At 54.0% G+C, this 56,280-nt stretch carries 54 protein-coding genes and 9 pseudogenes (2 of these 63 running past the window's edge); 29 read left to right on the forward strand and 34 right to left on the reverse strand.

Annotation, left to right across the window (positions count from 1 at the left end; translation table 11 throughout):
• The 3 genes from holA to QN378_RS09475 form a co-directional block, all read left to right on the forward strand.
• Positions 1–761, forward strand: partial view of a DNA polymerase III subunit delta gene (gene holA / locus QN378_RS09465; RefSeq protein WP_322205514.1) — the 3' portion only. The gene continues 277 nt to the left of window position 1, outside the view; 761 of the gene's 1,038 nt are visible here — the last part of the coding sequence; its start codon lies off the left edge, out of view; it ends in the stop codon at positions 759–761.
• Between the two features lie 170 nt (positions 762–931).
• Positions 932–1,087 (forward strand): alternative ribosome rescue factor ArfA, encoded by a 156-nt coding sequence (gene arfA / locus QN378_RS09470; protein ID WP_322205515.1) that lies wholly within the window; start codon positions 932–934, stop codon positions 1,085–1,087.
• Positions 1,088–1,170: 83 nt separating this feature from the next.
• Positions 1,171–2,499 carry a lytic murein transglycosylase gene (locus QN378_RS09475; RefSeq protein WP_322205516.1) on the forward strand — a complete coding sequence of 443 codons (1,329 nt, stop codon included), beginning with the start codon at positions 1,171–1,173 and terminating at the stop codon, positions 2,497–2,499.
• Between the two features lie 92 nt (positions 2,500–2,591).
• Here the strand turns inward: QN378_RS09475 and lipA are convergent, their stop codons facing one another.
• The 12 genes from lipA to QN378_RS09535 form a co-directional block, all read right to left on the reverse strand.
• Complete coding sequence (gene lipA / locus QN378_RS09480; protein WP_322205517.1) at positions 2,592–3,623, reverse strand: lipoyl synthase; 1,032 nt, start codon at positions 3,621–3,623, stop codon at positions 2,592–2,594.
• Position 3,624: 1 nt separating this feature from the next.
• Positions 3,625–4,272: a lipoyl(octanoyl) transferase LipB gene (lipB, locus tag QN378_RS09485; RefSeq protein ID WP_322205518.1), complete on the reverse strand. Its 648-nt coding sequence runs from the start codon at positions 4,270–4,272 to the stop codon at positions 3,625–3,627.
• Positions 4,272–4,553: a DUF493 domain-containing protein gene (locus QN378_RS09490; protein ID WP_322205519.1), complete on the reverse strand. Its 282-nt coding sequence runs from the start codon at positions 4,551–4,553 to the stop codon at positions 4,272–4,274. Before QN378_RS09490 ends, lipB begins: the two co-directional genes overlap by 1 nt.
• 79 nt (positions 4,554–4,632) lie before the next feature.
• Positions 4,633–5,796, reverse strand: coding sequence for a D-alanyl-D-alanine carboxypeptidase family protein (locus tag QN378_RS09495; RefSeq protein WP_322205520.1), 1,164 nt, complete (start codon positions 5,794–5,796; stop codon positions 4,633–4,635).
• Positions 5,797–6,037: 241 nt separating this feature from the next.
• Complete coding sequence (locus QN378_RS09500; RefSeq protein WP_322205521.1) at positions 6,038–7,048, reverse strand: septal ring lytic transglycosylase RlpA family protein; 1,011 nt, start codon at positions 7,046–7,048, stop codon at positions 6,038–6,040.
• Entirely contained in the window at positions 7,048–8,055 is a 1,008-nt protein-coding gene (gene mltB, locus QN378_RS09505; RefSeq protein ID WP_322205522.1) for a lytic murein transglycosylase B, read from the reverse strand. The genes QN378_RS09500 and mltB overlap by 1 nt, the downstream gene beginning before the upstream one ends.
• 17 nt (positions 8,056–8,072) lie before the next feature.
• Positions 8,073–9,176 carry a rod shape-determining protein RodA gene (gene rodA, locus QN378_RS09510; RefSeq protein WP_323550631.1) on the reverse strand — a complete coding sequence of 368 codons (1,104 nt, stop codon included), beginning with the start codon at positions 9,174–9,176 and terminating at the stop codon, positions 8,073–8,075.
• A 31-nt stretch (positions 9,177–9,207) separates the two neighbouring features.
• On the reverse strand, positions 9,208–11,103 hold the full coding sequence (gene mrdA, locus QN378_RS09515) for a penicillin-binding protein 2 (RefSeq protein ID WP_322205523.1): 1,896 nt from the start codon (positions 11,101–11,103) through the stop codon (positions 9,208–9,210).
• 13 nt (positions 11,104–11,116) lie between these two features.
• Complete coding sequence (rlmH, locus tag QN378_RS09520) at positions 11,117–11,584, reverse strand: 23S rRNA (pseudouridine(1915)-N(3))-methyltransferase RlmH (protein WP_322205524.1); 468 nt, start codon at positions 11,582–11,584, stop codon at positions 11,117–11,119.
• 9 nt (positions 11,585–11,593) lie between these two features.
• Entirely contained in the window at positions 11,594–12,004 is a 411-nt protein-coding gene (gene rsfS / locus QN378_RS09525) for a ribosome silencing factor (RefSeq protein WP_322205525.1), read from the reverse strand.
• A gap of 59 nt (positions 12,005–12,063) precedes the next feature.
• Positions 12,064–12,768 carry a nicotinate-nucleotide adenylyltransferase gene (gene nadD / locus QN378_RS09530; protein ID WP_322206948.1) on the reverse strand — a complete coding sequence of 235 codons (705 nt, stop codon included), beginning with the start codon at positions 12,766–12,768 and terminating at the stop codon, positions 12,064–12,066.
• Position 12,769: 1 nt separating this feature from the next.
• On the reverse strand, positions 12,770–14,044 hold the full coding sequence (locus QN378_RS09535) for a glutamate-5-semialdehyde dehydrogenase (protein ID WP_322205526.1): 1,275 nt from the start codon (positions 14,042–14,044) through the stop codon (positions 12,770–12,772).
• Between the two features lie 353 nt (positions 14,045–14,397).
• On the opposite strand from QN378_RS09535, the gene QN378_RS09540 reads away from it, so the two are divergent.
• Together QN378_RS09540 and QN378_RS09545 are read left to right on the forward strand one after the other, a co-directional pair.
• Complete coding sequence (locus tag QN378_RS09540; protein ID WP_407074074.1) at positions 14,398–15,099, forward strand: DNA-3-methyladenine glycosylase; 702 nt, start codon at positions 14,398–14,400, stop codon at positions 15,097–15,099.
• A 3-nt stretch (positions 15,100–15,102) separates the two neighbouring features.
• A complete protein-coding gene (locus QN378_RS09545; RefSeq protein ID WP_322205528.1) occupies positions 15,103–16,419 on the forward strand; it encodes a bifunctional DedA family/phosphatase PAP2 family protein in 1,317 nt (438 codons plus the stop codon).
• Between the two features lie 15 nt (positions 16,420–16,434).
• Here QN378_RS09545 and QN378_RS09550 read toward each other — a convergent pair whose 3' ends face one another.
• The 3 genes from QN378_RS09550 to QN378_RS09560 are packed head-to-tail and all read right to left on the reverse strand — an operon-like array spanning position 16,435 to position 18,109.
• Entirely contained in the window at positions 16,435–17,022 is a 588-nt protein-coding gene (locus tag QN378_RS09550) for an LON peptidase substrate-binding domain-containing protein (RefSeq protein ID WP_323550627.1), read from the reverse strand.
• A gap of 11 nt (positions 17,023–17,033) precedes the next feature.
• Positions 17,034–17,750, reverse strand: coding sequence for an LrgB family protein (locus tag QN378_RS09555; protein ID WP_322205530.1), 717 nt, complete (start codon positions 17,748–17,750; stop codon positions 17,034–17,036).
• A complete protein-coding gene (locus tag QN378_RS09560; RefSeq protein ID WP_323550625.1) occupies positions 17,747–18,109 on the reverse strand; it encodes a CidA/LrgA family protein in 363 nt (120 codons plus the stop codon). Before QN378_RS09560 ends, QN378_RS09555 begins: the two co-directional genes overlap by 4 nt.
• A gap of 206 nt (positions 18,110–18,315) precedes the next feature.
• On the opposite strand from QN378_RS09560, the gene QN378_RS09565 reads away from it, so the two are divergent.
• From QN378_RS09565 to QN378_RS09575, 3 genes are all read left to right on the forward strand, one after another.
• Positions 18,316–18,771 (forward strand): MaoC family dehydratase, encoded by a 456-nt coding sequence (locus tag QN378_RS09565; RefSeq protein ID WP_322205532.1) that lies wholly within the window; start codon positions 18,316–18,318, stop codon positions 18,769–18,771.
• A gap of 148 nt (positions 18,772–18,919) precedes the next feature.
• Entirely contained in the window at positions 18,920–20,653 is a 1,734-nt protein-coding gene (locus QN378_RS09570) for a C13 family peptidase (protein ID WP_322205533.1), read from the forward strand.
• A gap of 27 nt (positions 20,654–20,680) precedes the next feature.
• Positions 20,681–21,322, forward strand: coding sequence for an NAD(P)H-binding protein (locus QN378_RS09575; RefSeq protein ID WP_322205534.1), 642 nt, complete (start codon positions 20,681–20,683; stop codon positions 21,320–21,322).
• 79 nt (positions 21,323–21,401) lie between these two features.
• Here the strand turns inward: QN378_RS09575 and QN378_RS09580 are convergent, their stop codons facing one another.
• The 4 genes from QN378_RS09580 to QN378_RS09595 form a co-directional block, all read right to left on the reverse strand.
• The gene (locus tag QN378_RS09580) at positions 21,402–21,689 is read right to left on the reverse strand and encodes a YceK/YidQ family lipoprotein (RefSeq protein ID WP_322205535.1); all 288 of its coding nucleotides are present in this window, start codon (positions 21,687–21,689) and stop codon (positions 21,402–21,404) included.
• Positions 21,682–22,311 (reverse strand): flavin prenyltransferase UbiX, encoded by a 630-nt coding sequence (ubiX, locus tag QN378_RS09585; RefSeq protein ID WP_322205537.1) that lies wholly within the window; start codon positions 22,309–22,311, stop codon positions 21,682–21,684. The genes QN378_RS09580 and ubiX overlap by 8 nt, the downstream gene beginning before the upstream one ends.
• Positions 22,308–23,657, reverse strand: a complete 1,350-nt coding sequence (gene mpl / locus QN378_RS09590) for a UDP-N-acetylmuramate:L-alanyl-gamma-D-glutamyl-meso-diaminopimelate ligase (RefSeq protein WP_323550624.1) — start codon at positions 23,655–23,657, stop codon at positions 22,308–22,310. Before mpl ends, ubiX begins: the two co-directional genes overlap by 4 nt.
• A gap of 227 nt (positions 23,658–23,884) precedes the next feature.
• Entirely contained in the window at positions 23,885–25,789 is a 1,905-nt protein-coding gene (locus tag QN378_RS09595) for a sigma-54-dependent Fis family transcriptional regulator (protein WP_323550623.1), read from the reverse strand.
• 281 nt (positions 25,790–26,070) lie between these two features.
• Here QN378_RS09595 and QN378_RS09600 point away from each other — a divergent pair, with 281 nt between their 5' ends.
• The 11 genes from QN378_RS09600 (at position 26,071) to QN378_RS09650 (ending at position 37,897) form a co-directional block, all read left to right on the forward strand.
• A complete protein-coding gene (locus QN378_RS09600) occupies positions 26,071–27,591 on the forward strand; it encodes an aldehyde dehydrogenase family protein (RefSeq protein WP_322205540.1) in 1,521 nt (506 codons plus the stop codon).
• A 143-nt stretch (positions 27,592–27,734) separates the two neighbouring features.
• Complete coding sequence (eat, locus tag QN378_RS09605) at positions 27,735–29,105, forward strand: ethanolamine permease (RefSeq protein WP_322205541.1); 1,371 nt, start codon at positions 27,735–27,737, stop codon at positions 29,103–29,105.
• 96 nt (positions 29,106–29,201) lie between these two features.
• Positions 29,202–30,596 (forward strand): ethanolamine ammonia-lyase subunit EutB, encoded by a 1,395-nt coding sequence (locus tag QN378_RS09610; protein WP_322205542.1) that lies wholly within the window; start codon positions 29,202–29,204, stop codon positions 30,594–30,596.
• A 12-nt stretch (positions 30,597–30,608) separates the two neighbouring features.
• Positions 30,609–31,442 (forward strand): ethanolamine ammonia-lyase subunit EutC, encoded by an 834-nt coding sequence (gene eutC, locus QN378_RS09615; protein ID WP_323550620.1) that lies wholly within the window; start codon positions 30,609–30,611, stop codon positions 31,440–31,442.
• Between the two features lie 106 nt (positions 31,443–31,548).
• The gene (locus tag QN378_RS09620) at positions 31,549–32,007 is read left to right on the forward strand and encodes a GNAT family N-acetyltransferase (RefSeq protein WP_323550619.1); all 459 of its coding nucleotides are present in this window, start codon (positions 31,549–31,551) and stop codon (positions 32,005–32,007) included.
• Positions 32,008–32,189: 182 nt separating this feature from the next.
• Positions 32,190–32,840, forward strand: a complete 651-nt coding sequence (locus QN378_RS09625; RefSeq protein ID WP_322205545.1) for a DedA family protein — start codon at positions 32,190–32,192, stop codon at positions 32,838–32,840.
• Positions 32,841–32,846: 6 nt separating this feature from the next.
• The gene (locus QN378_RS09630; RefSeq protein ID WP_322205546.1) at positions 32,847–33,659 is read left to right on the forward strand and encodes a M90 family metallopeptidase; all 813 of its coding nucleotides are present in this window, start codon (positions 32,847–32,849) and stop codon (positions 33,657–33,659) included.
• Between the two features lie 121 nt (positions 33,660–33,780).
• Positions 33,781–34,308, forward strand: coding sequence for an inorganic diphosphatase (ppa, locus tag QN378_RS09635; protein WP_219062705.1), 528 nt, complete (start codon positions 33,781–33,783; stop codon positions 34,306–34,308).
• A 215-nt stretch (positions 34,309–34,523) separates the two neighbouring features.
• The gene (locus tag QN378_RS09640; protein ID WP_323550618.1) at positions 34,524–35,243 is read left to right on the forward strand and encodes a LexA family transcriptional regulator; all 720 of its coding nucleotides are present in this window, start codon (positions 34,524–34,526) and stop codon (positions 35,241–35,243) included.
• 512 nt (positions 35,244–35,755) lie between these two features.
• Entirely contained in the window at positions 35,756–36,988 is a 1,233-nt protein-coding gene (locus tag QN378_RS09645; protein ID WP_323550616.1) for a tyrosine-type recombinase/integrase, read from the forward strand.
• 75 nt (positions 36,989–37,063) lie between these two features.
• Entirely contained in the window at positions 37,064–37,897 is an 834-nt protein-coding gene (locus QN378_RS09650) for a hypothetical protein (RefSeq protein ID WP_323550615.1), read from the forward strand.
• Here QN378_RS09650 and QN378_RS09655 read toward each other — a convergent pair.
• Positions 37,855–39,015 (reverse strand): YagK/YfjJ domain-containing protein, encoded by a 1,161-nt coding sequence (locus QN378_RS09655; RefSeq protein WP_323550614.1) that lies wholly within the window; start codon positions 39,013–39,015, stop codon positions 37,855–37,857. The two genes, QN378_RS09650 and QN378_RS09655, sit on opposite strands and share 43 nt — an antisense overlap.
• 247 nt (positions 39,016–39,262) lie before the next feature.
• Complete coding sequence (locus tag QN378_RS09660) at positions 39,263–39,493, reverse strand: AlpA family transcriptional regulator (RefSeq protein ID WP_323550613.1); 231 nt, start codon at positions 39,491–39,493, stop codon at positions 39,263–39,265.
• A 549-nt stretch (positions 39,494–40,042) separates the two neighbouring features.
• On the opposite strand from QN378_RS09660, the gene QN378_RS09665 reads away from it, so the two are divergent.
• The 3 genes from QN378_RS09665 (at position 40,043) to QN378_RS09675 (ending at position 41,906) form a co-directional block, all read left to right on the forward strand.
• Positions 40,043–40,378: a hypothetical protein gene (locus tag QN378_RS09665; protein WP_323550612.1), complete on the forward strand. Its 336-nt coding sequence runs from the start codon at positions 40,043–40,045 to the stop codon at positions 40,376–40,378.
• A gap of 143 nt (positions 40,379–40,521) precedes the next feature.
• The gene (locus QN378_RS09670; RefSeq protein WP_323550610.1) at positions 40,522–41,490 is read left to right on the forward strand and encodes a DUF932 domain-containing protein; all 969 of its coding nucleotides are present in this window, start codon (positions 40,522–40,524) and stop codon (positions 41,488–41,490) included.
• Positions 41,491–41,576: 86 nt separating this feature from the next.
• On the forward strand, positions 41,577–41,906 hold the full coding sequence (locus QN378_RS09675; RefSeq protein ID WP_323550609.1) for a hypothetical protein: 330 nt from the start codon (positions 41,577–41,579) through the stop codon (positions 41,904–41,906).
• 27 nt (positions 41,907–41,933) lie between these two features.
• On the opposite strand, the gene QN378_RS09680 is transcribed toward QN378_RS09675, so the two are convergent.
• Positions 41,934–42,281: a helix-turn-helix transcriptional regulator gene (locus tag QN378_RS09680; protein ID WP_323550608.1), complete on the reverse strand. Its 348-nt coding sequence runs from the start codon at positions 42,279–42,281 to the stop codon at positions 41,934–41,936.
• A 131-nt stretch (positions 42,282–42,412) separates the two neighbouring features.
• On the opposite strand from QN378_RS09680, the gene QN378_RS09685 reads away from it, so the two are divergent.
• The 4 genes and pseudogenes from QN378_RS09685 to QN378_RS09700 form a co-directional block, all read left to right on the forward strand.
• Entirely contained in the window at positions 42,413–42,751 is a 339-nt protein-coding gene (locus QN378_RS09685; protein WP_323550607.1) for a hypothetical protein, read from the forward strand.
• 233 nt (positions 42,752–42,984) lie between these two features.
• The gene (locus tag QN378_RS09690; RefSeq protein WP_323550606.1) at positions 42,985–43,572 is read left to right on the forward strand and encodes a hypothetical protein; all 588 of its coding nucleotides are present in this window, start codon (positions 42,985–42,987) and stop codon (positions 43,570–43,572) included.
• 59 nt (positions 43,573–43,631) lie between these two features.
• Positions 43,632–44,009: an IS66-like element accessory protein TnpA gene (gene tnpA / locus QN378_RS09695; RefSeq protein WP_323550605.1), complete on the forward strand. Its 378-nt coding sequence runs from the start codon at positions 43,632–43,634 to the stop codon at positions 44,007–44,009.
• 127 nt (positions 44,010–44,136) lie between these two features.
• A pseudogene (locus QN378_RS09700) lies at positions 44,137–44,838 on the forward strand (cytochrome D1 domain-containing protein); the annotation flags it as partial.
• Between the two features lie 121 nt (positions 44,839–44,959).
• Here the strand turns inward: QN378_RS09700 and QN378_RS09705 are convergent.
• The 7 genes and pseudogenes from QN378_RS09705 to QN378_RS09735 form a co-directional block, all read right to left on the reverse strand.
• A pseudogene (locus QN378_RS09705) lies at positions 44,960–45,249 on the reverse strand (coproporphyrinogen III oxidase); the annotation flags it as partial.
• A 103-nt stretch (positions 45,250–45,352) separates the two neighbouring features.
• A complete protein-coding gene (locus tag QN378_RS09710) occupies positions 45,353–46,729 on the reverse strand; it encodes a coproporphyrinogen III oxidase (RefSeq protein WP_323550604.1) in 1,377 nt (458 codons plus the stop codon).
• 120 nt (positions 46,730–46,849) lie between these two features.
• The gene (locus tag QN378_RS09715) at positions 46,850–47,293 is read right to left on the reverse strand and encodes a hypothetical protein (RefSeq protein ID WP_323550603.1); all 444 of its coding nucleotides are present in this window, start codon (positions 47,291–47,293) and stop codon (positions 46,850–46,852) included.
• A gap of 53 nt (positions 47,294–47,346) precedes the next feature.
• Positions 47,347–47,796 (reverse strand): annotated as a pseudogene (moaE, locus tag QN378_RS09720) (molybdopterin synthase catalytic subunit MoaE).
• Positions 47,797–48,043 (reverse strand): annotated as a pseudogene (locus QN378_RS09725) (MoaD/ThiS family protein).
• Complete coding sequence (gene moaC / locus QN378_RS09730; RefSeq protein ID WP_323550602.1) at positions 48,040–48,525, reverse strand: cyclic pyranopterin monophosphate synthase MoaC; 486 nt, start codon at positions 48,523–48,525, stop codon at positions 48,040–48,042. The pseudogene QN378_RS09725 and the gene moaC overlap by 4 nt, the downstream one beginning before the upstream one ends.
• A 267-nt stretch (positions 48,526–48,792) precedes the next feature.
• A pseudogene (locus QN378_RS09735) lies at positions 48,793–48,926 on the reverse strand (class II aldolase/adducin family protein); the annotation flags it as partial.
• A 66-nt stretch (positions 48,927–48,992) separates the two neighbouring features.
• On the opposite strand from QN378_RS09735, the pseudogene QN378_RS09740 reads away from it, so the two are divergent.
• Positions 48,993–49,297 (forward strand): annotated as a pseudogene (locus tag QN378_RS09740) (DDE-type integrase/transposase/recombinase); the annotation flags it as partial.
• A gap of 221 nt (positions 49,298–49,518) precedes the next feature.
• Positions 49,519–50,382: a LysR family transcriptional regulator gene (locus QN378_RS09745; protein ID WP_323550600.1), complete on the forward strand. Its 864-nt coding sequence runs from the start codon at positions 49,519–49,521 to the stop codon at positions 50,380–50,382.
• On the opposite strand, the gene QN378_RS09750 is transcribed toward QN378_RS09745, so the two are convergent.
• Together QN378_RS09750 and ccoN are read right to left on the reverse strand one after the other, a co-directional pair.
• Positions 50,379–51,503, reverse strand: a complete 1,125-nt coding sequence (locus QN378_RS09750; protein WP_323550598.1) for an HPP family protein — start codon at positions 51,501–51,503, stop codon at positions 50,379–50,381. The genes QN378_RS09745 and QN378_RS09750 overlap by 4 nt on opposite strands.
• A 336-nt stretch (positions 51,504–51,839) precedes the next feature.
• Positions 51,840–53,297, reverse strand: a complete 1,458-nt coding sequence (gene ccoN, locus QN378_RS09755) for a cytochrome-c oxidase, cbb3-type subunit I (protein WP_323562893.1) — start codon at positions 53,295–53,297, stop codon at positions 51,840–51,842.
• A 225-nt stretch (positions 53,298–53,522) separates the two neighbouring features.
• On the opposite strand from ccoN, the gene QN378_RS09760 reads away from it, so the two are divergent.
• A complete protein-coding gene (locus tag QN378_RS09760) occupies positions 53,523–53,927 on the forward strand; it encodes a DUF6306 domain-containing protein (protein WP_323547419.1) in 405 nt (134 codons plus the stop codon).
• 162 nt (positions 53,928–54,089) lie between these two features.
• On the opposite strand, the pseudogene QN378_RS23580 reads toward QN378_RS09760, so the two are convergent.
• From QN378_RS23580 to QN378_RS23585, 3 pseudogenes are all read right to left on the reverse strand, one after another.
• Positions 54,090–54,593: pseudogene (locus QN378_RS23580) on the reverse strand (methyl-accepting chemotaxis protein); the annotation flags it as partial.
• Positions 54,594–55,098: 505 nt separating this feature from the next.
• A pseudogene (locus QN378_RS09770) lies at positions 55,099–56,076 on the reverse strand (IS5 family transposase).
• A 73-nt stretch (positions 56,077–56,149) separates the two neighbouring features.
• Positions 56,150–56,280 (reverse strand): annotated as a pseudogene (locus tag QN378_RS23585) (hypothetical protein); its annotated part runs 51 nt beyond the window's last position; the annotation flags it as partial.

Here is a 56,280-nt window from a genome sequence, read left to right on the forward strand (position 1 = left end):
CTGCGGCGTTTATCGAATATTGCTCGCGCCCTCCAGAAGATACGTTGCTACTGATCAGCGTACCCAAGCTCGACGGAAGCGCGCAGAAAACCAAGTGGGGCAAGGCACTGATTGAGGGGCCACACACTCAGTTCCTGCAAATATGGCCAGTGGATGCCAGCCAGTTGCCGCAATGGATTCGACAACGTTTATCCCATGCAGGATTGTCTGCCAGCCACGACGCGATCGAACTTATCGCCGCACGGGTTGAAGGCAATCTGCTTGCTGCGGCCCAGGAAATTGAAAAGCTCAAGCTGATGGCGCAAGACGGCCAGATCACCGTCGAAACTGTGCAGGGCGCGGTAGCCGATAGTGCAAGGTTCGATGTTTTCGGTTTGACCGATGCAGTGCTCAACGGCGAAGCAGCCCACACATTGCGCATGATAGAGGGCTTGCGTGGCGAAGGAATTGAGCCGCCTGTCATCCTGTGGGCGCTGGCTCGTGAACTTCGGCTATTGGCTAATCTGGCCTTGCAGATCAGTCAGGGCACCCCTCTAGACAAAGCCTTTAGCCAAGCCCGACCACCGATCTGGGACAAGCGCAAACCGCTGATGAGCAAAGCGTTGCAACGTCACTCCGCACAACGCTGGAGCCAACTGCTGATGGACGCGCAACGCATTGACGCGCAGATCAAAGGCCAAGCGCCGGGTTCGGTCTGGAGCAGCCTGACCCGTTTGGCCCTATTGATGGCGGGTCAACGGTTGAGTTTGCCGGCTGAATAGCCAGCATCCGATCCCTTGCCTTCCCGAATGGTCCCACCCGTCATATGCGCTCCTTGCGCCAACAAGCCCACGTCAATTAAACAAATGCCCGATAGCGCACTTCTATTAGACACACACCCTGCTCTGCCCGATGATTTGCATCGTTTCATCACCAGAAGAGAGTAGTCCCCATGAGCAAGCCAAAGCGGCCGAACAAGGCCAAATCCATCATCGCCCAGCCGTTGTTCCGCAGTCGGCATGAACCCGCCGGCAAGGGCAAAGGCAGCTACCGCCGCGAAGCCTTCCAGTCTAAAAGCTGGGAGGCTTCTTACTTTCTGGCGGCTTAAAAACATCCCTACATCTCCCGAAGCCCCATATGCAGGGCAAGCATGATAAGGTTTGCGTCTGTTGGAACACCCTGGACCTAAGCATGCCCTCTAGCTTTTCCCGTCAGTTGCATTTTCGCCAACTGATGACCGTCTCTAGCTTCATCCTGTTAGTTGCCTGCGCAGAAAAACCAACTGCTGCCGATGCCACGCCTATTCAAATTGCGAACATACCGCCGGTCGGGACCACTAAGACCCAAGCTTCTATGGCAGCTGGCTCAACTGATTTCGATATTCAGCCGACCATTAGCTTTAGTGACTGGGAAGCCGGATTTCGTGTCGATGCAATTAAAGCCGGTATTAAGCCTAACTTATTCGATCAAGCCTTCGCGGGTGTAATTCCGGACATGAGCGTGGTCAAGGCTGATCGAAGCCAGCCCGAGTTCACTCGACCGGTGTGGGAATATCTCGACGGCGCTGTCTCCGCAGCCCGTGCGCGTAAAGGCCAAGCCCTTCTGGCGCAATACGCTGATGTGCTGCAAGCCATTGAGCAACGCTATGGCGTCGACCGCCAGTCACTCGTGGCGATTTGGGGTATGGAAAGCAACTTCGGCCAGTTTCAAGGCTCTCAGTACGTGATTCGTTCCCTGGCGACATTGGCCTACGAAGGCCGTCGCCGCGCATTCGCACAGGATCAATTGTTGGCAGCGCTGCAAATTCTCCAGCATGGTGACATCCAACCCGCCCAGATGCTGGGTTCTTGGGGCGGAGCAATGGGACAGACGCAGTTTATTCCTACCACCTATAACAGATATGCCGTGGATTTCGATGGCGACGGCCGCCGCGACATCTGGAATACCCCAGCCGATGCATTAGCGTCGACTGCACATTATTTGCAGAGCTCGGGCTGGCAATTCGCTCAGCCGTGGGGTTTTGAAGTGCAGTTAGGTCAAAATTTTGATTATGCATTGGCCGACGCATCAACCCGTAAAACAGTTGCCGAGTGGCAGCAGATGGGATTGAAACTACCAAATGGCGGTGCACTTCCGGCCAATGTGGCGCAATTGCAAGCGGCGCTGTTGTTGCCTGCCGGATATAAAGGTCCGGCGTTTCTGGTACTGGATAACTTCCGTGCAACGCTCAGGTACAACAATTCCTCGTCTTACGCCTTGGCGATTGGCTTGCTGTCTGAGCGTTTCAGCGGAGGCGGTTATGTTCTCGGCAGCTGGCCGCGAAGCGACCTTCCGCTAAACCGCTCTGAGCGCATAGAACTGCAAACATTGCTCTCATCCCGCCAATACGACGCAGGCGCTCCAGATGGAATTATCGGGGCTAATACGCGCAAAGCAATTCGTAGCGCACAACAGGCATATGGTTGGCCCGCCGACGGTTACCCAACGCATGAGTTGTTGAACAGTTTGCGTAAGCCGTAACGGCCTCTTCGCGAATTAATTCGCGAAGACGCTTACTCCACAAAAAAGGGCCGGATATCGCTATCCGGCCCTTTTTATTTGACTCGCAACGTTTAGCTCATGGCTTCGACGGCGGTCTTTGCCTGCTTATCCGCATGGTAGGAAGACCGCACCAAAGGACCTGAGGCCACATTCTTGAAGCCCATCTTGTAGCCTTCTTCGGCGAACCAGGCGAACACGTCCGGGTGCACGAAACGCTGTACCGGTAAGTGGCTGCGGGAAGGCTGCAAGTATTGGCCAAGGGTAAGCATGTCGATATCGTGCTCGCGCATGCGCTTCATGACTTCGATGACTTCTTCGTCCGTCTCACCAAGACCCAACATCAAACCGGACTTGGTTGGAACGTGAGGCACCAACTGCTTGAACTTTTGCAGTAGGGTCAGCGACCACTGGAAATCCGAACCAGGACGTGCCGCTTTGTATAAGCGCGGCACAGTTTCCAGGTTGTGGTTGAACACGTCTGGTGGCTCGGCAGCGGTAAGCGCGAGCGCGATGTCCATACGTCCACGGTAATCCGGGACCAAAGTTTCTAATTGTACGTCTGGCGACAGCAGGCGAATTTCGCGGATGCAGTCAGCAAAATGCTGAGCCCCGCCGTCACGCAGGTCATCGCGGTCTACTGACGTGATCACAACGTACTTCAGACGCAAGTCAGCGATGGCGATGGCAAGGTTTTTGGGCTCGTCGGAATCCAGCGCTTTCGGACGTCCGTGGCCAACGTCGCAGAACGGGCAACGGCGAGTGCAAATATCACCCATAATCATGAACGTCGCGGTGCCGCCGGAGAAACACTCGCCCAAGTTCGGGCAAGACGCTTCTTCGCAAACACTGTGCAGTTTGTGCTTGCGCAGCAGTTGTTTGACGCGATCCACTTCCGGGGAAACAGGAATTCGTACGCGAATCCAGTCTGGTTTCTTCGGCAGGTCGACCGTTGGAATGATTTTGACCGGAATGCGTGCAACTTTATCCGCACCACGAAGTTTTACACCGGCTTCCACTTTAGGTTTGGCCGTGCGTTCGCCGACGTTTAGTGTCGGGATCAGTTCTAGCACAGCGCTTTGCGCAGTCTCTGTCGCAGTAGTCATATCAATCGATTCCGCCCGCTAGGGTCGTCTGCTCAGCATAGTCGAGGTGTTTGACGAGCTGCGCGCGCAGCCGGGCACTTACCTCGGCAAATTCAATCGGGCCTGCATGATCGCACAGCTGGGTCATTGCCAGCCCCGCGTAACCACAGGGATTAATGCGGCGAAACGGCTCAAGGTCCATGTCCACATTCAGCGCCAGGCCGTGGAACGAGTAACCGTTACGAATACGTAAACCCAAGGAGGCTATTTTCGCTTCGTCGACATAAACGCCCGGCGCGTCTTTCTTCGCAACAGCCTCGACGTCGTAACTCGCCAGCAGCGCGATCAGACTGCGTTCAATCCGGGAAACCAGTTCGCGCACACCGAAACCAAGGCGCCGCACGTCCAACATCAGGTAAACCACCAGTTGACCGGGGCCATGATAGGTCACTTGGCCACCCCTATCGACCTGAACCACCGGAATATCACCCGGCAGCAACAAGTGCTCGGCTTTGCCTGCCTGGCCTTGAGTGAAAACAGGCGCATGTTGCACCAGCCAGACTTCATCGGCCACATCGTGCACCCGCGATTCAGTAAACCGCTGCATGGCGTGCCAGGTGGGTTCGTAAGCCACTTCCCCTAGTTCGCGAAAGCCCAGGCTGCCAGACATCAGAGCACCATGTGCACGAGGCCGGTAGCGCGCAGGGCACTATTGATATCGCGCAATTGGTCTTCGCCGGTGGCGATGATGTGCAACTGAACAGTGGTGTATTTGCCGTTGCTGCTTTGTCGCTCGGCCAGCGTATCCATGTCGAGGGTGGCGTGCTTCGCCAAAATCTCGATAACTAACGCAGTAAACCCCACACCGGTATCACCGATCACTTTGATCGGGTAATCAATGCAGGGGAAAACAATCAGGTGCGACTTAACGTCAATTTCGGTATCAGCCATGGCAGTAACGGCCTCGTAAGCTGTTGCGAGCGACAGGCACTCAGCTCCGAACAGAGCCAGTGCCCACCGGTCGGCAGTATCAGTTAAACAAACCGTAGAAGAACAGACGGATGCTATCCCACACGCGGCGGAAAATTCCACCTTGGTCCACGGCGTCGAGAGCAATCAGGTCAGCGGTATGCACCACCTTGTCGTCCATCTTCACTTCTACTTTACCGATTACATCGCCCTTGGCGATCGGCGCGACCAGACGTGGGTTCATCGTCATGCTGGCGGCCAATCTTTTCAATTGGCCTTTAGGCAAGGTCATAGTCAAGTCATCGGCCAGACCGGCCTTGACCTGATGCTCCGAACCTTTCCAAACCGGCGCCTGAGCCAACTCAACGCCCTTCTGGTAGAAGGTTTGGGTTTCGAAGAAGCGGAAACCGTAAGTCAGCAATTTCTGAGTTTCAGCCGCACGAGCCTGCTCACTGGTGGTGCCGAACACCACCGCGATCAAACGCATACCATCACGGACGGCCGAAGACACCATGCAATAGCCTGCCTCTTCGGTGTGGCCGGTTTTCAGACCATCAACGGTCTTGTCGCGCCACAGCAGCAGGTTGCGGTTAGGCTGCTTGATGCCGTTCCAGAAGAATTCTTTCTGCGAGTAAATCGCATAGTGCGCCGGGTCGACGGTAATGATCGCCCGTGCCAGCAGCGCCATGTCGTGAGCCGAAGAATAATGATCCGGATTTGGCAAACCTGTCGGGTTCATGAAATGGGTATTGACCATGCCCAAGTCACCAGCGGTTTTATTCATCATGTCGGCGAAAGCATCCTCGCTTCCGGCAATATGCTCGGAAAGCGCGACGCTGGCGTCGTTGCCTGACTGGATGATGATGCCGTGCAGCAGGTCACTCACGGTAACCTGACTGCCCACCTTGATGAACATTCGCGATCCGCCCGTACGCCAAGCATTTTCGCTAACGGTCACCGGATCGTTTTCACCGATTTGACCGCGACGAATTTCCAGGGTCGCGATATAGGCCGTCATCAATTTGGTCAGGCTCGCCGGCGCCAAACGCTGGTCACCGTTGTTTTCGACCAAAATGTTACCGCTAGAGGCATCCATCAGCACATAGGCTTTGGCGGCCAATTGCGGCGCGGCGGGCGTCATCTGTTCTGTCGCCCAGGCGGCGGCAGGGGTGATGATCAGGGGAACAAGCAGGCACAGGCGTTTTGCAAAGGTGGTGATGTTCATCCGTCTCTCGAAATTGCTAATGGGCAAACATGCCCTCGCGGGCAAAGCTGATCTGACCGAATAAACCCGTCGTGCGTTTATTTGGCCTTGAAGCCAGGCTTCTCCCTGGCTAACAAAACCGCCTGAGTGATCGGGCTGTTCTGTTGAAAGTTGCTTATAACGCTTGCTCTGTCGGCAAGTCCCTTCCAAACCTGGGCCGTAGAAGCAACTGTATGGCGACCTTGAAAAAACCAAGGCTAAATCATTGATCCAGAGCAACCACCGTCGGCTGACCTAAGTTGGCTGACCTGACGTTCGCTTGTAATTGCTGCGCTTCAACCGGCGTGTTCACCGGCCCCATCCGAACCCGATACAGCGTTTGCTGACTGCGTACTATCGAGCTGACGAATACTGGCGTCTGGACCATCCCGCTCAGTTTCGACCTCAAGAGTTCCGCAGCGTCCGGGTTGGCGAAGGCGCCCACCTGGAGATACAGCCCAGACGCTGGTCCGGAAGCGTTTTTTTTTGCGTCAATCTGGACGGGGGACACCGCAGCCGCGTGTTGCTGAGGCGGCGGCGAGTACTGCTCTATCGTGCCTGTGGATGCAGTAAACGCAGGTGCTGCTGCCTGCGCCACGACTTGTGGCTCATCAAGCATCAACGGCGCTGGGCGTCCACGCTGCGCCCACCACTCTTGAGGATCGATGCCTTCGACCTTGACCCGCGCTGTACCGATTTCCGCGTACCCAAGCTTTTTTGCAGCGGCGTACGACAAATCAATAATACGATCGGAATAGAAAGGCCCACGGTCATTGACGCGCAAAATCACAGTGCGGTTGTTATCGAGGTTGGTCACTCGAACATAGCTTGGCAACGGCAACGTCTTGTGCGCGGCACTCATTCCATACAGGTCGTATTTTTCACCGTTGGCGGTGTTCTGACCGTGGAATTTAGTGCCATACCAAGACGCCGTCCCGGTAGCGACATAGCGCTTGGAGTCGGTCAGTGGGAAATAAGTTTTGCCCAGCACAGTGTAAGGGTTGGCCTTGTAAGGCCCGCTGTGCAAAGTCGGCACAGCGTCGGGAATGCGGGATACGTCAACGTCCCACCACGGCGCGCCGTCTTTGTGCGCACGGTTGATGTCCAGACCCGGCCCCGAGGTCACAGCACTATTGTTCTGCGGAGATCGACTGGTTGAACAACTGGCCACCAGAACGGCCAAGGCCGCGAAGGCCATGAACTTTAGTGGTTTGCGAATCGGCATTGCCCGCATTACTTGACGCCCCGTGCTTGGACCAGCAGTTCAGACAGCTGATGCACGGCCATTGCGTACATCACACTGCGGTTATAGCGCGTGATTGCGTAAAAATTCTTCAAACCCATCCAATACTCCGGCCCCTCTGCGCCCTCCAGGCGAAAAGCGGTCGCGGGCATATCGTCACGCAGCGCATCATGACTCGACCACCCCAATGCTCGCAACTCCCCAACAGTTTTTACCGGCTCGATACCGGGGCTCAAACCGCTGTCGGCCAGATCACCGCGCACGGAAGAAAGGCTTACAACGGGCTCACCGGCAACCCAGCCGTGGCGCTTGAAATAACTGGCGACGCTGCCAATCGCGTCATCGGGATCGGTCCAGATATTAATGTGCCCGTCACCGTCAAAGTCCACGGCGTACGCGCGAAAACTGCTCGGCATGAACTGCGGCAAACCCATTGCCCCGGCATAAGAACCTTTAAGCGTTAGCGGATCAACTTGCTCTTCACGCGCCAGTAAAAGGAACTCGCGTAGTTCTTTACGAAAGAATTCGGCACGCGGCGGATAATCGAAACTCAGCGTCGATAAAGCGTCAATGACACGGTAATTGCCAGTGTTGCGGCCGAAAAAGGTTTCGACGCCGATGATGGCAACAATCACTTGAGCCGGAACACCATACTCTTGCTCGGCACGCTTCAAAGCGGCCTCATGCTGACGCCAAAAATCCACACCGCGCGCGATTCGCGCGTCAGTAATGAACATCGGCCGGTATTCTTTCCAAGGCTTGACCCGCTCGGCCGGTCGAGAAATAGCATCGAGAATAGACTGTTTACGCTCAGCCTCACGAAAGACAGCCATTAGCTGCTCGCCTGCGAAACCGTAATCACGGGTCATTTCACCGACAAATTCAGCGACCTGGGGTGAACCCTCGTAGTCGCCTGCGTGTGCCTCAAATACCCAACCAAGGATGCCCACCAGGCCGACCAACGGAGCAAATCGAGCCGCCCAGTTACGCAATTGCATTGAGTTGTTCACCTTAATCAAACCTGCGCGATCCACTTCCGATGGGTATGGATCGACATCAAAACCCCAAACGCTGACAGTAATGTCACTAACGAAGTTCCACCGTAACTAATGAAGGGCAGCGGCACCCCTACAACCGGCATCAGACCACTGACCATACCGATGTTGACGAAAACGTAAACAAAAAAAGTCATCGTCAGGCTGCCCGCCAGCAGTTTTCCGAACAGGGTCTGAGCTTGAGCGGTGATCACCAGCCCACGCCCGATCAACAACAAATAGATCAACAAGAGGGCGCAAATACCGACCAGGCCGAACTCCTCGCCCAATACGGCGATGATGAAATCGGTATGGCTCTCCGGCAAAAAATCCAAATGCGACTGGGTTCCCAGCAACCAGCCCTTACCAAATACACCACCCGACCCAATCGCCGCTTTGGACTGAATAATGTTCCAGCCGGTACCCAGCGGATCGCTCTCAGGATCGAGGAAGGTCAGAATTCGTTGTTTCTGATAATCGTGCATAAAGAAAAACCACATGCAAACGGCCACTGGAACGGCGGCAGTAAATACGCCGATGATCCAGCGCCAGCGCAAACCAGCCATGAACAGTACAAATGTGCCGGAGGCGAGAATCAACAACGAGGTGCCGAGGTCCGGTTGACGCACGATCAGAATAAAGGGAAGGCCAATAAGCCCCAAACTCAGTGCCACATGTTTCAAGTGCGGGGGCAGGGTTCGTTTAGCCAAATACCAGGCAATAGTCGCCGGCATAATAATTTTCATGAATTCTGACGGCTGAAAGCGAATGACCCCAGGAATGTTGATCCAGCGGGTAGCGCCCATAGCGTTATGGCCCATAACATCAACAGCCACCAACAGCAGCATCCCAAACACATACATCACAGGAACCCAGCGCGCCATAAAGCGCGGTTCTAGCTGAGCGATGACCACCATTGAAACCAGTCCAATGGCGAAAGAAGTCGCCTGTTTGATCATAAGATCCCAATTCTTGCCGCTGGCTGAATACAGCACAAACAAACCACCCGCACCGATGGTCAGCAGCAGAATCAGGAGAGGCCCATCGATATGGATGCGCTGCAGGAACGTCGCTCGGCGGCGCATCACATCATCGCTGGAGAGGATGCGATCAAAATTACTCTTCACTGGCCGCAGCCTCCGCGCTTGAGGTGCTGGTGTACTCGGGCTTGAGCAAACCGTTTGAACCGAGCAACCACGAATCCATTACCTGGCGGACCACAGGGGCTGCAATACCGGAGCCGGACTCGCCGTTCTCCACCATCACAGCGACCACTATTCTAGGATTGTCGGCAGGGGCAAAGCCCACGAACAAGGCGTGATCTCGGTGGCGTTCCTGAACCTTGGTCCGGTCATATTTCTCGCCTTGCTTGATCGCAACCACTTGCGCAGTCCCGCTTTTACCGGCAATCCGATATTGCGAACCAACAGCCGCTTTGCGTGCTGTTCCGCGTGCGCCGTGCATGACTTGCTGCATACCGTGGTTCACCTTGGCCCAGTCCGACGCATCACGCAGCACAATGTTCTCCATGGGGTTTTCGTCAACTGGGCGTATGCCAGCCACGGTTTTAGCCAGATGCGGTCGATTCCACACCCCTTTGTTGGCCACCAGCGCCGTAGCTTGCGCCAGTTGCAATGGCGTCGCCTGCATATAGCCCTGACCGATGCCAAGAATCAATGTTTCACCCGGAAACCAGGCTTGACGCCGGGTCGCTCGCTTCCATTCGCGCGATGGCATAAGCCCCGGGGATTCTTCGAACATGTCTAGCGAGACTTTTTGTCCGATCCCGAACTTGTTTAAATAAGAAGAGAGCCGATCAATCCCTATTTTGTGCGCCAAATCATAGAAATACGTGTCATTGGACCGCATGATCGCCGTGTCCAGATCAACCCAGCCGTCACCGGTACGGTTCCAGTTACGGTACTTGTGATCGTAGTTGGGCAGCTGATAGAAACCCGGATCGAACACCCGCGATGAGGCCGTGACCACACCGCTATCCAGACCGGCGATGGCAACGGCAGGTTTGATCGTCGAACCTGGCGGGTAAAGCCCGCGCAGAATGCGATTGAACAACGGTCGGTCAATCGAATCTCGCAACTCGGCGTAGTCTTTGAAGCTGATACCCGTGACAAACGGATTCGGGTCGAAGCTCGGCTGACTGACCATCGCCAGTACCTCGCCGGTTGTCGGGTCCAGCGCAACCACTGCACCGCGACGACCGCCCAGTGCAGCCTCCGCAGCCTGTTGAAGCTTGATATCAAGGCTCAGAACAATGTCTTTTCCAGGGATTGGATTGGTTCGATTAAGCACCCGCATGACGCGCCCACGGGCGTTGGTTTCAACTTCTTCGTAGCCAACCCGCCCATGCAAGTCCGCCTCATAGAAACGCTCAATTCCTGTTTTCCCAATGTGGTGAGTCCCGCTGTAATTGACCGAATCAAGGGCCTTGAGCTCTTTCTCATTGATTCGACCCACGTACCCTACGGAGTGTGCGAAGTGTTCGCCCTGAGGATAATGGCGAACCAACTGCGCAACCACTTCAACACCCGGCAACCGGAATTGATTGACCGCAATAAGGGCTATTTGCTCTTCGGTCAGTTCAAACAGGATGGGCACCGATTCAAACGGTCGGCGGCCCTGCTTCATGCGTCTCTCGAACAAAATTCGGTCGTCAGCGGTCAGCATCAGGATTTCAACGATGGCGTCCAGCACTTGCGCCGAATTGCCGGAACGCTCGCGGGTCATGCTCAGACTAAAGCTAGGTCGATTGTCCGCAACCACTACGCCATTACGGTCGAAGATCAGGCCTCGACTCGGCGGAATGGGCTGAACATGCACCCGGTTATTTTCCGAAAGCGTCGAGTGGTAGTCGTATTGGATGACCTGAAGGAAATACAGCCGCGCTAACAGTACGCAAACAGCTAACACCACAACCACAGCTCCGACCACGACTCGGCCGCGCACCATGTGTGCGTCTTTCTCGTGGTCTTTGAGGTGGATCGGCTGAGACATTTAGGCGCGCAGGCTATTTGTGATAAGGGTGCCCGGACAGAACTGTCCAGGCGCGGTACATCTGCTCACCAATAAGAATACGCACCAATGGATGTGGCAACGTTAACGGCGACAGCGACCAGCGCTGCTCGCTACGCGCACAGACTTCCGGCGACAGTCCCTCAGGACCGCCGACCATCAAGTTGACCGTGCGTGCGTCGAGACGCCAGCGATCAAGCTCGACCGAAAGCTGTTCGGTACTCCAAGGCTTACCCTGCACTTCAAGCGTGACAATTCGCTCGCCCGGCTGAACTTTCGCCAGCATGGCCTCACCTTCCTGGCGAATAAAACGCGCTACGTCAGCGTTTTTGCCACGGGTATTGAGCGGAATTTCCACTAACTCAAGCGCAAGCTCGGACGGCATCCGTTTGGCATATTCCTGCCAACCTTCTTCCACCCACTTGGGCATGCGCGAACCAACAGCGATCAAACGCAAACGCACGGAGACCCCTTACTCTTTGTCGAGAAAGGTCATCGGGTCGAATGGGTTGCCTTCATGCACAGAATGCAGCGCACGGCTCTGCTCAGCGCCTTGCCACAGGCGCTCGAGGTCGTAGAACTGACGGGCAGCGGAGGTCATAACGTGAACAATGACGTCGCCCAGGTCCAGCAACACCCAATCGCTGTCGCCTTTGCCTTCTTCACTTAGCGGCTTGACGCCGGCAGCCTTGCATTTGTCGCGGACGCTATCGACCAGAGCGTTAAGCTGGCGATTGGAGGTGCCGGTGGCGATCAGCATGTAATCAGCGATGCTGGTCTTGTCGCGAACATCGATGGCGAGGATATCGGTACCCTTAATGTCTTCCAAGGCAGCCGTTGCCAACTTAACCACTTCTTCGCTACTCAATTTTTGCTTTGTCATATAAAACTCATTCAGCTCGTATGTGTGGGATGCCGAAACGCGTGTTGAACACAGCAGTTTCAGAGGCTCCCCTCAGTGTTCGGCGCATGGTACAGCCCGTGCGCGTCGATATAGGCCAGTACCGCGTCTGGCACCAGAAAACGTACCGACTTCCCGCTGGCCAGCAGTTGGCGGATCTGGGTGGCAGACACTGATAACGGTGTCTGCCAGACGAATGTAATGTGTCCACCCGGCCCCTTGAGGGCCTTAGGGTTGCTGACCGCGCGCCCTGCCAGCAGATTTCGCATGGCGTCAGGCGACTCGCTGTCGGCGTCCGGGCGTTGCAGCACCACGATATGGCAGTGCTCCAGCAGCTCTTCCCAGCGATGCCAAGTCGGAAGTCCGCAAAATGCGTCCCAACCCAATAACAGGAATAACTGGTCATCTGCGGCCAATTCGGCCCGCATCAGTTCCAGGGTGTCGATGGTGTACGACGGTTTGTCCCGCTTTAATTCACGGTCATCCACCGTCAAAGGTGACACTCCGGCTACCGCGCATTGAACCATTGCCAGACGGTCCTGCGCGCTCACGCTCGGGGTATCGCGATGGGGTGGCCTGGCACTGGGTGTCAGGCGCAACTCATCGAGTTCAAGCAGCTCGGCAACTTCCAGCGCACCGCGCAAATGGCCTATATGCACCGGATCGAAAGTGCCACCCAACACGCCAACGCGTCGCGGCGCATGAGGGGGTGATTTCGCCGCCGCAGTCTTTTCAGGCTCGACCAAGTCAGACAGGTCCTTGGCCACGTAACTGATGACCGTCGCCGATCACGATGTACTTTTCGCAGGTCAGACCCTCAAGGCCGACCGGGCCGCGGGCGTGCAGCTTATCAGTAGAAATGCCAATCTCGGCACCCAATCCATATTCAAAGCCATCGGCGAAGCTGGTCGGTGCGTTGACCATCACTGAACTGGAGTCAACTTCGGCCATGAAACGTCGGGCCTGAGTCTGATTTTCAGTGACGATGGCGTCGGTGTGGTGTGACCCATAGTGATTGATGTGTTCAATGGCCTGATCCAGGCCATTGACGACCAAAATCGACAAAATCGGCGCCAGGTATTCGGTGTGCCAGTCTTCTTCAGTAGCTGGAACGGCATCAATCAACGCTTGTGTGCGCTCGCAACCGCGCAATTCAACACCTTTTTCCCTCAGTTGCGCAGCCATTGGCGGAAGAAAATCAGCCGCCACAGCCGCATCGACCAGCAAGGTTTCCATCGCGCCACAGATGCCGTAGCGGTAGGTCTTGGCGTTAAAACAGATGCTCTGGGCGTTGGTCAGGTCTGCGTACGCACTCACATAAACATGGCAAATACCGTCCAGGTGCTTAATAACCGGCACCCGCGCATCCCGACTGACGCGCTCAATCAAGCCTTTGCCGCCGCGTGGAACAATGACGTCAACATACTCGGGCATGGTTATCAAAGCCGCAACGGCTTCGCGGTCAGTGACTTCGACGACCTGAACCACCGCCGCCGGCAAATCGGCTGCCGCCAAACCACGCTGGATGCAGGCAGCGATTGCGCGGTTGGAGTGAATAGCTTCGGAGCCGCCGCGCAGGATCGTGGCATTGCCAGACTTGAGGCACAAGCTAGCTGCGTCGATGGTCACGTTGGGGCGAGACTCGTAAATAATCCCCACCACCCCCAACGGCACCCGCATTTTGCCGACTTGAATACCGGACGGGCGAAAGCTCATGTCGCGGATCGAACCTATTGGGTCTGGCAGGTTAATCACCTGGCGCAAACCAACGATCATGTTGTCGATGCGTGCCGGAGTCAGGGCCAGACGCTCAAGCATGGCCGGAGAAAGGCCGTTGGCCCGGCCCGAAGCCAAGTCCAGTTCGTTGGCAGTAGAAAGCTCAGCGCGAGCTTCATCCAACGCAGCAGCAGTGGCCTGCAATGCATGGTTTTTCTGCGCGGTGCTGGCACGGCCGATTACGCGCGAAGCTTCGCGGGCAGCTCGACCCAGGCGGGTCATGTAGTCAAGAACGGACTCAGTCATGGTCTCAGAGGTCTTGGCGTAGAGGAAAGCGGCCGATTATAGCTGTCGAGCAGGAGTAACGACAGCAGTGGCAGGCGGATGGTCGATAACAGCGGTGAAATAGTGAGAAGAACTTCATGTTTCATGCCATGCCCGCGACGACGGACGACCGCTTGACCGTGTCGTGACTTGCGCAGGCAAACCCGCTCACACAGAATTGCGACCAGCCAAAGACGATGTAGGCGTTGGCTTGCCGCCGAAAATGTCGATGCATACCGCACGGGTTTATCTCGACAACCGGGGTCAACCCCGTTCAGCGTCGATTAAGACACGTGTTGTTATCATCACACCCCATTCGCCGATCATTTCCGTAGATGCCGATGCCTGACTACGTGCCTAACCCGCTCCCTGACTCGTTTTTCGACCGTGATGCACAATTGCTTGCCCGTGGTCTGCTGGGCAAGGTTATCCGCCATCGAGTAGGAATCGCCCCGAATTTTTTGTGGCTGTCGGCAGTGATTATCGAAACTGAAGCGTATTACGCAGCAGAACGGGGGAGCCACTCATCGCTGGGGTACACCGAAAAGCGCAAGGCATTGTTTCTAAGCGGCGGCCACATTTATATGTATTACGCCCGCGGCGGCGACTCACTGAACTTCAGCGCCGGTGGGCCAGGCAACGCGGTGCTGATTAAGTCGGCCTACCCGTGGGTCGATACGCTCTCCGATAGCATCAGCCTCTCCCACATGTTGCTTAACAATCCGAATGCCAACGGCACGTTGCGCAAGCCAGAACGCTTGTGCGCGGGGCAAACCCTATTGTGCAAAGCATTGGGGCTTAAGGTTGCGATGTGGGACGCCAAACGCTTTGATTGCGAACAATTGTTCGTCGACGATGTCGGAGCAGCGCCGATACATATTATTCAAACCACGCGACTGGGCATCCCCGAAGGCCGGGACGGACACCTGATGTACCGTTTCGTCGATGCTACCTATGCAAGGTTCTGTACACGTAACCCCCTGCGACGTGGACAGCTGGAAGGCCGTGACTATTTCTTACTGGAACAAGGAAGCTAAAACATGGGCTCATGGCTCGACAGCATTACCGGTTGGTTGACGGCAAATCCCTCGTGGTTGGGTACGGCGATTTTTCTTATAGCGTGTTTCGAATGCCTGGCAATTGTCGGCCTCGTCGTGCCGGGCACCGTGTTCATGTTCGCCGTTGCGGTATTGGCCGGCAGTGGTTCGCTGCCGCTTGGCGAAACACTGTTATTAGGATTTGCAGGTGGACTGCTGGGCGACATCTTGTCGTACTTCCTCGGCAGACGTTTTCATCAGAATATTCGCCGATTGCCAGGGTTGCGACACCACCCGGAATGGATCGACCGTGCCGAAATCTATTTTCAGCGTTACGGCATTGCCAGTTTGCTGGTTGGGCGCTTCATCGGGCCGCTGCGTCCCATGCTGCCGATGGTCGCTGGAATGTTCGACATGCCGTTTTTTCGATTTTTAGCCGTCAGCCTCGTCGCCGCGGCCGGCTGGTCTGTCGTTTTCTTGCTGCCCGGCTGGGCAACGGGTGCGGCTATCCGCTTGCCGCTGCCACAAGGGTTTTGGCCCCAGGCCGGGATAGTTGGCGCCGGGCTTGCTGCCTTGCTGGGCGTGAGTATCCACAGCAGCGTCGCAGGCAAGCGCTACGCCACACGGTTGATTGCGCTGCTGAGCCTGGTAATGCTGATTGGCCTATTCATCGGCTGGCCATACCTTGCGCAGTTTGACCAAGGCTTGATGTCGTTGGTACAGGAACACCGCAACTCAGCCGCCGACCCATTCGCGGTGATGATCACTCGACTCGGTGACTTCAAAACCCAGGTTGTGATAACGATCGTGTTACTTGGCCTGCTGTTGGCTCTTCGACAGCGGCGACAAGCAACCTTTGCGATGGGCGCCATTTTAGGCTCGGCACTGGTCAACACCCTCGTAAAATGGGCGGCGGCGCGTGCTCGCCCCGACGTGATACTTGACCCCATCACGAGCTACAGCATGCCGAGCGGTCACAGCTCCGGCTCGTTTGCGATGTTTATGGTGCTGGCGATTCTGGCTGGGCGCGGCCAACCGCTGCGCTTTCGTCTCACATGGCTGCTAGTGGGTAGTATTCCAGCGTTAGCGATTGCGATGTCGAGGGTTTATTTAGGCGCGCATTGGCCTACAGACGTACTGGCCGGCGCCACGCTGGCGTTCTTTATGTGCGCAGCCAGCTTGACGCTCATTCAGCGCCAGGAACCGTTGCGACCCATGCCGACAAAAGTCTGGTGGATCATTCTGCCTTCGTTGGTTGCGGTGTATGGTTTCTTCGCGCTACATGCCTTAGCCAACGCCATCAGTCAGTATCAGTATTGAGCACAACCTGGCGATCTAAACGTGCAGATCGCCTTGCATTTCGTCGAGCAAGTCCTGGATCGCGTTGAGGCGCTGCTGTGCGTCACTGAGTTCAAGAAGCTCAACTTTGTCTTCTTCGGTAAATGGCAATAGATACGCCAACTGATTGGCCAGCGACTGCTGGCCAATAGCAGTAACGCCCATGTTCAGCGCAGCAACCATCGGATGCTCGGCCAGCGCAGACAACAACGCCATCAAGTCCGCGTCCCGCTCCTGCAACGGATGATCTTGAAGTTCATCGAGCCATTCAACTTGCGCCACTATCAATTGATCGCGCTGAACATCGCTGCTGACGACCCTAAAGCGTCTTGCGCCCTCCACGCGAATCCCCAACAAGCCATTTTCTTGCTGCTGGAAATCACGCACCAATGCCTCGCATCCAATCAGTGCATAGCCATCGGGGGCCTGAGCGACGTATTCGCCGTCGAGGATGCACACAACACCGAAACCCTCACCCTTTTTCATGCAGCGACCAATCATGTCCAGATAACGCGCTTCGAACAGCTGCAAATCCAGGGTGCAGCCGGGGAATAACACGGCGTTGAGGGGAAATAACGGCAGCATATAGAATTTCCTTAAACGAATAACGACACAGCCAGGGGAAGAAACACCGCCGTGGCAACGCCCATCAAGCTCATTGCCAGCGCAGCAAATGCGCCGCACTCCTCGCTTTCCTGCAGCGCCACCGAGGTGCCGACGGCATGAGCGGTCAAGCCCAGGGCCATACCGCGCGCCGCATGATTCTGAACACCTATTACAGACAGCAAGCCCGGGCCGAAAATGGCACCGATAACGCCAGTAATCAACACAAACACCGCAGCCAATGGGGCAACACCACCAATTTGCTCAGCTACCAGCATCGCTATAGGCGAGGTCACTGACTTAGGCGCCATAGTCATCAAAATCATGTGCTCGGCGCCAAATAACCAGCCCAGCGTCACGCCAAGGGACGTTGCCAACACACCGCCAATAATCAGCGTAGTAAACGTCGGCCAAAATAATTGCTTGATCCGTCGTAAATTCAGATAAAGCGGCACAGCCAAGGCGACGGTAGCCGGGCCTAACAGAATGCTTAGAATCTCCGTACTTTTGCGGTACTCAACATAAGTCAGGCCACAACTGATCAATATGCCAATCACCAACACCATCGAAATGAGCACTGGCTGCAAAAATATCCAGCGGGTTTTCTCATAGGCCGCCAACATTAGCTGGTACGCGCCTAACGTAATCGCAATTCCGAACAGCGGATGATGAATAACCGATCCCCAGGCACCACTCCAGCCGATACTCATGAAGTCACCCGACGTCGCGTCTGACGCTGAATCAACTTCTGCATCAGCCAACCGACGAAGGCCAGCGACAATAACAATGACAACACAAGCGACCCGACAATGGCCCAGAAATCTGCAGCAATATCGGCGGCGTAGACCATCACCCCCACCGCTGGCGGCACTAGCAGCAAGGGCAGATAACGCAAGAGGCTGCTGGCGGCAAGGCTGATTGACTCATCGACTTCACCACGAATCATGAGAAAGACCATCAGTAACACCAGACCGATAATCGGCCCTGGCAGGACTGGAAGGAACAGGTGATTAAGCCCGGTACCCACCAATTGAAACAGCACCAACCAAGTCAGACCTCTGAGCAACATAAATAACTCCAACTAATTTGCGGCGCCATTATAGGCATGCCGTGGTGATGGCTGATAAATCGGCATTCGCCAAGCGCATACATCCTTGACCATCCCGGTGACCCGTGCTGATCTTAGAACCTGATACGCCGACAATGACGCTATCAACTTGCAATAAATGACAGGCCCGACAACCACTTTAATAAGAAAAAACAAGGAGAGTACCCATGCCATTTGTACCCGTCGAAGAACTCAAAACCTATGCAGGCAAGGAGCTAGGGTGTTCCGAGTGGCTCACCATTGATCAAGAACGTATCGATTTGTTCGCTGAAGCGACGGGCGACTTTCAGTTTATCCACGTCGACCCTGAAAAAGCAGCTCAAACGCCGTTTGGCAGCACCATCGCCCACGGTTTTCTGTCGCTATCGCTGATCCCAAAACTCATGGAAGACCTGTTCGTGGCGCCTGAAGGCTTGAAAATGGTGATCAACTATGGCTTGGACAGCGTACGTTTCATCCAACCCGTAAAAGTTAATTCGCGGGTTCGACTGAACGTTTCCATCGCTCAAGTGACTGAGAAGAAGCCTGGTCAATGGCTGATTAAAGCTATTGCCACTCTGGAAATTGAAGGTCAGGAAAAACCTGCCTACGTCGCCGAACCGCTGTCGCTGTGCTTCGTATAAGTCGCTAAAAACGCAAAACGCGGCTCACTCGCAATGTATTTGCCTCTATAAGCAACCACATAGCTGCGGCATACTCCCCGTGGCTGTGTGAGCGCGACTGCTCGAAGACCGTATTCACACGCCTGGAATCCTATTTTCGAGATCAACCATGCGCGCGCTCGCTTCACTCGCTCCACTGGCAATCATCCTACTACTCGTCGCTTGCGGTGAGGGCGAACCGTTATCGCCCCCCGACGCCCGCCTGCCCGATGGCGGCCGTTATCGCGGGGAGGTGGTCAACGGTCTACTGCAAGGGCGGGGCCGAGTGGATTATCCCAACGGTAGCTGGTACGTCGGTCAGTTTCAGAATGGTCAGTGGCACGGCGAAGGTGAATGGCACGCCAGCAACGGCGAGGTCTATCGCGGCCAGTTTCAAAACGGGCTATTTCATGGTTTCGGTACGTTGACCACCAGCACCGGCAGCTATGTGGGCGGCTTCAAACTCGGCCGACGTGATGGTGAAGGCACACTCAAAGAGCCTGGGGTGACCTATCGTGGCGAATTCAAAGCCGACCAATACGACGGGCTTGGCCATCTGGAGCTTGATGACGGCAGCCAATATCAAGGCTTGTTCGCCCATGGCAAACCCAATGGCGAAGGGCAACGCAGCGACGCCAGCGGTAATCAATTCGCCGGCAAATTCGTCAGCGGTCAGTTGGAAGGCAACGGCAGCTTTAACAGCGCCGATGGCGACCAATACGTCGGCGGCTTCCATGACAATCAACTGCAGGGCAGAGGCCGCTATGAGAATAGCGATGGCGACGTCTGGATAGGGCAGTTCAAAGACGGCGCGCTCGGCGGCCAGGGCCAGTTGATTGGCGCCGATGGTAGCCGTTACGAGGGGCAATTCGCCAACTGGCGCTTCTCCGGGGAAGGCCGTTTGCGCCTCGCCGATGGCAGCGTGTATCAGGGCGGGTTCCTTGCCGATAATTATGAAGGCCGAGGTGTCCTGAGCCTGCCGGACGGGGCAATACAAAGCGGGATCTGGAGTAACGGTCAGCGGGTGCGTGATGCCCAAGGTAAATTGCTGCCCGATTCGCTGGAAATCGGTTTACTCGCCCAAGGCTCCTTACTGGACAAAGCTTTAGCTGCTGTTCCAGCATCGACCCCTGCCGTAGAGCTTTATACATTGGTGGTGGGTGGCGATGGCAAGCAGAGTGTGTTCATGCGCGAAGCCGACTACGTCAGCAACCTGCTGGCGACACGCTTCGGCGCCTACGGGCAAATCAGCCTGGTCAATCATCGCGACCACATGGGTGATCGTCCATTGGCCACCCGAGAAAGTATCAGTCGGGCTGTGCAGACGCTGGCACAGCGCAGTGGTCCCGAAGACCTGATATTTATCTACCTGACCAGTCACGGTACACATAATCATGAGTTGGTCCTTGATCAACCACGCCTGGAGCTGACAGATTTACCCGCAGACGAACTTGCCGCTGTTCTTGCTCCCTTAAAAGGACGAGACAAGATCGTCGTGATATCAGCGTGTTACTCGGGCGGCTTCATTCCGGCTATCAAAGACGATCGAACTTTGGTCATCACTGCGTCACGGTCCGACCGAGTTTCGTTTGGGTGCTCGGAAGAGGCCGACTTTACCTATTTTGGTGAAGCCCTTTTTGCCAAAGCATTGGCCGAGACAGATGACCTGCAACAAGCTTTTAATCTAGCCAAAGTGTATGTCGCGGCCCGAGAGGCCAGCGACAACTTCGAAGCATCGGAACCACAAATCTGGGCACCTAAAGCGGTACTCGCACACTGGCAGCAGTTGAGAAAAACCCAGGCACAACGGGCACTTTCTGCCTCGCTGGTCCGCAAGGACGCAAAAATTATAAGCAGCCACTAAACTGCAGCGTATTGAGGGAGAAACATTATGTATTTGACGCCCCAACACATTCTGCTAAGCGGTGCCACTGGATTGACCGGCGAACATTTACTTGATCGTTTGCTCAACGAACCCACCGTCAGTCGTGTACTTGCTCCAACTCGTCGCCCACTTGCTGACCATCCCCACCTGGAAAACCCAGTAGGGGAACTGACTGCCTTGTTACCCGCGTTAGCCGGCCCGGTAGACATCGCCTTTTGTTGCCTGGGCAGTACGATCAAACAGGCAGGGTCCAAAGAAGCCTTTCGCGCCATCGACTTCGATTTGGTGGTGGCGTTCGCCCACCGAGCCCGTGAGCTGGGCGCGCGGCATTTGGTGGTAATGAGCGCGGTGAACGCAGACCCGGCATCCAGCATTTTCTATAGCAAGGTCAAAGGCGAAGTGGAACAAGCGCTCATGGCTCAAGGCTGGCTACAACTGACCATCGCCAGGCCCTCGCTGCTGATCGGCGAGCGTTCGGAACAACGTTTGGCCGAACAACTGGCAGCGCCCTTCGCTAAATTGATTCCAGGCAAATACAGAGGCATCGACGCTTGTACCGTAGCCCGCGCGCTATGGCGCCTGGCGCTGGAAGAACAGAACGGCGTACGCATTGTCGAGGCACAAGAGTTGAGTAGGTTGGGCAAGTAAACGTGCGGCGCTGTCGGAACGATCTTCGGCTGCTTCCGGTAGTTCCAATCAATAAATTTTTATAATTCAATGTCATGCACTACAAACCACCCGTCGCTGAATACCCTACACCCAGTACGCTTAACAGCGACAACGGTAAAAGGAGGGTATCGAGCAAAGCACTTGCCGGCAGGTCGACGCGGGGCCAATCGGGGGCTTCGGCGCCAAAGCGGTCTTTAGCGCAGCATCCGCCTTCTATGGCGTACAAATCCAGTCGCATGCCCGAGTAAACCACCGGCGCACCTGGTTGGGCAGCGTCGAGGGTTCGGGCCGTTGCGCAGCCGGTCAGGTTTAACAGCATCAAGCTCAGTAACAGTGGCTTATTCATCGGCGCTCAAATGATGTTCGCCCCAACGCGGCAGCATGTCTTGGGGAATATTCAACAGATTCAGAATCCGCGCGACAACGAAATCAATGAGGTCGTCGATGGTCTGTGGTTGGTGATAAAAGCCCGGCGACGCAGGCAAAATCACTGCCCCCATGTTCGACAGTTTGAGCATGTTTTCCAGATGAATACTTGAGTAAGGCGCCTCACGCGGTACCAGAATCAACTGGCGTCGCTCTTTCAGCGTCACGTCCGCAGCGCGCTCAATAAGATTGTTACAGGCGCCGGTGGCAATTGCCGACAAGGTGCCTGTCGAGCATGGCACCACCACCATTGCAGCCGGAGAGCCTGAGCCGGAAGCGACGGATGACATCCAGTCTTCCTTGCCATACACCCGAATCTGCCCGGCGGCGGCACCGGTATACTCGGTCAAAAACGCCTGCATCATCATCGTCTTTGGCGGCAACGAAACGTCGGTCTCGGTCGCCAGTACCAACTGTGCCGCCTTGGAAATCAGAAAATGCACTTCTCGCTCTTCCCGTACCAGGCAGTCGAGCAAGCGCAAACCATATTGCGCACCAGACGCGCCCGTCATCGCTAGAGTTATACGCTCAGGACCACTCATTTCAGTGCCTCCGCCAATTTGCTATGTAAACCGCCAAATCCGCCGTTGCTCATGATTACCACCTGGGTACCCGGCTTAGCCTGGCTTTTGACTTTGGCGATGATGGCGTCGAGGGACTCACATACCACCGACGGCACCGAACACAAAGCGGCCGTGGCGGCGAGATCCCAGCCCAGATTAGCAGGGGCGTACCAAATAACTTGATCAGCCTGGTGCACGCTGTCCGGCAAACCGTCCCGGTGGGCGCCGAGCTTCATTGAATTGGAACGTGGCTCAATGATCGCAATCAAGTGGGCATCGCCGATGTGTTTGCGCAGGCCATCAAGTGTTGTAGCAATGGCTGTCGGGTGGTGGGCGAAGTCGTCATAAATAGTTACGCCGTTGACTTCGGCAACCTTTTCCATGCGCCGCTTGACGCTTTCGAACGCACTCAGCGCTTCAACGCCCTGCTTGGGCACGACGCCGACATGTCGCGCGGCTGCCAACGTCGCCAGGGCATTGGCCACGTTGTGTTGGCCGGTCATGTCCCACTCGACCACACCCTGCACAACGCCTTCAAAAATCACTTCAAACCGCGAACCGTCCTCGCTCAACAAGCGCGCTTGCCACTGGCCTCCCTGGCCAGTGGTTTGCACAGGTGTCCAACAGCCCATCTGAATGACCCGCAACAGAGCGGGTTCGGTGGTGGGATGAATCACTAACCCTTCACTTGGAATGGTCCGCACCAAGTGATGAAACTGCCGCTCAATCGCCGGCAGATCAGGAAAGATGTCAGCGTGATCGAATTCAAGGTTATTCAAGATCGCGGTGCGCGGGCGGTAGTGGACGAACTTGGAGCGCTTATCGAAAAATGCACTGTCATATTCGTCGGCCTCAACCACGAAAAACGGTGTATCGCCCAGACGGGCCGACACTGCGAAGTTCTGCGGCACACCTCCGATCAAAAAGCCGGGGCTCATGCCGGCGTGTTCCAACACCCAGGCGAGCATGCTGCTGGTGGTGGTTTTACCGTGGGTACCGGCGACGGCCAAGACCCAACGACCTTGCAACACATGATCAGCCAGCCATTGCGGACCCGACACATACGGCAGGCCCTTATTCAGCACGTACTCCACCGCAGGATTGCCCCGGGACAGCGCGTTCCCAATCACCACCACATCAGGTGCCGGGTCCAGCTGCGCCGCGTCGTAGCCCTGAGTCAGCTCGATGCCTTGAGCCTGCAACTGGGTGCTCATGGGCGGGTAAACGTTAGCGTCCGAGCCGGTAACCCGATGGCCCTGCTCTTTAGCCAGCACCGCCAATGACCCCATGAACGTGCCGCAAATACCAAGAATATGAATATGCATAATCAACCTCGTAAAACATGGGCGCAGGTTAGCGTAGCGAGCGGTGTGTGGCGAGGGGGCAGCCCTTGTCATGAACGAATGCAGGCCTGTCGTTGCGCATTCGAGAGCATGTCGACTGGGTGTCCCTTACCATCAATGCCCCCGAGCGAAGCAGGGACATTTCTGCACGGTTAACGGGTGACCGATGCCCACTTCCAATTGAAAGACCGGGCGGTCACGAGTTTGGGCTAGCGCTCTATCCCGTGTTTACGAAGTTTGCGATACAAGGTATTGCGGCTAACGCCTAATTGTTCGGCAGTGTGGGTCATGTGCCAGCGCTGCTCTTCCAGCACGGCCAACAGCGCAGCGCGCTCAGCGTCGTCCAGTGGGTGCTCGCTTACCAGTGTCAACGAGGCAGACGCGACGTTTTTTCGGATAGCGCCAGGCAACTCATCCAAGCCAATACGCTGCTCATCGCACAACGCGATTACGGTCCGTAGTACCGTGCGCAGCTGTCGCACGTTTCCCGGCCAAGCGAAATCCAGCAGCGCGCGACGGGCCGACTCTTCGAGCACAACGACCTGACCTCCAGCCTCTTCTGCCAGTAAAAAATCCAGTAGTTGCGACTTATCGCTGCGTTCACGTAACGCAGGCAACGCGATCTCAAGACCATTGAGGCGGTAATACAAATCCTCGCGAAAACTGCCGTCGGCCACCCGCCCCAGCAGATTACGGTGAGTCGCACTAATAACCCGCACATCTACCGCAAGAGGTTCGCCGCCGAGTGGGACGACCAGACGGTCTTCCAGCACCCTTAATAGACGCGTTTGCAGCGCCAGCGGCATGTCGCCGATTTCGTCGAGAAACAATGTTCCACCATCGGCCTGCTGCAGCTTGCCGCGCATGCCTTCTTTACGGGCACCGGTAAAACTGCCGCCGCGATAGCCGAACAACTCGCTCTCAATCAAGCTTTCAGGAATTGCGGCACAGTTGAGGGCCACGAACGGTTTGTCGCTGCGTAGGCTTGCTTGATGCACGGCCTTGGCAAAGGCTTCTTTACCCGAGCCGGTTTCGCCGTTGACCAACAAGGGCACGTCGCGCTCAAACACCCGCAGCGCTCGACGAAAATCATTTTGTAACGCTGGGTCGGCCAAGCAAATACCGCTCAACCGCGGCGTGACGGTGGGCGTTAGGGGCGCCAACGTTAGCGGAACGTTGCGCGGTTGCCCGCGCAACAAAGCAAACAAACGCCGACCGTCGCGGGTACGCAACGGCCAAGTGGCGGTGGGCTGGGCACTGCCGCGAGCGAATAACTGATCCATCGAACAATCAAATAAAGCGTTAACCGCTTGGCCAAGCAGGTTGCCGCGACCATAACCTAGAAGATTCAGAGCGCTCTGATTAACAGCGCTGACAAGCCCTTCGCCGTCAAATGCCATCAGTCCTTCGCTGAACAAACCGACCGATTGCGCCTGAAGATGAAAGCGCAGCAGCCATTGGTCATCGCAATGATGCAAAAAATAGCTGCGCTCGATCACCTTAGCGGACAGGTTGACCAGCGCCATCGTGTGAAACTGGCTCTGCCTGGATACGTCATGCCGCGCCGACGAAACGTCCAGCACCGCGAGCAAATCGCCATGTGGATCGAATACTGGGCTCGCCGAACAAGTCAGACCAGTATGGCGGCCACGAAAATGTTCTTCTTGGTGAATGGTCAATGATTGGCGCTCGACCAAGCAGGTGCCGATGCCGTTAGTGCCTTCACACTCCTCGCTCCAGTCAGCCCCAAGCCACAGCCCCGCGCGTTCGAAAATGGTGTGTTCAGTAGGTGCGGTAACACAGTTGAGAATGATCCCGCGGGCGTCGGTTAACAACACCGCGTGCCCAGCGCCCGAAAGCTGCTGGTGCAGGCTGTTCATTTCGCCGCCTGCAAGGCTCAGCACCTGCTGCATCCGCTCGCGGCGCTCAAGCAATCGACCATGCTCAAGCACCGTGGGGGCAATGGTCAGCGCCGGATCGAGATGGTGTTCCTCAAGACAACGCAGCCAAGAGCGAGCGATAGATGGATCGCTGCTCGGACCTCGCAAATGGGTTTTGCCCTGTGCGAACGTAAGGACTTGTCGGGCATGGCGTGTTAAATGGTCACTTTGCACTTTTTATTATTCTCCAGTGGAGTTGCCGCAAGCATCCTCCACGACAACCTGCTTTGCAATGTGACCCGTTGTTCAGCCATAGCGCTGTACCGAGAACGGTACAAAGTGTCACGCAGCTCGTCCCAGCAATGAGACAAAGAGGATATTTTATCGCGATAAATCTGAGGCAAACCCCTATAAAACCTACGTTTCGCGGCGCTGGCCCGACCTTTGCTCTACGCTTTACCTAAGCGCCAAAGCGCGTACTCCCCTATAAACACAAAAGCCAGGAGACACTCATCATGCGTTACGCCCATCCCGGAACTGAAGGCTCCATCGTTTCCTTCAAAAGCCGCTACGGCAACTACATCGGTGGCGAATTCGTGCCGCCGGTCAAAGGCCAATATTTCGAAAATATTTCGCCAGTCAACGGCAAGCTGATCGCCGAATTTCCACGCTCCAGCGCTGAAGACGTCGATAAAGCCCTCGATGCCGCACATGCTGCTGCCGATGCATGGGGTAAAACGTCGGTTCAGGCGCGGTCGTTGGTCCTGCTGAAAATCGCAGACCGTATCGAGCAAAACCTGGAACTGTTGGCCGTTACTGAAACCTGGGACAACGGCAAAGCGGTTCGTGAAACCCTGAACGCCGATATCCCATTGGCCGTCGATCACTTCCGTTACTTCGCCGGCTGCCTGCGCGCGCAAGAAGGCAGCGCAGCAGAAATCGATGGCAACACCGTGGCTTATCACATTCATGAACCACTGGGCGTGGTCGGCCAAATCATTCCCTGGAACTTTCCATTGCTGATGGCCGCCTGGAAGCTTGCACCGGCGTTGGCTGCCGGTAACTGCGTGGTGCTGAAGCCTGCCGAGCAAACTCCTTTGGGCATCAGCGTCCTAATGGAATTGATTGGCGACCTTCTGCCACCAGGCGTGCTGAATATCGTTCAGGGTTATGGCCGCGAAGCTGGCGAAGCACTGGCCAGCAGCAAGCGCATCGCCAAAATTGCTTTCACCGGTTCGACGCCTGTTGGCTCGCACATTATGAAGCTGGCGGCGGAAAACATAATTCCGTCCACCGTAGAGCTGGGCGGCAAATCGCCGAACATCTTCTTTGAAGACATCATGCAAGCCGAGCCAGAGTTCATCGACAAAGCCGCTGAAGGCATGGTCTTGGCGTTCTTCAACCAAGGGGAAGTTTGCACCTGCCCGTCGCGAGCACTGGTGCAAGAGTCGATTTACCCTGAGTTCATTAAAGCCGTGCTGAAAAAGGTCGAGCAAATCAAACGTGGCGACCCGCTGGATACCGACTGCATGGTTGGCGCCCAGGCCTCCGAACAGCAATTTGACAAGATTCTTTCGTACCTGGAAATCGCCAAGGGCGAAGGGGCCGAGTTGTTGACCGGTGGTAGCGTCGAAAAACTCGAGGGCGACATGGCTGGCGGTTATTACATCCAGCCGACGCTGCTCAAAGGCAACAACAAGATGCGCGTCTTTCAGGAAGAAATCTTCGGCCCAGTGGTCAGCATCACTACGTTCAAAGATGAAGCTGAAGCCATTGCCATCGCCAATGACACCGAGTTCGGCCTGGGCGCTGGCCTGTGGACCCGTGACATCAACCGCGCTTACCGCGTCGGCCGGGCACTGAAAGCGGGGCGCGTATGGACTAACTGCTATCACTTATATCCAGCACACGCTGCATTCGGTGGCTACAAAAAGTCCGGCGTAGGCCGCGAAACCCACAAAGTTGCACTAGAGCACTATCAGCAGACTAAAAACTTGTTGGTCAGCTACGACACTCATCCGCTGGGCTTCTTCTAAGTCCACACTTTAAACGGTTGCTCATAATCTCCGGTCAGTTGCGGCTAGTTCGCGACTGGCGCGGGGGTTGCATGCGTTTAACCATCGAGCAGCAGTACTCGTATTGAAAGTTAACTAAACCAATAATGCTGACGCGAGGACTTATGACTACTACAACAACGCTCAAACCAACACTGGGTACCCTGCATTTATGGGGTATTGCAGTAGGACTGGTAATTTCCGGCGAATATTTCGGATGGAGTTACGGTTGGGGTGCGGCAGGGACGCTGGGGTTTTTAATCACTACGTTAATTGTCGCCACGATGTACACCTGTTTTATTTTCAGCTTTACCGAACTCACCACCGCGATTCCTCATGCGGGCGGCCCGTTTGCCTATAGCCGCCGAGCCTTTGGTGAAAAAGCCGGGTTAATCGCTGGCATAGCGACCTTGATCGAGTTTGTCTTTGCACCCCCCGCCATCGCCATGGCCATCGGCGCTTACTTGAACGTGCAGTTTCCAGAGTTGGACCCGAAACTCGCGGCCGTCGGCGCGTACATCATCTTCATGGGCCTGAACATATTAGGCGTTAGCATTGCCGCCACCTTTGAATTGGTGGTGACTGTATTGGCTGTCCTTGAACTGCTGGTTTTCATGGGCGTGGTCTTGCCTGGCTTCAGTTTTAGTAACTTTGCCCTTAACGGCTGGTCGGGTGCCGACACTTTTAGCGTCGGCTCGGTGCCGGGTATCTTCGCCGCCATCCCCTTCGCTATCTGGTTCTTTCTCGCCATCGAAGGCGCCGCCATGGCTGCCGAAGAAGCCAAAGATCCCAAGCGTACAATCCCCAAAGCTTACGTCAGCGGCATTTTAACCTTGGTGTTCCTGGCGATTGGCGTGATGGTCATGGCCGGCGGTGTAGGCGATTGGCGTCAGCTATCGAACATTAACGATCCGCTCCCGCAGGCGATGAAAGCTGTAGTCGGGACTAACTCCAGCTGGATGCACATGCTGGTATGGATTGGTTTATTCGGCCTGGTGGCGAGCTTTCACGGCATTATCCTCGGCTACTCTCGGCAGTTTTTCGCCCTGGCGCGTGCCGGCTACCTGCCAAAAAGTCTGGCTAAACTCTCGCGATTCCAGACACCGCACCGGGCCATTCTGGCCGGTGGAGTGATCGGTATTGCCGCGATCTACAGCGACGGCTTGGTTAACTTACAAGGCATGACCCTGACGGCAGCGATGATCACCATGTCGGTGTTTGGGGCCATTGTGATGTATATCATCAGCATGCTCAGCCTGTTTAAACTGCGCAAAACCGAACCGTTGCTGGAGCGTACCTTTTTGGCGCCGGGCTACCCTATCGTGCCGGGCATTGCGCTGTTTCTGGCATTGGTGTGTCTGGTAGCGATGGCATGGTTCAACGCAGTCATCGGTTTAGTCTTCCTTGGCTTCATGGTGGCAGGCTTCATCTACTTCCAATTGACCGCCAAACAACGCTCCGATGCTCCAGCGGACGCTATGCTGACAGGGATCTAAGTTGCTCCTGTGCCGGGCCCCGCCCGGTACAGGCCCCATTCAAGTGCAGGCCGGTCGCCTGGCGCGCACTGGTAGAGCCACAGGAGGACTTGGTCCATGGCTGCGTTTGCCCACACCGTCGGTGCCCAAACTTACCGTTTCGATAACCTCAAAGAGCTGATGGCCAAAGCCAGCCCCGCACGTTCGGGGGATTTTCTGGCAGGTATTGCGGCACTCAACGACGGCGAGCGAGTGGCCGCGCAGATGGCGCTGGCCGATACCCCGCTCAAGCATTTCCTTGAAGAAGCGTTGATTCCTTACGAAAACGACGAAGTCACCCGACTGATCATTGATACCCACGACACACTGGCTTTTGCGACCGTCAGCCACCTGACTGTCGGCGGCTTTCGCGACTGGTTGCTTAGCGACCACGCCAATGAAGACAGCCTACGCGCCTTGGCGCCCGGCCTGACCCCGGAAATGACTGCCGCCGTGTCGAAGATCATGCGCGTGCAAGATTTGGTGTTAGTGGCGCAAAAGATCCGTGTGGTCACCCGTTTCCGCGGCACTATGGGCTTGCGCGGGCGCTTATCTACCCGGCTGCAACCTAATCACCCTACCGACGAACCCGCTGGAATCGCCGCCAGCATTCTTGATGGTCTGCTCTACGGCAACGGCGATGCAATGATCGGCATCAATCCGGCCACGGACAGCACGGCGTCGATCATTGCGCTGCTGGAAATGCTCGACGCGATCATCCAGCGCTACGAGATTCCGACCCAAGCCTGCGTGTTGACCCACGTCACCACCGCGATCGAAGTGATCAATCGCGGTGTGCCTCTGGACCTGGTGTTTCAATCCATCACTGGTACTGAAGCGGCCAATGCCAGTTTCGGGATCAATCTGAATGTTTTGCAGGAAGGCTACGAAGCGGGTCTGAGCCTGAATCGCGGCACTCTTGGGCACAACCTGATGTATTTCGAGACCGGCCAAGGCAGCGCGCTGTCGGCCAATGCCCACCACGGCGTCGATCAACAAACCTGCGAAACCCGCGCCTATGCAGTGGCCCGGCATTTCAATCCGTTCCTGGTCAACACCGTGGTTGGTTTCATCGGCCCGGAATACCTTTACAACGGCAAACAGATCATCCGTGCAGGGCTTGAGGATCACTTTTGCGGCAAGTTGCTGGGCGTGCCCATGGGTTGCGACATCTGTTACACCAACCATGCCGAAGCCGATCAAGACGACATGGACACTTTGCTAACGCTGCTGGGCGTGGCCGGGATCAACTTCATCATGGGTATTCCGGGCTCCGACGACATCATGCTCAACTACCAAACCACGTCGTTTCACGATGCATTGTATGCGCGGCAAACCCTTGGCCTGCGGCCCGCGCCTGAATACGAAGCCTGGTTGGCAAAAATGGGCATCTTCACTCAGGCCGACGGCCGCGTGCATTTCGGTGACAGCCTGCCACCCGCTTTTCGCCACGCGCTGGCAAACCTTGGATGAGCGAACTGACCCATGGCTGAAAAACCTGTTTTGCCCAGCAACAGCCAGAATCCCTGGCTTGAATTACGGCGCCTGACCCCGGCCCGGATTGCCCTCGGACGCACTGGAACCAGCCTGCCCACGAGCGCGCAGCTGGATTTCCAATACGCTCACGCTCAAGCGCGGGACGCCGTCCATCTTCCTTTCGATCACTCGGGACTCAGCGCGCAACTGGCAGCACGTGGCCGCGAAACACTGCTGTTGCACAGCGCGGCGATGGACCGGCACAGTTATTTGCAGCGCCCAGACTTAGGCCGCCGTTTGGATGATGCCTCTGCCCAGCAACTGCGCGACTACTCGGCAGCCCATCCCGGCGGCGTCGATGTGGCGATCGTGGTGGCGGATGGCTTGTCATCCTTGGCAGTGCATCGACATACATTGCCGTTCTTGCAGCGCATGGAAGAGCAGACTGCCGCCGAGGGCTGGTCACTGTCTCCCGTGATATTGGTGGAACAAGGCCGAGTCGCCGTGGCTGATGATATCGGCCAGCGATTGGGGGCAAAAATGGTGGTAATCCTGATTGGTGAACGCCCTGGCCTTAGTTCTCCTGACAGCCTAGGCCTGTATTTCACTTACGGACCAAAAGTTGGCCTGACCGACGCGTCCCGCAATTGCATTTCCAATGTACGTCTAGAGGGGTTGAGCTACGGCTTGGCGGCCCATCGTTTGTTGTACTTGATGCGTGAAGCCTGTCGGCGGCAACTGTCCGGGGTGAGCCTGAAAGACGAAGCGCAGCTTCACACACTGGAATCGGCCCCTTCAGCACCGATAAAAAACAATTTCCTGCTGGCGAAACCTAAAGACTGAGCAGCATTGGATTGCGCTTTCTAAAAGGTTTAGGCAGCATCGAAGCCCACTGACACACCCCGTTGACTTGCCATTCCTCTCATTGCCGTGAAGTTGAGGCCCAAATATGCGGATTATCCAAGCCACTCTCGAGCATCTGGACCTTCTGACTCCGCTGTTCGTCAAATACCGCGAGTTTTATGGCGAGCTGTCGTACCCCGATTCATCCCGCGCCTTTTTAGAAAAACGTCTACGCCGCAAAGAGTCAGTGATCTACCTGGCATTACCCGATGACGACGATAAAAAAGTGCTCGGCTTCTGCCAGCTTTATTCAAGTTTTTCATCGCTGTCGCTTAAGCGCGTGTGGATTCTCAACGACATCTACGTCGCCGAAGACGCCCGTCGCCAGTTGGTCGCTGATCACTTGTTAAAGAGCGCAAAGAAAATGGCCAAAGATACCCAAGCGGTGCGCATGCGTGTCTCCACCAGCAGCAGCAATAAAGTGGCGCAGAAGACCTATGAATCTATTGGGTTCAAGATCGACACACAATTTGTTAACTACGTGCTGCCGATCAGCGAGGATTGAGATTACTTCACAGAACCTCGGCGTCCATGAATATTGTCGGGATCGCTGAGCCGAAACATCCTGATACGCTCCATGACAAACTGTTCCAGCAAAGCCCAGCTCGCCCCCTATAATGCAGCCCTTGAAGTACTCCCCTTTTAAGCGCTCGGCCCAAACATGGGTCATGTACACAGGTGCCGCACATGGATTTCAACCCGATTGACGTTATTTTGCATCTCGATGTTTACCTCGACATGCTCGTGACTAACTACGGCACCTGGATCTACGCGATCCTGTTTTTGGTGATTTTCTGCGAAACCGGGCTGGTGGTCATGCCTTTCCTGCCGGGCGATTCGTTGCTGTTCATCGCCGGCGCAGTGGCGGCGGGGGGTGGTATGGACCCGGTTCTGTTGGCTGGTTTACTGATGCTGGCCGCGATCCTTGGCGACAGTACTAACTACATCGTCGGCCGAACAGCGGGAGAAAAATTATTCAGCAACCCGAACTCAAAAATATTCCGTCGCGATTACCTGAATAAAACTCATGACTTCTACGAGCGCCATGGCGGAAAAACCGTGACGCTGGCACGCTTTCTGCCAATCATTCGCACCTTCGCGCCTTTCGTCGCAGGCGTCGGCAAAATGACCTATCTGCGGTTTTTCCTCTTTAGCGCGCTGGGCACTGTCGCCTGGGTTGGTGGGTTGGTAACCCTGGGCTACTTCTTCGGCAACGTTCCGTTCATCAAGAAGAACCTTTCGTTATTGGTCGTGGCGATCATTCTTCTGTCACTGCTACCCATGATCATTGGTGTGGTTCGTGGGCGCCTGGCCTCTCGCTCGGCTAATGCGCGCTGACACGCTATGTGGTCACTCAGCGCTTGGCATCGACGCCGGATTCTCGACCAGCATCCAGTAGATGACGACGTATGGAATCGCGTGCTGCACCGGCTCGCGATTCTGGACGGGCTGACCGCCGACCAACATCAGCAGTTACTCGAATGCAGCGTGTTGTTCCTGCGAGACAAACACCTGACAGCCTTGCCAGGCGTCGAACTCAATCAAGAGCAGCGTCTGTTTCTTGCCGCTCAGGCACAACTGCCGCTGCTTAACCTTGGCGACTTGAACTGGTACCGGGGTTTTCACGAAGTGCTGCTATACCCTGGCGACTTCGTCAGTCCGCAACGCCATCGCGATGCCAGCGGCGTCGAGCATGAGTGGGAAGGCAAGCACAGCGGAGAAGCGTGGTCTCAAGGCCCGGTGATTCTGGCTTGGCCTGGCGTGCTATCCAGCGGCAGTTGGAACGGCTCCAATTTGGTTATCCACGAACTGGCGCACAAACTCGACATGCTCAATGGATCAGCCGACGGCTTTCCGCCACTGCACAGCGACATGCGTAACAGTGACTGGGCCAGCGCCATGCAAAGCGCCTACGACCACCTCAATCAGCAACTGGACTATCACCCCCACAGCCCACCGGCCATTGATCCGTATGCGGCGCAAAACCCGGCGGAGTTCTTTGCGGTCACCAGCGAATACTTTTTCAGCGCCCCCGATGCTCTGTTCAAGGCCTTCCCAGCTGTTTACGAGCAGCTCAAAGCCTTCTATCGTCAGGATACTTTGAGCCGGCTGCACCAACTTCGGCGCGAGCATCACGCGCACAACACACACGACTAAGGTCTAGGGCCTATGGGCCCATTGCCATGCGTGGCAACGGGCCTTGAATATGCCTATAATCGCGGCCACTTTTTGATCTTCTGATCAAAGCCTGACTGGTTAACTACGGGGGCAACGCCCAATGAGCTACAGCAAAATTCCGGCTGGCAAAGACCTGCCGAACGACATCTACGTCGCGATCGAAATTCCGGCTAACCACGCGCCGATCAAATACGAAATCGACAAAGAAACCGATTGCCTGTTCGTTGACCGTTTCATGGCCACCCCGATGTTTTACCCGGCCAACTACGGTTTTATTCCGAACACCCTGGCTGACGACGGTGATCCCCTCGACGTGCTGGTCGTGACGCCTTATCCGGTCACCCCAGGTTCGGTCATCCGCGCCCGCCCGGTCGGCATCCTGCACATGACCGACGACGGCGGCGGCGATGCCAAAGTCATCGCAGTCCCGCACGACAAGCTGTCCCAGCTATACGTTGACGTCAAAGAGTACACCGACTTGCCGCCGCTGCTGCTTGAGCAAATCAAGCACTTCTTCGAGAACTACAAGGATCTCGAAAAAGGCAAATGGGTGAAGATCGAAGGTTGGGGTGATGCTGAAGCTGCCCGTACTGAAATCATGAAGTCGGTGGCCGCGTTTAAAGGCTGATCAACGACCTAAATAGCCTCGGTTTTCTTGCCCGGAAGCCGAGGCTTTTTTTATGCGCGGGATTTGACTGTTTACTCATTAAGCAACACTCCGAGAAACATCCTACACAACAGCACGGAACATGTAGTCCGAGCACTCAAAATCCCGTTTGATCTACCTCTCATTTGAACACCTCGTTTATTTAAACGGCCTGCCGACCTCCGTAAACTCGCATTATGAATACATCAGGTGACCGCTTACGCGCCCTCCTTCGGGAGTGCCATCTCTCAGCCACAGACTTCGCTGCCAACCGCAACGTGACGCCCCAACACGTGAATAACTGGTTCAAACGTGGCATCCCCATGGCGCGTATGGGTGAAGTGGCTGAACTATTAACTGTTAACCCGAGATGGCTGCGATCGGGAGAAGGCCCAAAACACCCTGGTGACAACTACGATGAGACGAGCGTCGCCGACACTGATCGTGCAACCCTCCAAATTGCCGAAGACGTGCGACTGCCGCTCCTTGAGGAAATAGAGGCGCCCCAAGGCTTAGGCCAAACTGTAGTCGTCCAAGCAACCACTCGAAAAATCCGCCTGCCGCTAAGCACACTGCAATCCATGAGCATCGAACCGGGCAACGCCGTATGCGCTCAGATGATCGGCAACAGCATGGCCGAGAAGATCCAGGCGGGGTCCATCGTCGGCATCGACCGCGGCCTGACACAAATCATCGACGGCGAAATGTACGTCCTCGAACACGATGGCATGCTCCGCGTGAAGTACCTTTATCGATTAGCCGGCGGATGCCTCAGGCTGCGCAGCCACAACAGCGCCGAGTACCCCGACGAGGTCTATGCCCCCGAACAAATTCAGCAACAAAATATTCGAGTCGTGGGATGGGTTTTTTGGTGGTCCACATTAAACACTCGCCGACGACCGGTATCGTTTCGATAAAGATGTTAAACGGTCTGTTGAAACGGGGGGTAGGAATCGAGACTCACCTCAAATTGGTTACCTCTGAGAGAGCGAATTCATTGGCGAAGGCCGTTAAGTGGTCGACCTGGAACACCTCGCTCACTCTGGCGAAAACGCCAATTCAGCCAGCCCTCTGCACATAAATGCTGGGCTTCCCCCCCGATCCCCAGTATCATCCGCGCCACGTTTTACTCGAAGCGAACGACCTGTTTGCCTCGCACCTATTCAGTCGCCCCCGCTGCGGGACGCACATTTGAAGGCGGTTGCGGTTTACCAAAAATAAACCAAACCCGTCACCGAGAAGCCGGCCACAAGCCGGCTTTTTAATTGTCCGAAATAATCCTATCCCATCCGAGAATCCTGCCGATAGCCTAGCTATTACAGGCGTTTCAAGCATTACCCTGTCCGATGGTGTTCAACACCATTCGACCTCATCCGACGATGAAGTGGGGGGACAAATGGGGGGACAAAGGGACGACAGGGGAAATTCAATGGGTAAGCTGAATCCGAAACAAGTCGAAAACCTGACCGAAGCCGGCACCTATGAAGACGGTGATGGGCTTCGCTTGGTCGTCAAACCTACCGGGCGTAAATCCTGGCTACTCCGCTTTCAGTTGGCGGGCCGTCGTAGGGAGATGGGCTTGGGCTCGTTTCCTGAGGTCAGCCTCAAGAAAGCCAGGCAAGACGCCAGCACTAAACGAACCCAGTTGAGCGACGGGGTTGATCCCTTAGCCGCTCGCGACATAGAGCGCGCTACGCAACGCGAAGCTCAGCGAGCCAGTGAAGCAAAGCAGCTGAAGTTCGAGACACTCGCAAAAGATTACTGCGAAGCCCACGGGGGCAGTTGGTCAGAGAAGTGGCGAAAAGGCTGGCTGCGGAAGCTGGAGCTGTATGCGTTTACTCACATTGGCAAGCTCTCAGCCGAGGAGATCGGGACGCCTCAGGTGCTCAAGGTGCTGCAACCAATCTGGGCCACCAAGACTAGAACCGCCGACGAGGTTCGTGGCCAGATCGAGCAAATCCTGGACGCCGCCAAGGCCCGCAACCTTCGGGAGGGCGAAAATCCTGCTCGCTGGCGCGGACACCTGGACAACCTACTGAGTCGAGCCGAAAAGAAGAAGGCTCGAAAACGCGAACACTTTGAAGCCTTACGTTGGCAGGAGGTGCCAGCCCTGATGACCAAACTCAGTACAAACACCACGCCAGCATCCTTCGCCGCTCAACTGCTGATCACGACCAGCGCACGTGCACACATGGTGAGGTTTGCACGCTGGGATGAGTTTGACCTGGAAACCGGTACTTGGTCTCTACCGGATGAGCGTATGAAGATGCGAGTAGCTTTTGTAATCCCGCTTGCCGAAGAAGTCGTAAAGCTGGTGCAGAGTATTCCGCGAGATGAAGGAAGCCCCTATCTATTCCCAGGTCAGGGTAAGACAGGGGTCATGCATGCAAACGCAGTACGAACGCTCCTACATGCCATGGGGTACGAGCACATCACGCGACACGGCTTTCGTTCTTCATTTCGTGACTGGGCTGGTGAATGCACACACTACCCACGCGAGGTGTGCGAGATGGCACTCGCGCATGACGAGCGAGACCAAACTGAGGGAGCCTACTCTCGCTCCGACTTCCTCGACAAGCGACGTGCACTCATGACAGATTGGGCAGACTTCATCCGCAAGCCGATCACGGAGATCACAAGAAAAGCAGCTACTGCAAAGTAGCTACCTCAGACCAGCAGGTAAATTAGCTTCTGCGCAGATCTGCCCTTTAATAAAGCCCGGAAGGCTGAGGTTTCTATGACAACTCTTTCAAATGAAGAAATCGATGTATTGAAAGCGGAACCAAAAACCGAGCTTGAAAAAATCTACGAACATGGCCTACTAACATCAAAAAACAAAGACCTTCACAACATTGCAAAAACAACAAATTTCCTATCAAACATGGAAATCAAAGACGCAATGAAAGAAACTTATTTCTTAATTAACAAGAGGCTAACCATATTCCTAAGATCACTTAGAATAGACTTACGAGAAAAAATAACTTCCGAACTACAAATAATCGCCAAATGCATGACCAAGAGCCAAACAAAAACAACGCTAAAGACATTAAGTAAAAAAGTTATTTTATCACGAGAGCATCGCACAATTTTCAATCATTTCGCTGAAGCATTTCAAACATTCAATTTTGCAATCATTATCGCAACGACTCACCTAGAAACCACCGAGATATCCATTCCCAAAGCTGAGCCTAAAGTCATAGTCATGGCCCTGCTCCTAAGCCTGCAATGTCTTTATAAAGGAGATATGAGACTAATCCGAGAGTCGGCAGATCCAGATCGAAAGCAACTAGCCAATGATGCATCTACCGAAAAGTCCAAGCATTACGCCCGTGCCCAAGGTCAAACCTGCATACTCCTTAGAGAACTTGCACCTAAGGGCGGATGGACAAGCAAACCTCAAGCCGCCAAGGTCACCGCTCCAATCCTGGAGGAATTCTTAAGCTTGAACAAAATTAGCACCCCAAATCAGGTCACACCCGGAAATGTACAAAGGAGGGTAAGAGACTGGCTGAATAAGGTAGCAAGTATTCAAATGGCATATTTAGAAAATTGCTCAACAGCGAAAATTTGACCTGAGCATTGCGATAAGGGTGTAGCTTGTATTCCTTTCACCCTGGGCCTACCCGGTTTCTTACCTTCTACTTTCTTTACCACTCCCTTCCCAAAACAACGTTTCCCTCTCGGCAGGCAAACAGCAATCCAACGATCTATCTTCACCAGATATGCTGCGGCATCTTTGACCGCCAGTATCTTTGCTGTATCATAATGATCGATCTCCCCTACCCCGCAAGTTTTATAATAAAGCTCCTTGCCAGTACAGTTCCAATAGCTCCCTAGCCCACCCGTTATCTCATTAGCCCACATCTCCCCTATTGCCTTGCCAATTGCTATATGTCGCATAACCTTAGACCCATCTAGAAAAAGCATAAAATGATAGTGAAACCCCCTCCTTTTACCGTATTCCAGCTTCCACGCATAACCCACCATTGCATACGGCGAATTACTTTTTGATAGAATCTTCAACAGCTGGTCGCGATGCTTAAAAACGCAATCTGAATTCTTTTGCTCATCCGTTTTATTATATACACAATCGAATTCATCCACTTCCAGCTCAAACCTCTTGTACGACAAATCAATCCTAACCACTAACAGCCGAGCACATACGCCAATAAGATCATCGATATAGCTCTCGAAGCTCACGTACAGCTTGTTAGCCGCACGGGCATGATCACGCTCAGCCTTCTTAAACTCTTTTGATGTAATAGCCTCATAGACCCCCATAGCGAAGGCGTTCATCTGCCGCAGCGACTCATCCTCATCAACCATCAATGAATCAGAGCATATGCCATACGGAAATGCTTGACGACACTCATAAAATTTATCTATGTAAGGACTAAGCTTGTAATTAGTCTTAGCCCACTCATACTCCAATATACTCTCTCGCATCGCGCTGACAACCACTCTACCTCGTTTGCTAGTAACCAAATTAGACTTCTGATACTTAGCGGTCAATAGCGCCTTACCCTTGGTTTCTTGAATAACCCTAATAGCTGCAACGACTTTCGTAATTCCACCAAAGAACATGTTCTCGCCATCAAACTCTTGATGGCATCCATCCTGCTCGCCGTCAAATATGCTCTCTACACACTTTCCCCTCATTACAGCGCACAGCTCATCATACTCATCCATAAAGGTTATTCTCTCAATGCAATTAGAAAAGCTATACAAGGAGCTGTTACCCTTAGGATTACAGAGGGCATTATCTCTATCGACATGGTTATTATTTATATAACATAAGACCCAGAACTCAAGCCAGATTCACATACCAGCAACTCCAATAGGAAATATTAAAACACATACCGCGACAAGCACATTTTGAGATATAACAATAAACTTCATCACTAAAAAGTTAGCACACCACCAGAGCGCTTTTTATTCACGCTAACGAGTGACTCTGCTTAATCTTCGACTCGATCCATTCACTAATACTGGACTCGATCCATCCAACTGATTTGATACCAATTTTTATAGGCTTAGGGAAGCTCTCGTCATAACGCGACGATTTGGGATTTATGCGGTCGTAGATGGTCGATCTCGATAGCCCAACCCGCTGTATCACATGACACAGGCGAAGCACTCGAAGTGATGATGATGGTTCTGTGCTCATTTGAGACGCCCTCGTAGGTAAGAGAGCTCTACTCTAGGTAAGCCGACCAACCAAAAAAACCACCGGCTATCCTACATGCATTTCTGGTTAGGATTTGTGAGGCGTGGTCAGGGGGGCCGCCGACGCGGCCAATGGCCACACATACGCCCAGGCCCACGCGCATCATGGACTCCCCCTCCATCTGGCGGATGCAGAGGCCTGGAAACTTAGTTCTCAGATAAGAAACTTAGTTCTCACGTCAATTTCCAGCAAAAAACGTCTACTCCCAACCCTGTCCTACTCGATCTAAGCCAATCTCATACCATCCAAACTGATCCCTCAGAAAAACCAAACTGCACAAATCAAGCCACTCCAGCAATAAAAATCAAAAACCAGACACATGGTTAATTTGATTGCCTCAATATAATTTGAGTCATACATCACCCCGCTGTACCTATCCGCATTAAGCATTACAGCCCCAGACTCGATAGCTCATCGTTCAGGCAGGTCGCATACGCGGCCTGCTTGATGGGCTCTATGCCCGTGCAATAACCTTAAGGAACCCTATACATGACCACTCAATGCCCACGCTGTCACTCCACCGCTGTCATCACCAAGGATTTAGCTAGGAAAGTCGGCGCCCTTATCGGCACCGTCGGTGGCGCCGCCCAAGGGGTCACCGGCGCCATAGCCGGTGCCGAGGTTGGCGCTCTCATCGGTGTTGTGGCTGGCCCCGCCGGTGTCATTGCTGGCGGTATGGCCGGAGCTATTCTCGGCGGATTAGCCGGAGCGGCGACCGGCTGTATCGCGGGCGCCAAACTCGGCGAAGTCATCGATGAGCGGGTTTTGGACAATTACCGCTGTCTCGACTGCGGACTGTCGTTTAGCTGCCGTCATTCCGCTTGAACTGCTCATCTCCTGCTTGAAGTCACCGCTCTTCGCTGTCTGATCCATCACTTCACCCCCTCTCTATCAACACTCCGCATGTCGACTGGTCCCTGCTGAATGCTCAGCGGCCTTGCCGTGCGCCTATGAATAGGAAGATCCCCATGGCACACCTCATTGAACAAATGGCTTACGTTGGCGTTACGCCCTGGCATGGCCTGGGCAGTCAGCTCTCGCCTAAACAACCACTGGAAGTCTGGCAACAAGAAGCCGGCATGAACTGGCAGATTCAGGAATCGCCGGTACGTTTCATGGCGGATGCCGTCGGCCATCTCGGCACCATCCATTCGTTTCCTGAACAGAAAGTGCTCTACCGCTCGGACAACAAGGAGGCCCTGTCCGTCGTCTCGCAACGCTACCAGGTGGTCCAGCCCCGTGAAATCCTGGAATTTTACCGGGACCTGACCGAGCGCTCTGGCTATGAGCTGGAGACCGCTGGCGTGTTGAAAGGTGGGCGCAAGCTCTGGGCACTGGCGCGGACCGGACAGTCAACCACGCTCAAGGGGAATGACGTGGTTAATGGCTACTTACTACTGGCGACTTCTTGCGACGGCACATTAGCCACGACAGCGACCCCGACCACCATTCGTGTGGTTTGCAACAACACTCTGACGATTGCCATCAATGGCGCCAGCCAGGCGATCAAGGTGCCGCACAGCACCCGTTTCGATCCTCGCGCGGTGAAACAGCAGTTGGGCATCACTGTTTCGCAGTGGGACGACTTCATGTACCGCATCTGCACGCTCGCCGCCCGCCCCGTCAAAGCCCATGAAGCCAAGGACTATCTGCGTAGCGTGCTGTGTGAGGTGCAGGCAGGTAACCCGGAGCGCACCGGCCTCGCCAATGAACGGGCCTTAACCAAGGTGCTGAGTCTGTATGACGGCCATGGTCGAGGGGCGGAGCTGGAAGCGGCCAAGGGCACCGCCTGGGGCTTGCTCAACGCAGTCACCGAGTATGTCGACCACGAGCGCCGCGCTCGCAACAACGAGTACCGCATGGACACCGCCTGGTTCGGCCAAGGGGCAGTCATCAAACAACGAGCGCTCAACACCGCCCTGCAGTTGGTGGCTTAACGCGTTCGCAGCATAAAGGGAGGCCTGGGCCTCCCTCATCCATAGGTCTTCTCTCAGTGATTTAACCCTTTGTCCGGAGGTTCACCGTGCCCCCACACTGCTTGATCTGCAATTCCAAGGCTTTACTGTCCAAGGAGGCGACCAATGCGGCCGTCATGCTCATTGGGACCATTGATAATTTTCTACTCGGTGTTCGCCAGGCCCATACTCAAAGTCTGGAAACTGACCCAGAAACTCGACCTGAAAGCCTGCTCGCGCAGTTGCTCGACCTGATCGGCGAAAGCGTTTCCAGTGCGACATCGGGCTACACTGCCATGACATCCTTTGCCAGGGACGTGCAGAAATATCAGTTTGGCCACTATGACTGTCTCTGCTTACGCTGCGGTGCCAGGTTCGTTCAGAACGCCGAGACCTGACAGCGCCACTACAGGGCAATCCGGCGATCAAGCCTTCTTTAGCCGCTCGGCCAATCGCTCGATTAGGTCCACGATCAGTTGTCGATCATCATGATTCAGAGAAGTTATTAACCGACTGATCCGGTTGGCTTGATCGTCAGGGCGAGAACTTACCTGAGTCAACAGCTCTGCTGCCTCGCAGTCGAATATACCGGCGAACGCTAGCAGCCTCTCAATATTGGGAATGACGATACCTCGCTCAATACGGGAAACTGCTTCGTTGCCGACTCCCAACCGCTCGGCCACTTCCTCCTGCGTCAAGCCACTTCGAATGCGTTGCTTGGCAATCGCACGCCCCACCGCGCCAGCTAAATGCTTCTGATTAGTCTCTATCACTGCACCTCCCAATATCCACCTAGATGGTTGGGTAACGCCTCATTGACATGAAGAGCTCTCAAGGTTGAGAATCAACCTTAAAGGTTGTTTTACGACTATTTATGCCCACAGAAAAAACAAGGATTTTTACAATGGATACTGGCGTTTACTCGGCTTCTAGCATTACCAACGAAGAAATTTCAAAGCTAATTTCTCAGAAAAAAACATTCACGATAAAAGACATCCCCAAATACTCCTTTGGAAATACGATCGAAACAATTGAAAAGCTCATTGAAGCAGAAGGCTTAAGCTGTCGAGTATATGTAGCAGGCCGCATCGCCGCTATGGCGGCCAGTGCTTGGACTGTAATAGGTGGGTTAGCCGCTGGATTGGCGATAGCAGCTCACAATATTGCCACGTATAACCCAGACTACGAAATAGCAAAATACTTCGTCGTGGATACAATAATAGTCACATATAAGAAAAAATGACTTCAACACATGACATAATCTTTGTGTGGTCTCCATTAACTATGCTGAACGGCCGGTAATCGGCGAGCACCTGTTTCGTGATCATCGTAATGACATCCCAATTCCTAACGTAATCCCTTGGACATTCAAGGCCCGGGCCCATGGTCGCTGGAAAGTCAGCTCGACAGGTTGATTTTTTCAGCCATTCATTCCAAACACTGCACCGCCACCTACTCAACATAAGGAACAACTCCATGAACCAGAAGTTTCTATTGCTTGCACTACTCAGCTTTATTTCGAGTGCATACTCCTTAGGTGCAGCCGCTTGGCAAGCGAACGAAATACAAGAGTGCCCGACCAATAAACGCAACACAGCTTGGTTGGACTGCGCACCTGAGGATGCTCCTGCCAAACTCCCTTACAAGATGCAGGATGGCAGCGTGAAAGTTCTACAAACACGTGGCACGGTATTCTGCGACCAAGGCACCTGTGAGTACCAATATCAGCGCGACAGCGGTCTATGGGACTCAACTAACGAATATGCAGGGCAAATACAGCAAACTCAAAAAACTCCCGTAGTCCTATTACGCGGATACTACTTAGGAAACGCTGAGGATGGTCGTATCGTAGCGTACCTAAAAGGCACAGGCCCAGAAGTGGGTGGACGAGCAGCTCCAGCCATGCAGAAAGTCTCTACGAACTCATCGAATAAAGCCAATATAGACAGCTGTGTCGATCAATGGGGCGCTGCATTCCACAAGGAAAATGGTGAAGACGCCATGGTTATCTCCGACATGCTTAACGAGTGGGGAGATTGGTGTGAAGCAGGCAAGCATCCATAGTTGAAAGAAAACTGTAACCGTCCGGGCAACACACCTTACTGATCCCAAGGCTTAGGGCGATGGTGGACACCTATTTTTGTGGACACCATTTTTTAGCCTATCAAGCGGATCACCATGCACCCACGACGTTCTTACCCCAAGTCTTCAAAGCCCAGGTTGTCCAGGAATGCCTGCAACCCGGCGCGTCTATCGCCAGTGTCGCGCTGGGCCATGGCATCAACGCCAATCTCGTGCGCAAATGGATACCGCTTCACCGCGATGCTGACGGTAAAAATCTGCCTGCTTTCGTACCTTTAGAACTGGAACCGAACGTCCCAACGCGTACCAAACCCACGATCAAAATCGACGTGCAGTGCGGGCAAGGACAGCTCGTGGTGAACTGGCCTGCCGACGACCCTGAAGGTTGTGCCCGATTCGTGCGGGGACTAGCCCAGTGATTCGTATCGATTCTATCTGGCTTGCTACCGCCCCGATGGACATGCGTGCTGGCACTGAAACCGCATTTGCGAGGGTCGTGGCGGTGTTTGGTGCGGCGAAGCCGCACTGTGCTTATCTCTTCACCAACCGCCGCGTGACAGCTTCATCGTGGCGCTCAAGGACGTTAACGAAGTCTGGGAACTGTCGAGCGCCGGCACACCCGACTTCGTACCACGCCGGATTCACGCCGAGGATGTACTGGACGATTTTTCTTTTTCACCGGACTACAAACAACTGCTGGCCACCTCGCGCAAAGCCAAGGGCGGCCAAGTGATCGACCTCGACAGTGGCAAGGTGGTCACAGACATTCCGCTGCCCGGCATGCCGCACTTGGGGTCTGGGACCTTCTGGAAACGTAACGGTGACTGGGTCTTCGCCACGCCGAACATCAGCAAGGGCCTGATCTCGGTCATCGACTTAAAGACCTGGAAGCTGATCAAGGAAATCCCGACCTTGGGGCCGGGATTTTTCATGCGCAGCCACGTCAATTCTCGATATGCCTGGACCGACGTGTTCTTTGGGCCTGATAACGATGCAGTCCACCTGATCGACAAACAGACCTTGGAAATCGCCTACACCTTGCGCCCTATGCCTGGCAAGACCGCCGCTCACGTCGAGTTCACCCGCGACGGCCGCTACCTGCCGCTAAGCATCTGGGCAACCGACGGTGCGCTAATCGTCTACGACAGCAATACCCTAAAGGAAATCAAACGCATCCCGATGAACAAGCCTTCGGGCAAGTACAACGTCGGCAACAAGATCGAATTTGCCGAAGGCACGTCCCACTGAGCCGAAGAGACGTTTGTGTTTTAGCCCAAGGTGTGGCCGTTAGCGACTCGTCGATCCTGACCCTCGCCTCCCCGAGCACCTCGATACAATTGACGCAAGGGGTCGATGGCCGGGATCAGTGAGTCGACACCCCAAGACCAATCAACTCGCAGTCGCCATCGGTCGAGTAGCCCTGAAAGTTTCGCTGCAAAGTACCTTGGCCTCGGGCCAGTGTCAGCTCATCGTCCGGCAACGCAAAGATATCCATGCCGATGTAGACATAACCAGCCTCGTTCAGACGGCGGATGGTCAGTTCAAGCAACTCTAGTTTGCGCTCCGGTGGCGGCATGTCGGCTGGACAAGTCAAGCGTTGCGCGCGGACCAATTCCGGCAATGGGCGTAGCTGTAGGCCGCAATCCGGTCTGGACGCAACGCGAACGGCAAACGGCAAACGGCGAATGAAATTGCGGCCCGGTTGGATAGGAGGTATAGCGGCCCTGGGCGGTCATATTTAGCGACCAGGCCGCGATTGAAATCAACTGAAGTCGTCATGATCAATCCATTCGGAGGGGGCTTCATGCCCCGCACCGCAAAGATTCTGTTCAAATAGATTGCATATGGCAGCTACTTGCGGCTTGCCGGCCTCAAGAATGCAAATAAAACGATAGGACAACTCAATCAACCCGTCACAACTCAACTGCTCCAACGCGGGCCAGATGGATGAAAAGTACTGGCGAAATACCAGTCCATGGCGCGTTTCGACAGCGTGGATATCCAGTTCCAAATCGCGCGCCAGTCGCGCCATGACCAGTTGTCTGATCTGAATCCCGGCCTCACAGCGCAAGCCCCGAAGTGTCGGCAACTGGTCCATGTCCAGTTGCTGGCAATATCGTTCCAGATCGTGGGTGTTTTGCGTGTACAAATCGTCAATCTGACTGATGGCACCCAAACCGAACCCGATATGGTCACAATAGCCGTGACGGGTAAAACCTTCATAGGTGCGGCGTAACCGGCCGCGCTCCTGCGCAATAGCCAAATCATCATCGGGTCGAACGAATTGGCCGAGGCCGATGTAGCGATAATCCGCGCCAATCAACTGTTCAAAGCAACTTTGGCGCATCGTGCTTTTATCATTCTGGCTGCACGGCGCTCTGACTGTGTCGCCGGCCATCGACCGATAGCGTTGGGGTGGCCGGGAATAATCGAACACCAGCAACCTGTCCGGCTCCAGCTCGATGAGGGTCGCCAGTTTCTGCGCAAAACTTTCGGGTGTCTGCCAAGCATGGCCATAACCCAGGTCAACATTGATGGAGCGATAACCAAAGGTCCGGGCGGCATCGATAAGCGAATGGATCGGCGCCGGATTTTGGTAGCAGGCCAACAACATATTGCTGTTGGCATCGATGTCCGGGATGCCAATGCTGACATGGTTGAGTCCCAGGTCGCGCAGCACGCCCATGGTCGACCAGTCGGTGTGGTGAAGGACAACTTCAACGCTGTACTCATGGCCGAGAAAGTTGAATCGCTCACGAAGTTGACGCATCAGCCGTTTCAGGTGAGCAACGATGGGTGTTACGCCTCCCAAGTGAAACTGCTCGACCCGCTGTCCTGTTCCTAGGTGACAACCGACGAGGTCGATCTCATGGAGCAGGCGCTGAAGATAGTGTTCGATATCACTGTGCTGACATGAAATACCGCGAGGCCAACACAGGGCAGGCCTCAGGTTAGAAGGCAGTTGCACGTTTAGGGACAACGGACGGCGTCTTTGGCGACTGGTGCGCAAAGCCCGAAGCAAATCCAGAGAACCGATGCCGTCATGGAATTTATCAGTCCCGACATGGCAGTTGGGGTCAAGCACGCCTTGATCGTACCGAGCGTTTAGCTCTCCGGGGTGATGAAATAGATTGAGCATGACGGGTCTCCGAGACTGGCTGCGCACTACCAGTATCGCGGCCTGGCGATCAATGCTCCTTGATTTGTATCAAGCGCGAGCAAAGTGCTGGCTGTGCAACAGACCGCCGGGCAAGTCTGGTCACCACGTCAGATAAAACATGCCCTTGGCTAGCAGCACGATGACGACCATGTGGCAGAACAGGCTGCCATGGATGAAATGCAAGTATCGAGCACTCATCCGGTCACTTTTGAACAGATACATGGCGACTAGAAAGTGCAGCAGCACACTGACGGCGACTCCGATCTTCAACATCAACAAGGTGCCGAACGATGAGGCCAATGGTGTGGCAAGGGCCGGTAAATACCGCAGCCAGACCATCCCCGAGCCAGCCCCAAACAGCACCAGCAAAACCCATGGAATCAAGGTGCGGGCGCGCCGGCCGATACCCTGCTCGACCAACAACATGACCTTGACGGGCAGCTGTTTGCGGATACTTTCAAGGAACAGGACTTCGAAGAACACCGTGCCGATAAAAATCAGCGCGGCAAACAGATGCAACGTCAGAAACAGCGGATAGAGCATGGGATTTTCGCTCTTATTTCAGCTCAACACGATTCACTCACAGCGAGGGAACGTCAGTCCCATCGTTGCACTGCCGCGCGATCACTGTCGCGCGCCTCGACCCAATGGGAATTCTCGGCCACCTGCTCTTTCTTCCAGAATGGCGCGCGGGCTTTCAATTAATCCATTACAAATGCACAGGCTTCGAAAGCCGACTAACGATGACCGCTGCTGACGCCGACAAAGACAATGGGCTCTCCCGGTTGCAACGCTCCGATTCGATGGATCAGCACCAGCCCCAGTAACGGCCAGCGCTGCCGAGCTTCGCCGGCGATCTTGCCCAGCACCTTTTCGGTCATGCCGGGATAATGCTCAAGAAACTTCCCGCCGACTGCTTGTCCGACGTTGGTGTCACGTACATACCCGACAAAGCGCACCACTGCGCCAACATTCAGGCTCAAAGCCTGCAGCATGTTGACTTCCGCGCCGGGGTCGAATCGGTCTGTCTGACTCGGATCATCGATTCACCCTCCCGTGACGGTGGGAAAAAAACCCACTTCATCACCGTCGCTCAACGGTTCATCGAGTCCACACATCTCTTGATTCCGGGCACACGTGAGGTTCTGCTCGGCCAACACCCGCCAGGCACCCGAACGGTTTACCAGGTAAGCGCGTAATTGACTCGACGCACGTGTATTCACCTTCGATCGTTTCATCGTCAAGGCCCAGCGTTTCGCGGTAGCGCGAGAAATACAAAACATTCAGCTTCATAGCCCCGGCGCCTGATATTCACCGCTTTTGCCGCCGCGCTTCTCCAACAACCTCACCGATTCGATACTCATGCCCCGGGCCACGGCCTTGCACATGTCATAAAGGGTTAAGGCCGTCACACCGACGGCGGTCAACGCCTCCATTTCGACACCGGTTTGCCCGGACAACTTGCACCGCGACACAATGCGTACGCGGTGGTCACCTTCAAAACTCAACTCAACGTTAACACTACTCAACAACAGTGGATGACAGGGCGGAATCAACTCGCTCGTGCGCTTGGCCGCCTGGATGCCAGCGATCCGCGCGACCGCAAACACATCGCCTTTAGGGTGAGCGCCACTGGCAATCAGTTGCCTTGTCTCGGCAGGCATCTGAACCAAAGTCTCCACCACTGCTTCTCGGGATGTCACGCTTTTATCCGTGACATCGACCATTCGTGCGTGCCCCAATGAATCGAGGTGAGTCAGCGCTACTTCATTCATAAACAATAAGCCTTGTACTTCGCACCAGAGTGCAGGACATGTACGGAAAAACAGCCTTGCCCTTCGAGCTGTCGGTTTTATGCCCAGAATACCGAGCAGGCAGGCCCATGCGGTTGACATCAATCAAGAAACGTTCAAATCCCGGCGGCAATCGACCAGATCATTTGGCAGTTCCGATGTTCAGGGCTCGCTGTTGCATTTGCCCAAGCATCCTACAGGGCGTTCTCGTTGAATCGAGCTACTCGATACACCTGGATCATTTGGAGGAAGTCGGTGTCCGCCAGGCAATGCCTGTACTTGAGCCAGACAAGCGCGCTCAAGAAAATAGATCTGATTGAAGGACTCGGCGATGCAGCGGCCAGCAGCAGCCCATGGTTGCGCAGGATCATCACCCTGTGCGGTCGCTCAGCACCTCGCAGGCGTGCGCATAGGACAGACCAGTAATCCTAATACCTCGACCACTAGTCGATAGCGCCCACGACTTGCCCATTTCGCCCAACCTGTTGGATCGTCAGTTCGTCGTAGCGAAGCCAGACAAGGCTCGGTGGGTGACATCACGTACATCCCGACCGATGAGGGCTGGCTGTTTCTGGCGGTCGTCAATGACCTGTTCAGTCGACAGATTGTGGGGTGGTCGATGGGTGAACGCATGAAAAGCAGCCTGGTGATCGATGCGGTGCGCATGGCCTGGTTCAAGCGGCACCCGCAAAAGGGTTCAGGGTTGTTGTTCTATAGTGATCGCGGAAGCCAATACACCAGCTTCGATTTCCGGTTAGTAGCCCCCTTGCGGCGGTGACTCATGACATCCGATACATCGGCCATTACTTGGTTTAGCCAAGACGTAGAACTCCGCACCAAGCGGCTGAGGTGTTCAAAAAAAGGTTATTGGACGAACTAGGCGTCCGATAGATATCGTTCAGTACAGGGTTTATCACTCTTACTGTTGTACGTCTCCGCGTTTTTTAATATAATGTATTTTTTGGCACTTACAAAATGGATATTGAGTTAGCTAAAACATTCTTAGAAATTATCAGGTGCGGGAGTCTAATCGCGGCTGCTGATCGTTTACACGTTACTCAAACCGCTATTACCGCCCGAGTACAAAAGCTAGAATCCAGCCTTAACAGTAAGTTATTTATACGCAATAGAGCCGGAGCCAAATTAACTGCAGACGGTGAGGCTTTCATTGTTTATGCAAATCAGCTGGTTCAAACCTGGGACGCAGCACTTCGGGATTTGCCACTGCCCGAAGGCGTCCATAAAATATTGCATATTGGTGGTGAAGTCAGCTTGTGCAACCCCATCATTCTGGACTGGGTTCGCGAGATACAAATAGCAATACCTGCTTATGCAATCAAAACCGAGACCAGGGACGGGCCAACATTGTTGCGTCAATTAGAGCTTGGATTTTTAGACGCAGCCTTAGTTTATCAACCCGCATACTGGCCCGGTTTGCAAGTAGAGAAGGTTCTCGAAGAAAAACTAATACTTGTCCGTTTGATTATCAAACCTGAACCCTATGTTTATATTGACTGGGGTGATACTTTCCGGAAATTACATGATGCCGCACTGCCAGAAAAAGCGAGAGCGTCTCTTTCCTTTAATCTGGGTCCGGTGGCCCTACAATACATTCTGGACAATGGAGGGTCAGGATATTTTCGAACTCGCGTCGTGCAATCCTATATTGAGAGCGGTGTTCTAGAACGAGTTCGTTCCGCACCCGAATTCAGTTACCCTACTTTTCTAGTATATTCTCGCAATAGATCATCACCGGAGCTACAGCTCGCAATCAAGCTGTTGCACAATATTGTCACCATGGACAGCGATTGGTCTCAACGGTGGGATCCGTTGATCTAATGCAGGTGCACCATTAAATCGCGGTGCAACGCCGCGATCAGGTCTGTCTGCGTGACAACCCCCACGAACTCATTATTCTGAAGCACTGGGATGCAATGCAAACCTTGCCTAGACAATAAAGGTATCAACTCAACAATATGAGCTGCAGCAGTCACACAGGTCACCGACGTATGCATTATATCGCTTAATGATATGTTTTTCTTGAATCCGAACAATCCTAATGCCCCGGAATTTCTGATTGATGCGGGGTACTTAATAATATCAGTAAGGCTGACAATTCCCACAATATGTTTTTTTGAATCCAGTATCGGTAAACTTTTTATACTGTGGTGCATGAGTAATCGTATGGCCTCTTTAATTGTTGTTTCCGGCGTCCCAGACAACACGTCTTTTGACATGATATGAGAAGCTTGAATATGCCCCATGCTCCTTCTTAAAGCGTGCTTTTCAGTAGATCTAATAATTCCTTCTAGATCCTCTCTTGTCACATCAACAAATTCGTCAATGTCCGATAAAGCAGCATCGAGATCATCACTATTAAAACCTACTCGTTCAAAAGGAGGGATATCGTTTGTGTGATTTATATCCGCCGATGAGCTTGTATGCACTTTTGGGTAGCGCACCAATGTCAAGTTATTAAATGCTAGCGCACAACACAAAAGTATCCCGGCATTTAGCATCACCGGATAAAAAACGTAAAATCCTAACTGCGCCAAATCTGTCTGGGATAAAACAATACACAGTGCGACAGCACCGCCGGGTGGATGCAGGCAGCGAAAAATACACATGGCGCCAATCGCCAACCCAACGGCGAAACTCGCACTCAAAATAGAGTGGCCGAGAAGATAAACTGCAATGAGCGCACTGCCTGTAGCAACAAAATAACTTCCCACAATTGACCACGGTTGTGCAAGCGCCCCCGTAGAGACTGCGAACAGCAATACTGAGGAAGCACCGATCGGCCCTAACAGATGGAGAGCAAGTTCAATGCCATAGAAATACTGACAGACCATAGATGCGGTGAGAACCCCCACGCATGCACCAACTGACGCGCGTAACCATTCTTTAGGCTTTGTATTTAGTGGCGCAGGATAGAAGCTGCGCAATACGGATTTTATCATTTCATAAACTTAAATAAAAAAGGCTCATCAATAATGAGCCCCTGTACCTGAGGGAAGCCAAGGATTGCTTGGAGTGGAGCGTGGATCACGCTATGAATTTTTCAACTTCACCAACTACCAACGGTTCTGAACCGCGCTCTGCGCCGTTAACTACTCTGTCAAATTTTAGCCCAGTCTCCTTGGTAATTCTGGATGCGACCTCGGGATCATCTGAAAACGGTAGCAACGCGGCCTGTTCTATCTCTTGTGTTGAGATAGCTCTCCAGGAAAAGCAAACACCCGCGGCGAAAACACACCATCCTAGATAGAACCAAATCTCTATCATCGTGAATATCCTTAATGAATGGGCAGCGCTATCGGCGAACTTTCTACTCGTACACCCACTCGTATGGTTCTCCATGTATTGTACGCCATGATTAACATACCGCTCGCAAATGTCGAGCCGCCTATCAGGCGCACAATATATCCGGGATGGCTAGCTTGAAGAGCCTCTGCAAAAGAGTAAGTCAGAGTGCCGTCATCGTTGATTGCTCGCCACATCAGGCCTTGAGTGATGCCATTTACCCACATTGATGCGATGTACAAAACCGTACCAATTGTTGCAAGCCAAAAATGCGCGTTGATGAGTCCTACGCTGTACATTTGTTCACGGCCATACAACTTTGGAATCATGTGATAGAGAGTGCCAATACTAATCATGGCCACCCAGCCAAGCGCACCAGCGTGCACATGTCCAATTGTCCAATCTGTGTAATGAGACAGCGAGTTAACAGTTTTAATCGCCATCATTGGCCCTTCGAATGTAGACATACCGTAAAACGCTAACGACACCACCAAAAATCTTAAAATTGGATCTGTACGTAGTTTGTGCCAAGCGCCTGACAGAGTCATCATCCCGTTAATCATTCCGCCCCAGCTGGGAGCTAATAAAATTAGCGACATAGCCATACCTAAGGACTGCGCCCAGTCTGGAAGAGCGGTGTAATGCAAATGATGAGGCCCCGCCCAGATGTACAGCGTAATAATGGCCCAAAAATGAACAATCGAAAGCCGGTAGGAGTAAATAGGACGATCAGCTTGTTTAGGTACGAAGTAGTACATCATCCCCAAAAAGCCTACAGACAAAATAAAACCTACAACGCTGTGCCCATACCACCATTGAACCATTGCATCTGTTGCTCCTGAGTATATCGAATATGATTTCAGGAAACTGACAGGTACTGAAAAGTGGTTAATTACATGCACCATCCCGGTGACGACAATAAATGCTCCATAGAACCAATTGCCAACGTAAATATGCTTAACCTTTCTTATTGCGATGGTGCCAAAAAATAAATAAGCATAAACCAACCAAACCACGGTGACAAACACCGCTATTGGCCATTCCATTTCAGCGTATTCTTTGGATGTTGTGTACCCCAGTGGTAAACTGATTACTATTGCCAAGATTGAAGCCTGCCAACTCCAAAAGACGAAATTAGCCAACCCATCTGATATAAGTCTCACTCTCGATGTTCGTTGCACCACATAGAAAGAGGTTGCGAAGAGCGCGCTGCCTCCAAACGCGAAAATTACAATATTGGTATGAATTGGCCGAATGCGCCCAAAGGTTGTCCAAGCTAGCCCAAAATTTAGCTCCGGCCATACTAGTTGTGCCGCAATAAAAACGCCCATCCCCATGCCGAGGATGCCCCACACCAGGGTGGCAAGGGTAAATTTCCTGACGATTGCGTAGTTGTAACCCAAGGTCAGGTCAGCACGAATCGCTTCGTTAGCCGCAGTTTTACTATTCATCATGAGTCCAGTGAACGATAGATGCGAATTTCAGTCGATCATTCTGGATGCGGTAGGAGACCGTGACAAACGCAAATTATTGCTACCTACATTCATTTTTATTGATATTAAATCACCCCTAACTCCAGCAATTTTTTTGATCTGTTAGGTCATTTATATTCATTATATCTTTGTACATTTTATCAATAGGCTCTGCCGGCTATCCCACTTAAAAAGCGCATCGCGATGAACAAGATGGTCAAAAGCGATACGATAGAACTTCTTCAAGAATTACTTGAGGGTGAGAGAGCAGGTGCTCGAATAGCGCTAGACTCATTGAAGGAGGCACATGATGAACGGCAAGCAACACTGCTAAGTCAAATTCTTATTGGCGAAGTAGAAAGTTGCAGACTCATAATAAACTGTATTAATTATCTTGGCGATCTACCCAGTCCGAATATCGGTGATTTTTACATCAAAGCGATGCGCATTGAAAACATTATTGATCGCATTAACTTTATCGATAAGGGCCAGAGATGGGTAATTAAAAAAATAAATCAACACCTTGAACTAACCTCTTCCGAATTCGTCAGAAAGGAGTTAGAAATGGTTTTAGATATACATATACTTAATAGCAACGCGATCAATTAAAATAAGCTGTGCTTCAATTTTGCTGTATTTGAGTCGTGGTGGATATCTGGTCTACAGCTTCCTCTGCATTACCATGCAGTCTATTGTGTGAGCGGGTCGTGCGGAATCACTCCACTCTGAGCGCTGTTGAGACAGCGCCACCGGTGCGATTAGCGTTCGTAATCAGGCCTCAACTGAAAATCTGGCCACCAATCGATTCAGGTCAACGGCAAGTAACGAAAGCTCTTGACTGGCCGCTGATGTTTGACTGGCAGTAGATGAACTTTGGATCGACAGGTCACGAATGCTGATCAGGCTCTCATCCACGGACCGGGCGACCTGCGCCTGTTCCTCAGACGCGGTAGCAATCATCAAATTGCGCTCATTGATATCAAAAATAGCAGCCGCAATCTGCTTGATCGCGACGCCGGCTTCATTCGCCATCAGCAGAGTAAAATCAGCTTCTTCGCTGCTTTGTTTCATCGACTTTACAGCTCTGGAGGAGTCTTTCTGGATGCTTTCAATCATCTGCTCGATCTCCTGAGTCGACGATTGGGTGCGATGCGCCAGCGCCCTGACTTCATCGACAACCACTGCGAACCCGCGACCTTGTTCACCCGCGCGCGCCGCTTCGATGGCCGCGTTCGAGGCCAATAAATTGGTTTGTTCAGTAATCGAGCGGATGACATCCAGAACCTTGACGATGTTTTGCGCCTGATTGGCCAGCCCTTCGACCTCCACACCGGTCGGTCCAAGGGTGGTGCTTAATTTCTGAAGTGACGCGATGGTCTGGCCGGCCCGCTCTAGGCCGGTCTGAGCCGAACGCTTTGAAGCTTCAGTGGATACAGAGGCAGAGACGGCGTTGCGTGGAACCTCCTCGACAGCAGCCGTCATTTGGTTGACCGCTGTAGCGGCCTGGTCAGTTTTTATGCTCTGACGTTGGATGCCAGCATTCGACTCTTTGGTAATCGAACTCATCTCTTCAGCAGCGGAGGCGAGTTGACCGGAGGAATCAGAGATATGTTGAATCGTATTTCTGAGACTTAAGGAAGGTCTGAAGTACCCACCGATTTTTGATGCGCTCACTACTTGAGGCTCAAAAAATCATAAGGCGGTCGAAAATCAGACCTTTCTTGTCCTTAATTCACGGTTCTTTCCTCTGATCGCGCTGTTTCAGGGCGATTAGCCCGCATTACAGGCGCACCTCGCCCATACCCATCAGCCGTTTTCGAACCATCCACAGGTTCGATAAAGCGAACAACGTTGTCTGCTGCGCGATGTTTTTCGCCAACCCACGAAAGCGCACTTTCGTATAGCCAAACTGGCGCTTGATCACACGAAACGGATGTTCAACCTTGGCCCGCACCTGCGCTTTCGCATACTCAATCTTGCGGCGCATACGACCGATCAGACTCTCTTTTCCGTGCTTTTTATAGCTGCTTGGCCGGGCGGCAATTGACCAGATCATCTTGCGATCCTGATGCTCGGGACGTTTGTCCACCCCGGTGTAACCAGCGTCGCCACACACGTAAGTTTCCTCGCCGTGCAGTAACTGATCGACCTGCGTCACGTCCGCCACATTGGCCGCCGTGCCCACCAGGCTATGCACCAGACCGGATTCGGCATCGACGCCGATGTGCGATTTCATTCCAAAATAGTATTGGTTTCCTTTCTTGGTTTGGTGCATTTCGGGGTCTCGTTTGCCGTCCTTATTCTTGGTCGAACTCGGCGCATGAATGATCGTCGCATCGACCACGGTGCCGTGACGCAACAGAAGGCCACGGTCACCCAGATAGCCATTGATGACCTGCAAAATCCCACCGGCCAACTCATGTTTTTCCAGCAGACGCCGGAAGTTGAGGATCGTGGTTTCATCGGGAATCCGATCCAGATTCAAGCCCGCGAACTGGCGCAGAATCGTCGTTTCATACAGCGATTATTCCATCGCCGGATCGCTGTAGCCGAACCAGTTTTGCATCAAATGAACGCGCAACATGGCCATCAACGGATACGCCGGACGACCCCCTTCGCCCTTTGGATAATGCGGCTCAATCAACGCAAGCAAACCCTTCCAGGGCACCACCTGATCCATCTCGATCAAGAAGCGCTCGCGGCGGGTCTGCTTACGTTTGCCGGCATATTCGGCGTCGGCGAAGGACATCTGTTTCATCGGGGCTCAACCGTTCAGTTTGTGCGAGGCGGGTATTTCACCAGATCTGGAAGTCTTTTTCAGAGTTTCCCTAGAGGCGCTTTTTCTCAGGGTCATGGGCCTTGCCGCTGCCAACATTGGTGGCAGGCTCAAGCCCCATACTCACAGCTCTCCTGACTCAGTCGAAGCTCATGCTCCGCAAGCTTGGTAGCGGTAGTGGGCCAG

The organism is Pseudomonas sp. 10S5 (genome assembly GCF_035019745.1).
Lineage (GTDB): Bacteria > Pseudomonadota > Gammaproteobacteria > Pseudomonadales > Pseudomonadaceae > Aquipseudomonas.

What these genes read in the sequence shown, in the direction of transcription:
- arfA (WP_322205515.1), top strand. Translation starts at nt 932, where the DNA reads ATGAGCAAGCCAAAGCGGCCGAACAAGGCCAAATCCATCATCGCCCAG.
- QN378_RS09475 (WP_322205516.1), top strand. Translation starts at nt 1,171, where the DNA reads ATGCCCTCTAGCTTTTCCCGTCAGTTGCATTTTCGCCAACTGATGACC.
- lipA (WP_322205517.1), bottom strand. Translation starts at nt 3,623, where the DNA reads ATGACTACTGCGACAGAGACTGCGCAAAGCGCTGTGCTAGAACTGATC.
- lipB (WP_322205518.1), bottom strand. Translation starts at nt 4,272, where the DNA reads ATGTCTGGCAGCCTGGGCTTTCGCGAACTAGGGGAAGTGGCTTACGAA.
- QN378_RS09490 (WP_322205519.1), bottom strand. Translation starts at nt 4,553, where the DNA reads ATGGCTGATACCGAAATTGACGTTAAGTCGCACCTGATTGTTTTCCCC.
- QN378_RS09495 (WP_322205520.1), bottom strand. Translation starts at nt 5,796, where the DNA reads ATGAACATCACCACCTTTGCAAAACGCCTGTGCCTGCTTGTTCCCCTG.
- QN378_RS09500 (WP_322205521.1), bottom strand. Translation starts at nt 7,048, where the DNA reads ATGCGGGCAATGCCGATTCGCAAACCACTAAAGTTCATGGCCTTCGCG.
- mltB (WP_322205522.1), bottom strand. Translation starts at nt 8,055, where the DNA reads ATGCAATTGCGTAACTGGGCGGCTCGATTTGCTCCGTTGGTCGGCCTG.
- rodA (WP_323550631.1), bottom strand. Translation starts at nt 9,176, where the DNA reads ATGCGCCGCCGAGCGACGTTCCTGCAGCGCATCCATATCGATGGGCCT.
- mrdA (WP_322205523.1), bottom strand. Translation starts at nt 11,103, where the DNA reads ATGTCTCAGCCGATCCACCTCAAAGACCACGAGAAAGACGCACACATG.
- rsfS (WP_322205525.1), bottom strand. Translation starts at nt 12,004, where the DNA reads ATGACAAAGCAAAAATTGAGTAGCGAAGAAGTGGTTAAGTTGGCAACG.
- QN378_RS09535 (WP_322205526.1), bottom strand. Translation starts at nt 14,044, where the DNA reads ATGACTGAGTCCGTTCTTGACTACATGACCCGCCTGGGTCGAGCTGCC.
- QN378_RS09540 (WP_407074074.1), top strand. Translation starts at nt 14,398, where the DNA reads ATGCCGATGCCTGACTACGTGCCTAACCCGCTCCCTGACTCGTTTTTC.
- QN378_RS09545 (WP_322205528.1), top strand. Translation starts at nt 15,103, where the DNA reads ATGGGCTCATGGCTCGACAGCATTACCGGTTGGTTGACGGCAAATCCC.
- QN378_RS09550 (WP_323550627.1), bottom strand. Translation starts at nt 17,022, where the DNA reads ATGCTGCCGTTATTTCCCCTCAACGCCGTGTTATTCCCCGGCTGCACC.
- QN378_RS09555 (WP_322205530.1), bottom strand. Translation starts at nt 17,750, where the DNA reads ATGAGTATCGGCTGGAGTGGTGCCTGGGGATCGGTTATTCATCATCCG.
- QN378_RS09560 (WP_323550625.1), bottom strand. Translation starts at nt 18,109, where the DNA reads ATGTTGCTCAGAGGTCTGACTTGGTTGGTGCTGTTTCAATTGGTGGGT.
- QN378_RS09565 (WP_322205532.1), top strand. Translation starts at nt 18,316, where the DNA reads ATGCCATTTGTACCCGTCGAAGAACTCAAAACCTATGCAGGCAAGGAG.
- QN378_RS09570 (WP_322205533.1), top strand. Translation starts at nt 18,920, where the DNA reads ATGCGCGCGCTCGCTTCACTCGCTCCACTGGCAATCATCCTACTACTC.
- QN378_RS09575 (WP_322205534.1), top strand. Translation starts at nt 20,681, where the DNA reads ATGTATTTGACGCCCCAACACATTCTGCTAAGCGGTGCCACTGGATTG.
- QN378_RS09580 (WP_322205535.1), bottom strand. Translation starts at nt 21,689, where the DNA reads ATGAATAAGCCACTGTTACTGAGCTTGATGCTGTTAAACCTGACCGGC.
- ubiX (WP_322205537.1), bottom strand. Translation starts at nt 22,311, where the DNA reads ATGAGTGGTCCTGAGCGTATAACTCTAGCGATGACGGGCGCGTCTGGT.
- mpl (WP_323550624.1), bottom strand. Translation starts at nt 23,657, where the DNA reads ATGCATATTCATATTCTTGGTATTTGCGGCACGTTCATGGGGTCATTG.
- QN378_RS09600 (WP_322205540.1), top strand. Translation starts at nt 26,071, where the DNA reads ATGCGTTACGCCCATCCCGGAACTGAAGGCTCCATCGTTTCCTTCAAA.
- eat (WP_322205541.1), top strand. Translation starts at nt 27,735, where the DNA reads ATGACTACTACAACAACGCTCAAACCAACACTGGGTACCCTGCATTTA.
- QN378_RS09610 (WP_322205542.1), top strand. Translation starts at nt 29,202, where the DNA reads ATGGCTGCGTTTGCCCACACCGTCGGTGCCCAAACTTACCGTTTCGAT.
- eutC (WP_323550620.1), top strand. Translation starts at nt 30,609, where the DNA reads ATGGCTGAAAAACCTGTTTTGCCCAGCAACAGCCAGAATCCCTGGCTT.
- QN378_RS09620 (WP_323550619.1), top strand. Translation starts at nt 31,549, where the DNA reads ATGCGGATTATCCAAGCCACTCTCGAGCATCTGGACCTTCTGACTCCG.
- QN378_RS09625 (WP_322205545.1), top strand. Translation starts at nt 32,190, where the DNA reads ATGGATTTCAACCCGATTGACGTTATTTTGCATCTCGATGTTTACCTC.
- QN378_RS09630 (WP_322205546.1), top strand. Translation starts at nt 32,847, where the DNA reads ATGTGGTCACTCAGCGCTTGGCATCGACGCCGGATTCTCGACCAGCAT.
- ppa (WP_219062705.1), top strand. Translation starts at nt 33,781, where the DNA reads ATGAGCTACAGCAAAATTCCGGCTGGCAAAGACCTGCCGAACGACATC.
- QN378_RS09640 (WP_323550618.1), top strand. Translation starts at nt 34,524, where the DNA reads ATGAATACATCAGGTGACCGCTTACGCGCCCTCCTTCGGGAGTGCCAT.
- QN378_RS09645 (WP_323550616.1), top strand. Translation starts at nt 35,756, where the DNA reads ATGGGTAAGCTGAATCCGAAACAAGTCGAAAACCTGACCGAAGCCGGC.
- QN378_RS09650 (WP_323550615.1), top strand. Translation starts at nt 37,064, where the DNA reads ATGACAACTCTTTCAAATGAAGAAATCGATGTATTGAAAGCGGAACCA.
- QN378_RS09655 (WP_323550614.1), bottom strand. Translation starts at nt 39,015, where the DNA reads ATGGATGAGTATGATGAGCTGTGCGCTGTAATGAGGGGAAAGTGTGTA.
- QN378_RS09660 (WP_323550613.1), bottom strand. Translation starts at nt 39,493, where the DNA reads ATGAGCACAGAACCATCATCATCACTTCGAGTGCTTCGCCTGTGTCAT.
- QN378_RS09665 (WP_323550612.1), top strand. Translation starts at nt 40,043, where the DNA reads ATGACCACTCAATGCCCACGCTGTCACTCCACCGCTGTCATCACCAAG.
- QN378_RS09670 (WP_323550610.1), top strand. Translation starts at nt 40,522, where the DNA reads ATGGCACACCTCATTGAACAAATGGCTTACGTTGGCGTTACGCCCTGG.
- QN378_RS09685 (WP_323550607.1), top strand. Translation starts at nt 42,413, where the DNA reads ATGGATACTGGCGTTTACTCGGCTTCTAGCATTACCAACGAAGAAATT.
- QN378_RS09690 (WP_323550606.1), top strand. Translation starts at nt 42,985, where the DNA reads ATGAACCAGAAGTTTCTATTGCTTGCACTACTCAGCTTTATTTCGAGT.
- tnpA (WP_323550605.1), top strand. Translation starts at nt 43,632, where the DNA reads ATGGTGGACACCTATTTTTGTGGACACCATTTTTTAGCCTATCAAGCG.
- QN378_RS09710 (WP_323550604.1), bottom strand. Translation starts at nt 46,729, where the DNA reads ATGCTCAATCTATTTCATCACCCCGGAGAGCTAAACGCTCGGTACGAT.
- QN378_RS09715 (WP_323550603.1), bottom strand. Translation starts at nt 47,293, where the DNA reads ATGCTCTATCCGCTGTTTCTGACGTTGCATCTGTTTGCCGCGCTGATT.
- moaC (WP_323550602.1), bottom strand. Translation starts at nt 48,525, where the DNA reads ATGAATGAAGTAGCGCTGACTCACCTCGATTCATTGGGGCACGCACGA.
- QN378_RS09745 (WP_323550600.1), top strand. Translation starts at nt 49,519, where the DNA reads ATGGATATTGAGTTAGCTAAAACATTCTTAGAAATTATCAGGTGCGGG.
- QN378_RS09750 (WP_323550598.1), bottom strand. Translation starts at nt 51,503, where the DNA reads ATGATAAAATCCGTATTGCGCAGCTTCTATCCTGCGCCACTAAATACA.
- ccoN (WP_323562893.1), bottom strand. Translation starts at nt 53,297, where the DNA reads ATGAATAGTAAAACTGCGGCTAACGAAGCGATTCGTGCTGACCTGACC.
- QN378_RS09760 (WP_323547419.1), top strand. Translation starts at nt 53,523, where the DNA reads ATGAACAAGATGGTCAAAAGCGATACGATAGAACTTCTTCAAGAATTA.